Origin of the sequence: Candidatus Nitrospira nitrificans (genome assembly GCF_001458775.1) — a bacterium.
Classification (GTDB): Bacteria; Nitrospirota; Nitrospiria; order Nitrospirales; family Nitrospiraceae; genus Nitrospira_D; species Nitrospira_D nitrificans.
Genome location: NZ_CZPZ01000007.1, coordinates 1 through 56,491, shown reverse-complemented (window position 1 = coordinate 56,491; position 56,491 = coordinate 1). Strand labels below are relative to the sequence as shown.

Here is a 56,491-nt window from a genome sequence, read left to right as displayed (position 1 = left end):
CCGAGCGGCACTATCCCAGCCTTCGCCATGCTGCGCGCCGTGAGATCTTCATAGACGCCACCCGCGCTTCTCATGACCGTCTTCAACCGGGTATCGGAGACGAACAGCTGTGCCGTCGTTTGAAACTCGACCTTCCCACCGTTGGATCGCACGGATATCCCGTTCGGCAGTAATTGCGCCGCGGCGGTCGTGCGAAACACCAGCATGGTCTCTGCTACCTGGGCCGGACGCAACACGACACCGGCCAGCCGCAGAAATGCGCGATAGGATTCATTGGGAATATTGTCGAGGCGATACGACGCGCCTTCAGCCAGCCACGCGAGCAATTCGAGAAGCGTAATGCCGGGATCGTGCGCGTTGTAGTCCGTCCAATCAGGCGCAAGCGCGGGCAGGCTGCCGCGGGCTTCGGCTACCAGTTCATCATAGGTGAGCCGGTCGAGCGTGGGTAACGGCAGCGGCATCAGCGTACCCCCACAGCGAGTTTGATTTCATGCGCCCCGGAGCAGATCAACGTGTCTCGCGGTACCGCCACAGATTGAGCCTGCTCGCCGCCGTCGACGGACCACTGTATATCGCGCGCGTAGTCCACACCCGTTGTAGACTCGATGACGGACGCGATATTGGACAGATGCACGTCTTCGCCGAACCCCCAGCCGTTTCCACATGGCCCCCCGGCCAATGGGTGCAAAAAACGAGTCAGGCTGTCGCGTACCTGCGCTTCCACTAACGCAGCTTCGGTCGGGTCCACGGGAATGATTTCCACCGCGATGTTAAGCGTCATGTACCGGGGTTCGATCACCCGCAAGCGGCGCACGACGCTCACAGGCACCCGCGCGCGCAGGTGCTCCGCGACCAACCGCTGCAATTCCGTCGAAGGCGTCGGCCGATCCTCGCTGCTGCGCGGCACGACAATGACCGTCATCCATCCTCGTTGCGCATGCCCGACCGGGCCGGTGAGAGCCAAACAACAGGCGCGCGCGACTTCCGGTGAAGCGTCACGAGCGACCCATTCAATATCAGAAGCGGTTATCGCGCGGTCACGATGACGCAAACGTTGCGGGCCACGATCGCGTATGGCTTCAAGCGGTTCGCTAGGGGCTCCGCCGGTGGCTGCGACCGGATTCGTCACATTCGCCACAAACGGCACGGCGCTGCGCAATTGCGTAACGGAACCACGCGGCACGTTGCCGATCATCCCGCCGCCGGATCGATAGGTCGTGACGATCCGGCTGCCTGCAGGCGGGATCATGCCCTGCGTCCCGTTGCCGAACCGAATCAATCCGGTGGCTCGTTCCAACACATAGGCACGGTCGCCTTGCTGCGCATCATACAGATGCGGGCGTTCGCGCCACCGCACCCAGGCGGCCGTGATCTTTTGACTCACAGGTTCGCGCTCATACCGTATATCCTCTTCAGGAACCTGGCGGGCAATGAGCTGCCAGCCTTCGCCCCTGCCGGCCCATTCCCTGATTTCGACGATCTCGCCGGCCAATACCGGGCTACGTAAGAAGCGCAAGGCCTGACGCGGCGTGCCGTCCGCCGTGCCGAGCATCTCCTGCTCGACTCGTACTCGGTGACCGGCCCAGACCCCGTTCAACCACACGCCACTGAGGGCCCGTTCCGTAAGTGCTACCCCGTCCTTGAGCCGCGCGCGAATTCGATAGATATGTCCGCCGAGCCCCGGCGCCGCGACCGCATCGGGGGGACCGATGAATTGCACCATCCCACTCTGGCGCAGGCCATGGGTTTCGTCGCGCACGCCAAGCTGCAACCAGCCGCTACGCGAGAGATATTCCCAGGTGAAAGCCGATGCAGTGCCCGGCGCAAACTCCTCCGCGCCCGACACCTGCGCATAGAGACTCACCAACCCGGCGGGCAATCGCTGATCAAAGCCGAAATGTAGCGCCGGACGCTCATCGGGAACCGGCCAGAAGGGATCGAAGCTCCGATCCGGCCATCGGACATCCTCGGTGTGATCTTCGAATTGAAACTCATTGCGGGTCAGACAGTGATCGAGGGGTTCCGGGTCGGTAAGATAGGTATAGGAAAGCGTGAGTTTGGAAACGACCGGAAGACTCGTCGCGTCCTTGAAACCTCCGCTCGTTATCCGTATGCGAAGCCACCGATTCTTCGTGCCGTTGAGTTCGCTCTCCTGCCAATCGGTAGGACAGTTGAAGGAGATGCGCTGGAGCTTTGGCTGGTCGCTATCGAATTTGTAGGCAGCCACCCCATTGACCGACGGTTCAACCCCTAACTTCTGCCATCCTCCATTACCATAGAACTCCCACATCATTGTCGGCTGGATATTTGAATCCAGAGAAACACCCTTCTCCAACAACTCGATGTCGATGTGTACCTTTGCCCCACCGCGCTGAAATACCTCGGCACTGGAGAGATAGAACACATTGAACCTGGCCGGCTGCTGGCCGAAGGGGTAAAACTCCTTGCTGACATCCAGACGCATAGCATCGGCAAATGCGGCATCCGGCAGCACATCTTTCTTCTTGAACTGCACGCGGATGCGCAGGTCGTTGACGGTAAGTGGATTGTGGCGCAGGTTCTCGCCACGGATCACCGGCGTGTTCAACGTGCCCCGTATCCAATAGGTCGCACGGCCATGAAACGTCTCTTTCTTGGCATCCGGCCCGCAGTTGAGTCGCAGCGCGATTTGACCGTCACGCGTGAGGCCACGAGTGGTGTCTTCTTCCTCGGCCAGTTGCAACGTGATCCAACCGACCTCGCTCAAGTACTGCCAACGGACATCCAGCGGCTTCTGCGGCGCGGCGTCCAGCGTGCACTGCAGCAGCAGCGTGATTTCGTGTCCGCCCAATTTGAACAGACGATCATGCCCCAGATAGATCGCATGTTCCGTGCGCGCCATATCGCCGAATACGGTGCATCCATCGGTCAATTTCGCGGAGTGATCGGCATAGGTATCGCGATCGGGATCTATGCTGTACAGTGCGGTGAGTTTGGCCCGCGCGAGGGTGACCGTGTGCTCCGTGAAGAACAGCACCGGTGAGGGATCGTTCTGAGGCGCCTCCGTGAGCAGTGACGGTGACGGCGGATGAGGCTGCGCGGCCAACTGGCTTTCGGCGGCGACCGTAACATCCACAGGACATTCCTGCGTCAACCGGAAGACGACCGGCACGCGGGCGGCTTGAGCCGGCAAGAGGGGTATCGCCAACATGTCGAGCATCGCGAGCAGATTGCGCTTCGGCAGTTCTCGAAACCCGAGGTCCAGCAGCTTTCGGTAGCGAGCCAGCACGTCAAGCAACGTCGCCGCCTTGGTCCCAGGCGTCACAGACCATTCCGGTGCGTATCCCGGCACCCGCCGCAGCAACGATTCCATGATCGTCCGTTGCTCCGACAGGCTCGTAGAAATCTGTCTGTTCACTCGCGGCCTTCCTGTAAATAAAACGGATAGACCAGGTTGTAGAACGTATTGGTCGCGCGCACCTGATACCGGATGTCGATGTCGAGGCGGTTCCGCGGAGGCCGGACGACCGTCACTGTAACTTCGCGTACATCGATACGTGGTTCCCACATCACGAGCGCCTGCTCCACGCGTTGCTTCACTAATGCAAGCGTAGTGTAGTTCGCCGGCTCGAAGACCATGGCCGGCAAACCGGAGCCAAAATCCGGACGCATGACGCGCTCGCCGGGGCTGGTTTCCAGAATGATACGGATCGCCTGACGAATATCGTCTTCATATTCGGCGCGCGCCACATCCTGCCCTGCGGCGTCCACTGCTACCGGAAAGGACCAACCGACACCGAGAAAGGCCTTGGCAGGGTCGAATGATTCAATGTTCATGGTGCATCAGCCTCCGATCTGAACCCTGTCGCATCCTGCCGTGATCGAATTGGATGAGCCGATCTCGACGACGTTGTCGTCTTTTCGCGCGGCAGGGAACCCGTTGATCAATACGGTGCTGCTTCCTTTGACCACCATTCCTCCTATGTGTTTCTTATTGGGACCGTCCGTATCTGAACATGCGTGGAAATCTATTCCTGCCCGCCACGCCGCCTTTCCACCGATCAAGACGTTCCGACTTCCCGGCCCCGGTCCTAACGGCGCCTGCAGATGTCCTGTCGAATCTCCGACTCGCGCCGCAGCCGGCATGGCATGCCTCCCGTGATCTACCCAATGGATATCTGCGATGAGGCGCCGCCCACTTGAATATTCGTGGCGTCCAATTTGATCGTGCGCGCTTCCAGCGTGATCGTCGCCTTCGCGGTGATCTTGAGCGTCCCGTCGCTGTTCAGACTGATCGTCACTGTGCCCTTGTCGTCCATGCCGATCTCGATCCCGTTCGGCTTGAGCGTCACATGCCGGCCCGCTTTCGTCTTGATGACAATGGACTGCTCGGTATCGTCGAAGGCGATCTCGAGCTCTTTGGGCGTCAGGATCACTCTCTTGGTGACAGGATCGCCTTCGCCCTGACGGGGTGGCGACTTGGTATCGTTCCATAGCCCGCCCATGACGAAGGCCTCGCTGCCGTCTCCCTGATGAAAGGCCACCAGCACTTCATCGTTCACTTGCGGCACGAAATACACGCCGGTATCCGGCGCGACGACCCGCGCCCATATTTCCCTTCCGCCGCGCCCAGCCAACCGGACTTTCACGCGGCCCATTTTCGTGTGATCGCAATTACGGATCACCTTGCCGGCCATCAAGCCGGACTTTCCCTCATCCGACTCAGTGTCTTTCAGTCCCGTTTGTGATTTCAGAAATTCGCCGCTCATGCTCAGGCTCCAATGCGTATATGCTGACCGAAAGGCTCAATCGTCACCGCCCCCTGTTCCTGTAGCGGGATCGAACCGAACCAGACCTCCTTGCGTACTTCGAAGCTCGTCTGATATCCCCCGCCGTCGATCGAATGCGTGGCGGACGTGACCCGATACAGACCACCGAATTGTTTGCCGACACCCTCCAGGCGCATCACTGTGCCGGCCTGAATGTTGGGATCTCCCACGCAACGACCGCTGCCCGTAAGACGGTTGTTCAACTTTGCCAAGAGCTTGCTGACCAGGACCCGCGGAGCGGTTTTGCTGCTGAGCGGTTCGTTCAGCACCATGACCGGATTCTTGTTCGCATCTTTCCCCATGGCCAGCTCAGGGGCGCCATAACCGGGAATGATGTCCAATGTGAGCGCGCTGCGATCCCAATCCCAACCGGCCGCCACCGTGAATTCCAAATCCAGCGCCGACACCCAGAAACTGACGGCCACCTTCGCTACTTGACCGACCGTGCTGATGCGCGGCGTAAAATCGATCAACGATCGGCCATACCGGAGCGTGACCGGGGACGCCGGCGACGAATCGATCAACGACAAGAAGTGCAACCGTCGCCCTCCCAACGGACCCTGGTGATCCATCACCATTTCCCATCCGTTTTCCGCGCAGAGGCGCCTGAGAAAATCGTAGTCGCTCTCCCCTCCCTGTCGTCGTATCAGTTTTTGTTGCGCATCCGGACTGCCGAACGCGAACGTGGCGGCCGCCTCAGCTCCTCCGATGATCACAGACAGCGCCGCGCCGATCGGGTCCATGATCGGCTGCAACAGATTTTCAGCCGCCACCATGGCGGCCACGGCCGTATCCGGAATCGGGAAATTCCCCAGGCACTCGGCAGGAATCGCAAACCAGCGCGCCTTGCTGCCTCGCTGCATGCGATGACGCAAATCCTGCGCCGAGACCGTCATCATCGGCGAGCCTCCGGCCGGAAAGGTGGGCGACAGCGCCACGATCTCGCCGACGAATTGTTGCCGCAGCGGATCCGGCGCATAGCCCATCGACAGAGCCAGCGCGTTGTCCAATTTGAGCAAGGGATGATCGAGCCACCGCAGATTTTCATTCGCGACAGCCAACTCCACGCGATCCGCTCCGTCCAATCCTGTCTGATAACTCACACTGGTGATCGAAGCGCGCAATGCGGCCGGCACCGCCTGGTCGTTAAGACGGACCTGAAACTCCGGCGCGTACCGCATGGCGGCGGTCGGCATGCTCATTGATAGACCTCGCCCGTTTCGATGCGCCGGTACGGCAGGCGTGGGATCACCAGCCGAAGGCCGGGCTGGAGCCGATGCGGATCGCTCACGCCGTTCGCCAGCGCGATCGGGCGCCACAGCCTCGGGTTGCCGTACTCCCGCCCGGCGATCGCGCTCAGTGTTTCGCCCGCCAGAACCAGATAGGTCTTGGTGTAGTCCGCAGTCTCGCGCTTGACCTCCTTGGCTTCGAGATCGGCATTGCGAAACTCGTTGAACGTCACGGTCACTCGCGCCCGCACCGGCACCCCGTCCGGCCGGAACATGATGTAGCGTTGGTTGGCGCGCGCCAGCACGCAGGTGAAGGACAGCGTCCCCCATGTGAACAGCAGCACGGGCGGCGCATGAATCGTGGGATCGATACTCATCAGATCGGTCACGCGCCGCGCCTGGATCCGCACATCGTCGCCCGCTTGGTTCACCGTGCGGCTGCCTGCGCGATGTTCCTCATAGGTGTCGAGGAACAATTCCATCTCGAGCGTTTGCATGTTGCCGTGCACGAACTGCAATAAGGGCCCGCTCAACCCCGGCACGGCGATCTGCGCATAATTGACGTCATGATTGAGGCTGTATTCCTCGGGATTGAACAGCACGGTGATGCGTTCATTGCGCGTGAGATTCATGATCGTGGCTTTTTCCAGCGCCATTGTCAGTTCATCCCCATCCGTTCACGCTGCGCCACGATGCGCCGGTCAAGCGCGTGCAGCACCTGATCGGTGATGCGCGCAATATCAATGGGCGAACGGCCGGGCACCGCCGCCTCCATGTCTTGCCTTTCCCTGGCGCTCGACGGTTCTCGTGGAGCGCGCGGAGCCGCGGTGACGACAGCCGCTTCTTCTTGTGAGTGAACAACGCGTCGATAGGTTCGCAGTAACGATGGTGAGCGCCGAGAGATAGCGGGGTCCTGAGATGGCGTGGCCTGCTCCGTTCGGGATGCGGGACGCCTGGCTGGTCTACCATCGCCTTGCGGCGGATACTCCTCCCGCACTTCGCGTCCGACGAGACGCACGATCACATCATCCTGTTCTGAATGACGAGGTTGTCGCCTTGCTGAGGCCGCCACGGCCATGGGGATGGCCGTTATGCCGGCTTGCTGCGCCGGCGTGCGAGCTGCCGCTATGCGCGGATTTGTCGCAGGCTGCGGAAGAAGCAAGCGTAAGAGTATGCGAGGCTGCATGAACAAGGACGAATGCGTCGTGAGGTAGGTATGTGTGATCGACGGGCTGGTTCCGTCGGACTGCTCAAAGAGCAAGGCCATCATGGGCCATCGCCGATCCATCGCCGCATACCGGGCCAGAATGGCCCGCGCCATATTTCCCGCTCGATTCACATGACGCGGCAGACGTCCGGCCCGCGCGAATCGCCCCGCACGCGCCAGATAGCCATGGACCCGTTCCACAACCGCTCTGTGTTGCGTTCTGATTCTCATGTTCCGTTCACTCGTCCGTTGATCGCGCTGATTTCACGCACCCAGCGCCGACGGTCGCCATGCTCCATGCTCATGATCTCGGCCTGGGACCAGTGAAGGTGATACGCAACGAAGGCTACCTCCTCGTACAACTGACCGAGGGGGTAGCCTACGACCCCCCCATGGGAGGCCGCTCCAATTCAAAGGCATGTCGGCACTGCGGGCACGATGCCGCGACACGCCCTTGATCCACCTGGTTCATCTCGTTATAGCGGCTCTGCAGATAGGCCAGATCCGCGGCATACAGGCTTTCAATCGTCTTGGGATTGATATGCGCCACACTGCCCAGCCGTGTGATCACACGCGACAGCAAAATGACGATCAAATACGCCGGATTGGCCTGGACCCGCCCGTCGCGCAACGGCGTAATCTCGTCCGCAGCCGTCGCCAACCGCATGACGCCCTCGCGATGCAGATTGCCGTCCTCATCCTGATAGCCGACCGGCAAGGTGAATGCGTATTCAGTCTGGATCATGGTTATGCCCTCTCGATCCCTTCATGCGCGAGCTCCAGGGTTTCAATGGCCACGTCGGTGCCCTTGGCCGTGAAGTCAGGTCCGTCCCACTTCGTCGGCCAGGCATCGAAGAAATTCCATCGTACTTTCTCCGTGACCCCATCCACGTCATAGACCACGATGCTGCCGTTGGCGCGGCGAACCTTCCCATTGATGACGTCACGGTGCCAGTCATACAGCTCGCGCGAATCGGTGAGACCCCATTTCAAAACGATGTTGTCGTACTTGGTCAGACCCGGCAATTTATGGGTCTTCGTGTTCTTCCCCCCCTCGCGATATTCGATGGGGTCGGTGCTGGCTCCGAACCCGGTGCAGTCGGTGAAACGGGCCTGGGTAACGCCGTCGATCTCCACGACGAAGTTGAAATTGCGATAGGGGTCTTTTCTCTCTGCCATGGCGTGCTCCTTTTATTCGGTGACTTCCGATCCACCTTCCCAAATACCGATGCGGACGATGATGAACTCGGCCGGGTAAGAAGGCTTGACGCCGATCTCGATAGAGAGCCGTCCCAGGGCGCGCTGATCCGGCGGATTGATGGCCTCGTCGATGCGCACGTAGAAGGCGTCTTTCTCCGTCGCGCCGAACAGAGCCCCGTCCCGCCACTGCTGGGCCAGAAACGCGGAGATGGTGCGTTTGAGCTTTTGCCACAGCTCGAGGTTGTTCGGTTCGAAGACGGAACCTCGGATTCCGACCTGGATCGATTCTTCAAGGAACAGAAACAGACGGCGAATGTTCACGTACTGCCAGTTCGTGTTCTTCGTAGTGGTGCGCGCGCCCCAGACGATGGGTGCCCCACCTCGCTGAAACACACGGATCACATTGACACCCTTGAGGTTGATGAAACCCTGATCGGTGTCGCTCAGCATCGTCTCCACGCCGAGCGCCCCGTTCACGACACATTCGTTGCCTGCGGGTGCCTTGAACACGCCGCGATTAAGATCCGTGCGCGCATAGATGCCGGCCACGTAACCGCCAGGGGGCACGAGGGTCCGTCGCCCGGTCTTCGCCGACGTGACTTCGATCCAGGGGTAGTACAGGGCGCCGAAACCTTTGTCGTTCTCAAGTCCTTCGCGCTGGACCTCGATATCCTGAACTGCGGTCGCCTTGCCGGCATCGAAGATTGCGAAGCGGTCGTGTAGCCTTGAGCAGTGATCGAGCACCGCCTTCTGGACGGCGAGATCGGTACGATCGGCCGCCACGACTATATTGATATCGCGGATAGGCTCGAGCAGTGCCAGCGCGCTCTCGTAATCGCTCGAACGACTTTTGATGGCGGTCGCGTCGTGGCTTTGGGCGCCTCCGAGCGTGACGGTTGCCGCGCTCGGTGGGCCAGTCGGTGGATCGAGCGGATGCGCCAGGAGCAGCCCTGCGGCGTCGCTGTTGATCACGTTGGCGTAGTATCGGGGATGCAGCGTCTCCATGGACAAGCCTGGATAGGTCGGCGGCGGCGCCGGCGTCGGAACAGGCTGACCCACCGTGAGGTTGAACTCTTGCGACTGCAGTTGAATCGGTTGGGTCCCGTACAGCGTGAATCCAGTGAGGCCGTCACGCACAGTGACGCGATACGTCGTGAGGCTCGATGAAATGCGCTCGGCTCTGACTGCCGTCACCACTGTTGTTTTCGGGGCCGGCGCGCCGGCGCCGGTTCCCTGAGTCACCGTGATGATACTGCCCACCACCAATTTCGCGGCGCTCGTTTGACTCGGCGGCGTCCTGTCCACGACCCGGAACGTTGCGGCAAATGCCGGGAGCGAAGCGAGTCTGAGTTTGACGTTGGCATAGGTAGCCTGCAACGGATTCTGCAGATAGACGATGGTACCGGAGGTTCTGGCCACCGTCGCCGGCTCGCTGGTTATCGGAGTGCCGGTCGTATTGCCGATGACAACGTCATCGCCGGGCAGAAACTGCGCGGCATTCGCCGCCGTGCCGACATTGACGCTTCGGCTGCCGGCAGTGGCGCTCGCGTCGACCTCGGGTTTGAATAGCATCACGTCATCAACCGAATGCGCTGCCGCCACAACGACACCGATTGCGGGACTCTGTGGCCCGCTTCGACGCGCTGTCAGTCTGATGATCTTCTTCAGGGGATTCGCCTCTTCTACGAGATCGACAAAATCCGGGGTGGCATTGCTGATTGCGGTCACGAAACACGTCTGCCCGCCGTTGGCAAAGAACCCGCGGACCGCATAGTAGAGAAAGTCGTCATCTTCCGGCTCGATCGGCAACGGTGGCGCGAACATTCTCAGATAGGCATCCCAACTCGTGAACAGCGTCGGTTTCATGGGCGGGCCGTACGTGTTCAGGCCCAGGAACGCGGCAACCGCCGTGCCGACCCCCTGAATCGGCGCGCCCGGCGCAAACTCTTCGATGTACACCCCCGGGTAACTGACTTGGACGGCCATGTGCTGCTCCTTTCGGCTGTGTCTTATGCGGTAAGTTGCAGGTCGTACTCACCGGCCATCGTGGACGGCACCTCGACAGACCGTGGCGTCGCTTCGTGGTACCCACTCGCGCGAGCCCGCAATGTGTAGCTCGCTCCTTGCGCGACACGTTCAAACAAAAACCGACCGTTGGCATCGGCGACTTGCGTCTGGGTTTGCGCTGGATTCGGCGACTCGAGCCGCACCCAGGCCTCCCTCACCGGATTGCCGCTGATGTCCCGCACCGTGCCGCCGATCGTAATCAGCTCGTCCGGAGCTGCAACCGTGCCCATCTGGCAGTAGCGGGACGAGACGGTGGTGACGATCGAACCCTCGACCGACTGGTCGAGATCCATGCAGATCGTCACGATGAGATTGAAATACGGACGAGGCGGAATCCCGAGCGCGCTCCAGAATTCGCCGGCGCTCTTGGCCCCATCCATTTGCGCGACCATGGTCGGCGGAGCGTAGAGTTGCCCCGTGAGCCCGCCGGCTTGCACATATGCATCTGGAATGACCGGAAACCGCGACAGCCAGTTGAACGCCTGGCCGAGCAGCTTGTGCGAGGCCGTCACCTTGGCGCCTTCCGTCGCTCCATCGGTCCATGTGGTCACCATGTATGCGCAATCCACCCGTAAGGGTGAGCGTCGCCGAAGGCTCAGGCTGTTTTGCTGCCTCGTGATCGGCATCGGATCGCGAAGATCGCGGTTCTCCTTCGTCTCATAGAGAAACAGATTCACTTCGGCATTGCCCTGCAGGGGATATGGCTGTTTGGGCGTCACGAAGCTGGCCTGAGCATTATGCAGATCATCAAGCGACACACCTGTGGGTGCAGCTTTAATCAGCTCCGTCAGCATATGATCGAGGAGATCAAACACGTCGCAGACTCCAAAGGACGAACAGGGTATTTCTTTTGATCATCTGCCGTCCGAACGTTCTATTGCGAACTCGTTTTTGAGTATGATTTGGTAAATTAGTCATTGACGCCTTGACTTTGAAAAAGCAGCCTGTCCTCATTTTCTCATGCAAACATAGCGGTAATCAGTTATTGGAGTAACTGATGTCTAGGAGAATTTTCCCGTCCGGTGCGATGACCTTACGATGGATCTCCTTCGGGATGGGTGTCCCGTTGGGGAGCCGCGGCGGATTAGCCTCATAGACCGGCGTAACCTCGACCGTGACAGTGCCGTACTTATCGGCAAGCCTGACGGTCTCAGCCTCAGCGGCGCGCCAGGGGGATCCCTCTCCTCGGTTGAGGTTGGGATGCATTGGCACGATGTTTGGCATCTGATCCGCAGCAAGCTCAGCATCTACATTCCCCTTGAACGCTTCGCGCTGAGCAAGATGACCGCGATCCCATCCAGTATTCGTATAATCATCGGTCGTCGCTTGGGCCCCCTCTGTTGCTTCTTGTCGCGTGAACGCACGATCGGTTTGCACAACACGATCCCTCGTTCCTGCAACAACACGGTATGTGACGCGGTTCGGCCGGCCTGCGGTTATGTTGTAGTCGGTCTCGAGGCCGTACATAGTTTCAGCGGCGTTGCGCTCGTTGAACGACATACCAATGCGTCGATTGGTGCCGGACCTGAACTCGCTCGGCTCGCCAAAGATTCGCTTGAACGGTTTTCCAAATTTCGCCAACTCTTTCTTGCTCTTAGGAGGCTTGAGGCGTGGCCCAGCTGGCATCAGGCCGAGATCCACGGGCTGTGCCGGATCAGCCAGCATCGGGCGGCTGGTATCGAACTGAGGTACCTTTCCCTCAGACATTGGGGGAACCTCCAGATACTCTTCGGAAGCACCCAACAGCGGGCCACTGGTGTCAAATTCTGATCGAGCACGGAGGTCAGAAATCTTTTGTGCCGGACCAATCGTCTTCTTGCCGGGGCTCCTAAGGTCTAATCTAGAAAATTCCCCAGGCTCGAGCGGAAGGTCCCTGGGCGTCACTTCAGGGGAGATCTCACTCACCGGTGCTACGCCTTCCGGGCTGAGCGGCTTACCAAGGGCGGATTTTTCTCCAGGCGTCAATCTCCTAGGAGACAAATTGGGACTGGAGCCCTCCTTCGCAGGTAAACCAGGTACAACTTCTCTTGTCGGTGAAGGAATGGATGGGAGGTCCTTTACCCCACCTTTGCCGCCAATACTAGCTACAGCGACATTCTCTTTGGGAAGATTGATGACTTCGGCCACCTCTCGATCGCTAGGTCGAACGGCCGCCGATCGAACATCAGCGGCTGTATCGCCTGTTCCAGTCGCTTTGGCTCGCTGCCCACCAGCCCCCGGCGGCGTTCGTTCGCCCGTATCCCATTTAGGCCCACGACGCTCGCTCCCACCGGTTTCGCGCGTGCGCGCCCTCATGTTTTGTTTTGTTGGCGCTTCAGTGCGAGTCCGTGCGAATTTCGAAGGCTCTACACGTGACTTAAGAGGGCCCTGCTCACCAACTGGCGCACGCTCCTCGAAGAGCCCTCTCGGCTCAGCGAGCTCGTAATCCAGCTCGTGCATCGGACGTGGCGCCGAAGGCCCCTTCGCAATCTTCACCCCGGCCCGAAGATCAGCGATGGTCATTGCAGCGACTGCAATCATCATCGCCCACTCGCCCGAACTCGGTCCTTCGACGCCAAGCATTCCCCTGCCCGGCTGGTTAGACCCGGCAGCCAGAGCACTCTTGTCGAGCATCGACTCCAGATCAGCGCCGAGCTGCGCCGCGCCAATTCCGGCAGCAATGAAGGGACCCACTACGGGAACGAACGCGATTGCGAGCTGCAGGCCTGTCAAGCCCATGGTTTTCCAGAATTGAACCGTCCTGTGATGCGCGATGACACGATGAGCGGCGTTCTGCAACGCCGGTGAAAGATCATGAATGGTCAGCTTAAGAGCCTCGGGCAGATCGAACGCGTCGATGTCTCCTGAACCGATCTCGATCGTTGCAATATCGATTGCCTCCAGCAGCTCGGTGAACCCGGCCCTCGTCCGCGCAACAACCTCTTCCTCCGAAATGCTCTGAAGTATGTCTTCGGTATCGGCCTTGGCAAAGAAAGGAAATGCCTCATGAAGGCTGTAGAGCATGTGGGCAACAATGTTGATCTGGCCTTGCCGCCAGTCGACGAGGTTATCCGCCAGCGTCCGTAAGGCTGCGGGCCATATCCGCTTGTCCGCGTCCGGTTCGGCAAAACGCTGGACACTGTAGTTGAAGCGTCCTCTCGCGTCGTCGTCTTGGAAGGCCGTTATTTGCTCGCTTATCTCCGTCAGATAGGTTTCAGTCTCCTCGACCCCAAGCCGAGACTCCTGAATTGCCCGGCTGGAAATGCGACGGAGACGCGAGCGGGAATCTACGAGGCTCGCCTTGATTTCGTTGAGTTCGCGGATTCGATCAGCCGCTAGGAGGACCATCGCGACCGTCTCCAAGCGTTTGTTGGCACCGCCCTTCCCCGTGCCTTTCAACGACGAGAGAGTCGCGGACTCCCGTCCCTCCATGACAGCGCGATGCGCCGCCATCACGCCCAGCGCTTGGAGCCGGACCAGTATCTTCAGCCGCACAGCAAAACGATCTCTCTCCGCTTCGCTGGTGGGCGGTCCGTCTTCCTCCAGCTTCGCCTGGAGCTTCAGATAGTCGCCGGGTGCCGCTGCGAGCGTTTCTTCGAAATGCTCTTTCCGAACGAACCTGCTCTGATCGAAACGCTGCCACGCATGACGGTTCGACGGATCGAGAGCGTGTTCAGGCAGCGTGATGGCATCGGCCACGTCCTTCAGCCACATCAGCTTCGCCTGATTGTCAGGCGCTGCCTGCTCCACCATTGGCGTGGGACTGCCGGTCGGCCGCTTTGGGCTGACCCGCACTGGAAACTCTTCGAGTTGCCGTCCACCTGCACCCATGGTGTTCTACCGTGCTCCTCTCGTCTGGACCGGTATCACCGGGCCCAAACAGACGCCACCGACACGTGCGCAAGACCGTTTTTCTGCGACTCCCTCCGCACCGACTCGGACATGTGCGCCATATCAACGACGCCGCCATTCCCCGCCGCCTTGAACGCCGCCGTGACTGCGATGTTTTTGATATTTCCCCCAGCCAGCTTCACTTCACGCGCAAGTAGGTTCCTATCTACGGATGTGGCAATCGGTACCGCTTCCGGCCATGCACGCGTCCAAAGCTGCAATCGTGCCGCCTCGTCCGGAAACGGGAAATGGATGCTGAACGCGAGCCGCCGCGTGAATGCCTGGTCGAGATTGTCGCTCAGATTGGTGGCTAGGATCGCGATGCCCTCGTACTGCTCCATTTTCTGCAGCAGATAACTGATTTCGAGGTTGGCATAGCGGTCGTGTGAATCTTTCACTTCCGAGCGCTTGCCGAACAGCGCGTCGGCCTCGTCGAAGAATAGAATGGCGTTGGCATTCGTCGCCGCGGTGAAGACTTTGTCGAGGTTCTTTTCCGTCTCGCCGATGTATTTGCTCACGACCTGGGCAAGGTCGATCCGGTACAGATCCAGCCCCAGCGCGTTGGCCATGACTTCGGCCGCCATGGTCTTGCCGGTGCCCGATCCACCGGAAAACAGCGCGGTGATGCCGAGGCCATAAGAGAGCTTCTTTGCGAAGCCCCATTCATTGAGGACTTTATCGCGGTAGTTGAAGCGGTCGCAGACTTCGCGCAATTGCGCTGTTTCATCGGCGGGTAACACGAGGTCATCCCAGGTGGCATGTGGCTTAATCTTTGTGGCGAGCACAGCCAGATCATGTCCGCATTGGGCGCGCGCGGCGGCGAAGAGGGCTTGCGCCTGGGACTTCCCCGCCGATGAAGCGGCAACCGCCGCGGCATCTTGGATCTGGGCATTCGTCATCCGGTAGCGCTGCGCCAGTCTGATCAGCGATTCCTCTTCCATCTCCAGCTTGTGTTGCCGTAGACACTGCCGCCACCATTGCGTGCGTTGCGCAAGGTCCGGATAGGCGAAGGCGCGCGTCACCACGCCAGGCGGCTTGTCGGCGGAGGGTATCCATGCTTGCTTGCCTTCGAAAACGAAATGGACAGGCAAATCCTTGAGCGCCCGCCACAAAACGTTCCACTGATTGGGGAGCAGGGATTCCGCGGCCTTATCAATGCCTCGCAGATAGAGCAACGCGCCGCGGAACCAGGCTTCGCGCACCAGTACAGTGAATGTGCTGTCTCGTGTTGACGCGGCATCTGCACCGAGCCTGTGGAGATCGGCGTTAAGCACACGGATATCAAGCACCGTTGCCAGCAACCCGACGGCCTCGACTTGCCCGCAGTATGACGGTCCGTGAAAGTAGAGCCGTACCGGCGATTGCGCATGGACGGAGGCTACCGCATGGAGCTCTTGCTCCATCGATTCTGCAAGCGGCGCTCGTTCGTCCGACGGCAGCGGCGCGGCCATCTCGCAAAATGCGGCGAGCCGTGAATCCAGGCTATCCTCGAGCAACAGCAACCGAACGATCTGCTCATCGACGCGATAGTGGCGCGACAACAGCGGCGGATTGACGTGATGCGGATCGGCGAAGATGTCGATCACACGATTGCGCACCAACGGTGCATCGGGCGCGAACCGCTCGCGCTGCTGGAGTTTCTGTCCCGCTGAGACGCACAGTAGATTGAGCGCGAGGTCGATGCTGGGGCGGCGCCGGCTGATATCATCATGCAGGTATGCGTAGATCCGCTCGTAGCGCAAGTCTAGTTCAGGCGCGAGCCCGATCAGGATCACGTCCAGATCAAAGTCCGTCAGCCCGTACACACGCTGGAGCCATAGCAACCGCCGCAGACTGAGCGAGTGAGTGGCTTCTGCGATCTCGTAACCTTGTAAGCTGAGTGGAGGGAACGGTTCTCCTGGCGTACGCCCGAGTGCCGCTGCCACATCGGCCGGAGAGATAGCCAGACCTCGATAGAGATCTCCCCCGGCGCGCGCGGCAAACAGGCGCTCGGCCGCTTCGACGGCCGCCGCCAGACGCCGGTCGAGGCGCGTCAAGAGCGGGAGCAAGCCGGCATAACTCTGCTCATGGGACGTCACCGTATCGGCGGCAGCTGAATTGGATGTTTTGGCTATAGGGTCGTCCACGATGTTCGTCAAACCTTGTGTGACAGCAGGGTCCGGTTTGCTTTCTCTCCGTACCGCTTGTTTCTTCATACCGTCCACTCTGCCATTACGGTTTGAGCCGATACCGTGTATGCGCACCGGTTCCTACTGCTTCGATTCGTCCCCTCTCAAGCAACTGTTTCAGGACCTTCCTTACGGTTTCCGCTGTGACCTTTGCCCGATGTCGCATCAGCCACCACTCCGCAATGCCCTCTTCGGTGTCCATCGCCAGTGGACAATCGGCCAAATAATTGAGAAAGGCCTCGGCCACGACTCCCTCTTCTTCATTCTCTGATGACATGGATGACACCGATTGCGTGCGCCTCTTCTTCTGTTCACGCACCATTGAGCAAGTGAGCAAGAATCGGACTTGGGCATCCGGAGCGGAGACCAATCAGTTTTCAAGGAATTCCGAGCAGATGTCAGGAAGGAGGCATTAAAAGTGGGGCAGGTTCTCCCCACGGAAGATATCCCTCTCAATGCTGTGTTCTGACGATAACCTGCTGAACTTTTGGATAATTACTTGGTGGGTCTGTGATGACCCGGAGAGTGGGAGAATATCCGCCCGGCCATATGCCGGCGCCCAGTCACGAAGCGGGAAATGCGAAACCTTTCGGATCGATTTGATATTTCTGGAGCAATCGGCCGAATGCCCGTCGTTCTTTCCCTGCCTTGCGAGCCGCATGCGTGACATTGCCGCGGCACTCCGTCATCAGACTCATCAGATACTTCCGCTCAAACCATATGATATTTTGCTGCTTCAGGGCTTTGAGGGTCTGTGCGCCGGGCGGCGGCCCGCCCTCAGTTTGCTCATCGTTCGGCAAAGGCAATCCAAGATCCTGCGCATCGATCCATTCATTCCTCTTTGCCCGGTGAATGCCACGAATGACCGCATTTTCAAGTTCTCTGACGTTACCAGGCCAATCGTAGCCGAGCATGGCCGTCGCTGCGGCAGGGGTCAGTCGAACAGGGCCCCGCTCTGTCGGCGCATGCTTCTTAATAAAGTGGGCAGCCAATTCGGCGATATCGTCCTTTCGGTCGCGGAGGGGCGGCAGGCTGAGAGTAAAGACCGACAGCCGATAGTAGAGGTCCGCGCGAAAGGTCTGCCGTTGAACCGACTGATCCAGCCTCGCGTTGGTCGCCGCAAGAATTCTTACATCGGCCTGCCGCTCGCCGCTGGCTCCTACGGCCCGGTACTTTTTATCCTGGAGCACACGGAGTAAAACCACCTGTGCCCGCGCGCTCAGGGAATCCACTTCATCCAGAAAGAGTGTCCCGTTTTCAGCTTGCGCGATCAGGCCGGATCTGCGTAGATGCGCATCCGTGAACGCTCCTCGCTCGTGCCCGAATAACTCATCTTCAAGCAGCGTGTCGGGCAAGGAACCACAATTCAGGGCGACGAACGGGCCGTCGGCCCTGCCGCTCAGATAGTGAATGGCCCGCGCAAACAGTTCTTTCCCGGTCCCCGTCTCACCCATGAGCAAGACAGCGGCATCGCTCTTCTCGATCGTGGACAGGTCCTCGATCACCTGCAAGAAACAGCGGGCCTTCCCCACCAACTTTGCCCGGGCCAATGTTTCTTCGAGATAACGCGCCAGCGTCCTTGTCTTATCGTGCTCGTCCATACGCCGCACTCCACATCATGTCACTTGATGAGAATGGGTCTACGTATCTGTGCCGAGGGTACGCCCATTGATACGATAATGACAAGGCCATGACTGAGCCGTTTGCATCTTTAACTTTGCGCGACCGCGCCGGCGCTCAGGTGCAAAGCAAGCACTATGCCGGTACTGAGCTGAAGTCCCTCACGGTGTAGGCCTCCGTGCAACAGCTCAATTTCTTGTGGATTCGTGACTCCCCCGCGCTTTCATCGCAATACATTCATTGATTGCCAGCCGGTAGACAGGCCGGTCCTCTGTGAATCCTTTCGTCTGCTTTCCTGTAGGGTTTGTGCCGACACTCATCATTTATGTCGATAGCGAGAGCGCCGACGAGGGAACGTCACCGTGACATTGTGCAGTTCTGGCAGGCAGGACACACAAATGAACTCCGTTCACCTTGGAGACGGCGGATAACCTGTCCACAGCGATTGGGGCAGGGCTGTCCCTCTTTTCCATACACCAGATGTCGGCGTTTATATTGCCCCTCTGTTCCGTCGGGAGCAAAAAAATCTCGGACGCTCGATCCTCCGCAGGCAATCGCCTCATGAAAAACCTCACCCATGATCCGGTAAAGCTTTTCAACCCCGGCCACCGACAGTCTGCTGATTTGAGCATGGGGGTGCAGACCGGCTCGAAAGAGAATCTCATTCGCATAGATATTCCCGACTCCGGCGATGACTTGTTGATGCATCAAGAGCGATTTGAGCCGGCCGCGTCGAACTTGCAACAGGCTCACAAAATCCTGCTGCGACGCGGAGAGCGGATCCAGTCCAAATCGGCGGGTGCGATATCGGTCCAATCCTGCTCGATCCAACAACGACAGCCGCCCAAACCGACGGGGGTTCCAATACCGCAATTCCGGCTCATACGTGTCTTCAAACAACATCTTCACATGGACGTGCTGTGGGTGTTTCGTCGGCGTGGACTGGAACAGGAGAAGTCCGGTCATCCCAAGTTCAGCCACGACATAGCGACAGACCTTGTCCTTCATAAATCCAAGGGCCACACTCTTGCCGAATCGCTCGACAGACTGCAGGCTGGCGCCGGGATACCAAGATAAGGTCGAGAATCCCTCTCGCACGATATCCGCCCGCCCGACCCACACATCTCCTAACGGCGCGCCAAGAAGACGAGAACGGATTTGTCGAGCCACGACTTCTGCTTCTGGGAGCTCCGGCATCACACATCCAGATTAAGAGATGGAGAGTAACGCCATTACGCCATGAGGATTGGAGGAAAGGCAAGACGGACTTGAAGGGATTGGGAAGAAGACGGTTTCACAAGAGCCCGCAGGCTGTTCAAAAAGACCGCTGCTCTCACCCGTCCAACCATCGCCTGTATGAACAGGCGTTTGCCCAGGCCGTACATTGAGCTTCTGAAGCCCGCCTCGCCGACTTTGCGAGGTGTGCGACGTGAGAACGAAGCGGAAGGACTGTTCAATAGCCTGCTACGCGGCGCGCCGGAGCTGGCGCACTTGTTCAATGGCGACCTGGAGATTCGGCAGCGGCATGGCTCCAGGCCGCCGGGCCATGACCAACTTCAGAACTTCATCGTAGGTCCGACCCTCCACGCAACACAGATAGGCCATCACCACGGACACTGAGCGGCCCATTCCCGCCCGACAACAGACCAGGGTCCGTCCTTTTCCGGCACGAGACTCAAGCCATTGAACGGCTTCCATCAGTTTGGTGGGATCCGCCTTCGCGAACTCCCGCAAGGGGACTCGATGATAATCGACCCATGCGGCCGGCGTGATTGAAAGCTCCTCTGCCACGAATAGGAGTATGCCGATTGTCTCAGGAGGCTCCTGCGCATCGACGATGCTCCCGACCAGCAGATTGTCCGTAATCGTATGCATCGCGTTGTCAGTATATCTCGACTCTGATAGGCGTCAAGCGTTCTCACGGCTCCGTCATGGCGGTTGCGATTCCATTTATCCGCCCGCTATACTCGCCCTCGTCGGTTGGAGAACGGATTTCGTCATCCTATGGTCACCATCACTCAACAGGAAGTAGAACGGCGCCTCAACACAGTCCAATGCGCCATCTGCAAGCAGTCCAGCTTTGCCATTGACGAACGGTTCATGGGAACCGACGGTGACTGGCGGGGCATCTGCAAGAAATGCTTCTACACCTTCCCGGTCCATACCGATATGGAGTTTTATCTCCGGACACAGCCGGACGTGCCGTTTCGCTTGAAGGAGATTTCCTGCACGGCCTGCAACCATCGCGGAGTCGACCTCGACTTCCGGGCTACGTTATCCGTCCGGGAAGCAATTTACTTCGTAACTTGCAAGGGCTGCAAACGACAGTTCCCGGAGAAATCGTCACTGGAAGCGTTTGAATAAGTCAGCCACCATTCTTCCTCATCATTGGTGTATACTCACCCCATGACCGACAAGCCAAAACAGCCGGAACAATCTTCGCCGGACGAAAAACCCACGATGAGAAAAGAAATCCCCCTCATCGCCATTCAGGATGATGGTGATATGATCGCCGAAGAAATGGCCGAGCTGTTCGAGGAAGACAAGGTTTCCCACCAGCACGGATCGTCGGAGCCTGAAGCGGATTAACGGCTGCCAGTTCTCCTCCGCAAGAGACTCCCCATCCCATCAACACCCTCAAGAAACCTGTTCAACAATCTTCTCCTCTGCTTCATATGAAAGCAAAGATCGGTGCGACATCCACATTCACTCCCGCCCCTCCGTGGCATGCGCTGATTCCAACGAACGGCGCCGTGCTGTTTCATCACTCCTTCGTCACTTGGTGTAGCGTCATAGCGTTGCCTTCGGTGCCAAGCACCGCGGCCATCCGACAGACAGGTGCACACTCCATTTCTCTGACAGGATACACCGTGAAGGCTATGGATTTGATCATAAACCCTTCGTGTCAGACCTCTATCGCGCTCACATATCCGTGCTCATTTTAAAGAGCGCAAGCAGAATGGTCTGCCGTATCAGAAAAAACAGGAACCGTTCATCAGCGTCCACATCCTGGATTCTTCATGTTTTATAGAAAGAAGCGCCGGACGGAGTTCCCACAGAAATCACACTGCATCATTCCTCATCCCGATAGGCGGTGATGATGACCGCCTTCCTCGTTGGCCCTACCTTTAAGACAACGTGTACAGATTCTCCAGAACTTCAAACTGGACGAACGATCTGCACAGCTGCATTGTGTTCGATCCGTCCCAACGTCGACACCTTTCCCCTTCGTTCTTTGTGAACGATCTTTTCGATCTGCACGATCGCGCCGCGATGCCACTCATCAAACGGCGCATTGTGAGGCGAGGCAAGGCGATCCTGTCGACCGATTTCTGGACGTCCTGTCTCGTTGCACAGCCAGGCCCGCTTCTCGCCTTTCAGCTCCCGCAGTTCGCTCACGACTCGATAGACATCCGGACGTCGATCGACGATGGTCTTCCCGTCCTTTCGAAGCAGGAGATACGAAAACTTCAGCGCGTCTTTGATGAACCCAATCTCTTCATCAATTTCTTGAATTGAGCTTGGTGGGTCCCAGGCCCGCTCTTCGTGGCACCAGTCATCGGGCTTTACTAATGCCGGGCAGTTGTTTTCATGGAGACAGGGGCTATAGACGGTGCAGCGCTTCTCTTGGAGTAATCGGTCGCGCACTTGGTGCAGCAGTCGGGAAGTCTCACGCAAGGCCGGCTCCACGATCATCAAGGTGCCCTCGGGTGCGAGAAACGCCAACAGCTCCGTCACGAGACAGCTTCGCATCACGATCGGATCTGTCGCATCTGCATGGATCTCGTTCAAGCAGTTCGCGAGAATGATGAGATCGAATGGAACTCTCGGCTCAACCTTTTTTACCCACCCGGCCTGTTCTACATCTGCCTGGCAAGGTTGAAGATTCGTGCCTGTTAGATCGGCCGTTTGGCAATATTCACTCCAAAGGTGTTCGCCTTGTTGCAACGCCGTAGGAGAGCGGTCCACGGCCACAACCGAGAGCGTGTCATCCTTATATCGCTGATGCCACCAGTCGAGAACAGCCAGTGCCCCTGTCCCGGGCCCAGAGCCTACGTCCAGCACTGAAAATGTTTCGCCGATCCGGCCGACAGGCATCTCATCAAGAAGGACTTGAATCTTTGACAGATTCACCGGCAAAAAATAATTGAGGTATGCGGCGGCAAAAGCTGGAGATTCGAGGTAGGAACCGCTCAGCGCATTTCGCCCTTTCGTAAAGAGCCTAGAGAGTTCAAGAACCGCGGATGAAAGGCGCTTTCGCGAGCCCCCGTCCCTTTTGGCTACATGCTCAATCGCAGTCAGCACCAGGGGCGAGACGGTGACATTGTGGCTGCGCATGACCCTAGTGTATGCTCAGCCTATTACGGAGGACAACTATGACGGATGATATTCTCAAAGCCTATAAAGAGGTTGAATCTGCCGTGGAGCGCTATATTCGACTGCTGCACGACCATGTCACGATGTTACAAAACATTGAGCCACCTGGTTCGGATAAGATTATTCGACTGACCGCCGGCTCGAAAGCCATGACCGATAGCGCGAATATTTATCTGTCCTATGCGAAATACGTAGCCTATGGGATGCCGAACAGCGAAGAGATGATCGAGGACGAGATTCAGGGGTGAAGCCGTTATTCGTTAAACGTTGCTCGTTAAACGCAAGAGGTATCGTCAAACATTGTCGTTTAACGATACACGAGTAATACGGCGCGCCGAAAAGAAAGGGCCCGATCCTTGACGGGATCGGGCCCTTGTTTTTCTATATCGTGCGCCGCTTTAGATGCTGCGCATGAAGTGAGCGACTTCGTCAGGATTGACGCCGCCCATGATCTGCGACATGGCGACGTTCGTGGATTTCTTACCGCTCACGCCGGATTCGACTTCGTCCACGATCAACTCTACCGGCATCGACTGACCACCGTACACGCGCGGACCACCGATGATTTTTGCGTTGGAGAAACCGTAGATGGCAGTCGCCACTTCCTTCGCCAACCAGCCGACGTAGTTGAATTCCGGAACCACGATCAGCTTCGCCTTGCCGCACAACTGACGAAGTTCCTTGGTCGGGAATGGGCGAAGAGAGCGGACCTTGATCAAGCCTACCTTCATGCCCTTCTCTTTGCAGAGACGGACCGCTTCGCGCGACTGCGCGGCAGCGCTGCCGGACGCAATGATGATCACTTCGGCATCATCGACGTTCTCCGCAGTAAGTAATCCGCCCATATATCGATCGATGTATTTGCGCGACCGCTCTACGGCCGCCCACACTTCCTGTTGCCAGACAGCGTGAATATTGTAGGCCATGAAGTTCGACTTTTGGACCGGAGCGTCGCGGGAGAGACGCGCGGGAGGATTTTCTGCGTCGAGCACGGGAACGGCCCCGCGCCACGCCTCACGCGGCGGAAGCTTAATGCCACGATCCTGCATGCGCACATATCCACGGGCATGGGTGACGAAAAAACCGTCGCAGCAGACGCCGACCGGCAATGTCACGTCATTCTTTTCGCTGATCGTGAAACCGGCCATCGTGAAATCGAACATGTCTTGTTGGTTTTCGGCATGGAACACGATCATGCCGCAGTTGAGCAGATAGGACACTTCGATGTTGTCCGGTTGAATGGCCAGCGGGGCATTGACGACACGACAGGTAAACATGGCGACGACCGGAAGACGGTGGCCTGGCCAGGAGGCGATGCCTTCGAGGCCACGCAGCGTACCAGGACCGGCCGTCGCGGTGTAGCAACGGACACCCGCTCGCGACCCACCGGCGATAGCCGCCATCACCCCGACTTCTTCTTCGCCGCGATAATATTCCTTCACATAGCCTTCACCGTAGAGCACACCGACGAGCTGCATGGTTTCGCTCTGCGGCGTGATCGGATACGCGATAGCCAAATCCACATTCGAACGACGGATCGCTTCTTTTGCCGCTTCACTGCCGGTGATGAATTCTTTTGTCCGAGGCGCCTCGTGAAACATATATTCCGGCGTGACGACGCGTTGTCTTTTGGCTTCGCCGTGCGGATCCGTCTTTCTATCTACCTTCGGTACTGCGACGCTGGTAATCGGATCACCCTGTGGATTGGTTTTGACTTCGGTCTCGCTCATAGTTACACCTCTTGGCTAATTCGAGCGTTGCCGCCCGGCCTTATCCTTCCCGCTTCATGTGCTCGGCAGAATGACCGAACATCGCTGCGCTCCCCGTCCCACCAGGGGTTGGAGCAAACGCCATCGGATTAGTGTGGGTCTTACCGCCATGCACCTTTGACTGCGTGCCGGTAAAACGAACATTTTCGCCGTTCTCCGGTAGCTTGATTCCTAGCTCCTCCCGGATACGCTTGAAAATCTGTGCGACGCGCTTGATCTTCAGCGTATCGGAGTCTCGAATCGTCAGCATCGCATCCTCATGACCCTGCTCCGCACAGATCGCCATGGTACAGCAATTTGTTCCCGCTCGAATCATCTTGAGGGTGAGATTCGCATAATGGCAATGCACACCGATGAAGATGCAGGCTTCGATCTTATTGCCCCAGATCGTCAGATTTGGATGGTTCGGGTTGATGACTTCTTCAGGGTCGATCTTCGGATACTTCGGCCGATAATCCGGCATCGGGATGATCATGACTTCCGGAATCTGCGCGGCAATTTCCAACGTCGCCTTCGCTTTTTCCACGGCGTGATCGTTCCAAGCCCAGAGCAGCAGCGGTCCTGGAAAAAGTGTCGCGTTCGGGCTCGTCAGCATCTTACGAGCCATCTCTTCAATAACCACTTCCTCGTTCGGCTCGAGAAGACCGTAGTACAATCCCTGCCCAGGATCCGGCAAGGCTACACCTAACTGGGCCGCAGACGGCGGATGGAACCCCGCCGGACCCGGGACGATGATTCGCTCTCTGGTATCTTGTGTGATTGCCACGCCTGACTCCCCTTCCTTACCCAACCACAGGGCTCGCAAGCACTGCAGTGGTGCTCTTGTCTCCGTACGTAATATTGTCCGTCAACGCTGCCTTCGGCAACTGATCGATCATGATCATCTTAATGGCATTGTTCTTGGCCATGTTGTCACAGACCCACACGCACTGCGCGCATCCTTTACAACGGTCTACCGCGACATAAGCAGACCCATACTTGAATCCCTGATCCTTCCCCATCTCTTCGCTGTAAAGGATGGTGTTGGCTTCCGGACAGTACTGCGTACAGAGCTTACAACTCTTCGCAGCGCAGATTTCAACGCTAATATCGGCTACAAGGTACATGAAGACTCCTTTGTGGCTCGCCTACGCAGTGGCAGTGGCCGTTGCCACTGGTTCCTCCGCGCGTTTGACCTCGGTTGCGGCCCACCCATGGTCGACCGCATAGTTCCATCCCGCTCGCATGACGGCGACGTTCTTCTCGATCAGCTCCTGCTTTTTCTTGAACTTCCGTTCAACGACACTGTCGAGCGCGGCAGTACCACCGGATACCACAAAGCCTTTCCCGAGGAACCGGTCCTTGACGGCCTGATCCAATCCCGCCATGCTCGTCAGGCCTGTAATCGCGCCGATACAGCCCATCAGCGCCATGTTCGTGGCCAGATCCATGCTTGCCACTTCTAATGAGATCTTGGTCGCCGGGAAGTAGTATAGCTTCGCTCGAAGCTTCTGCAGCTCAGCTGCTTGATCCCTGTGAAGATTCATCGGGCCATCATTGTTGATCAAAGCAATTCCATCTTCTTTTAATCCGAAGTAGAACGGCATCGTGTACGATTTGCCGTGCGTGATGACCTGCGGGTGAAAAATGATGATGATGTGCGGAAACGTGATTTCACCGATCTCGTAAATCGGCTCGTCCGACACACGGACATAGCTTTCGACCGGCGCCATCCGTTTTTCAGATCCATAGAACGGTACGATCGTGCTTTCCCCTCCGGCGTTGATGACGGCCGTGCTCAGGATGTGAGAGCCGGTCACGACGCCCTGTCCGCCGACACCTGCCATTCGAATATTGAAGCGTTTCGCCATTATGAAATCTCCTTACAGCCGCTTAGGCCTTGTTAGGAATCGCGGCAGCCGGCTTGGGAAGGAACTCCTTATAGCCATAGCGCTCGGCAAGATACTGCTTGGCCTCTTCGCTGACATACTCCGTGAACTGGTATCGATCGTTCTCGACCGTCTTCGCATCTTCCATGACCTTGTCGGTCGGAATAGCGTACTCAATGTTGCAAGAAGTATATGCCTGAATATATGTCGATCCGACTTCTCGAGCGATCAATACCGCTTTCTTAATGACGCTTTCCACACGGCGCGGATTATTCGGCACGACTGTCGCCACATACGCACAACCCGCGACCTTGGCCATCTGCAGCATATCCATCTTTTCGAACTTCTTGCCGAGAGGAGCCATTTTCAGTACGGCACCTCGGTTGGTCATACCACTTTCCTGCCCACCGGTATTTCCATACACCTCGTTGTCCAACATGATGGTCGTAAACCGCTCCTTGCGGAACCACGAATGGAGCACTTGCTGGAACCCGATGTCCGCTGTGCCGCCGTCTCCGGCCATCACGACCACATCCTTAGGCTTGTCGCCAAAGCGAAGACGAAGGCCGCGAGACAATCCGCTCGCGACTCCATTTTGGTCACCATAATTTCCGTAAACAAAGGGGATCGCAGCCTGAGAGATGGCTAGACGACCGCAACCGGCCGTCCCCACAGTGATGGTATCTTCGGGATTGGGGAACGCAATTATGGCAAGTCTGATGAAGAGCGTCATCGCGCAACCGGCACACATGGGGTGTTCTTCCAACACTTCCTTGAAACTCCCCATTTGTGAAACAGTGACCTTCTTTCCAAAAGGCCCATGTTCCACCATGTCTCGATATTCCTTTGGCATGAACTTCTCAAATCCATTGGAAAATTTGACATAATCAAGACTCATCAGGCACCTCCCTTATATCGTTGGCAACGGCCGACCGCTGCTCATCATTCTTTGACACTGCCGACATGCATCGAAGAAAACTTGAGGACTTGAGGACTTGGACAATCCGATCACTGCGTAATAGTCACCGAGTCCTGAGCATCCTAGCAAAGGCGAAAAAAGACTGTCAATCTTTGATCAGCCTTTTTTGATCTCTGTCGTGACACCCACCTTGTTAAGAATTTCGTGACGAACATACTGTGATAGTATAACGCCATGAAATTCAAAGCAACTCTAAGAGGACCCAAAATGTCCAAATGAAAAGGCCTAGATTCAGCCAGCTAAGGTAGGCCATTCGTCCCAAATAGCTGGAATAAGAAATTCGCGTGGGTGAGCCTTTCCAAGCTTTTCAACCGTTCACGTTTAGACATTGCCGATCTGCCGTATTCCGTTTACACTGCATACCATGCCACTTCGTGTACTCATCCCAGGCGAAGATGATGCCGGTGTCCATGCCGGTGGTGTCCATAAACGCCCACCGATTCCAGACGATTCAGTCAAAGCCGAATGCCCGAAATTCATGGCGCACGGCCCCTGTGGAGGGGTGCGGAAAGGCGGGTTCTGCGAGGTCTATCCCGAGATGAAATGTCCATGGGTCTCGCTTTATATGGAACTGGAAAAAATCGGTCAGACCGAGTGGATGAAGCAAGTGTGATGGGCCAGCGGAGATACCTCCCGTGCTCGCGCACCGCGCACACAAGTTTTGATCAAGACTCTAGATGAAGGTCGGTGCTCGGTGCATGCGCGCAGTTAGGAGGCATCTCCACTGCCCCCGAGCGAAGAGAGGAGAAAATGAGGGACAAGCAAAAGGCCACGAAGCTGGGCTACAACGAGCGGCACGCAAAAAGCGGCATAACCGACCCTTTGCCGAATATTGAAACGTTCCCCAATCAATACAAAGGATATGAAATCACGATTGAGATTCCCGAGTACACGGCGATTTGCCCAAAAACCAATTTGCCGGACTTCGGAACCATCACACTCCACTACATGCCCGACAAAGATTGTCTTGAGCTAAAGGCACTCAAAATGTACATCCATGCCTATCGGAACCTCGGCATCTTCTACGAGAACGCCGTCAACAGGATCCTTCAAGATATTGTCAAAGCCTGCCGGCCTGTTAGGGCAACAGTGACCGGCGCCTTCACCGCGCGCGGCGGGCTCTCAAGTAAGATTGAGGCTCGGTATCCTTAATCTCGTCGTTGGTCACTGGTCATCAGTCATTGCAAAGAACGTTCAGCTTTCTCTTTTTTGAGTGACTAATCACCATTGACTGTTGACAGTTCTTTTCTATGGCGACTTACGCAGTCGGCGATGTGCAAGGATGCTACGAGCCTCTGCAACGCCTCGTTCAGCATATTCGCTTTGATCCCAGGATAGATCGACTGTGGTTCGTCGGCGATCTCGTCAACCGCGGCCCGGACTCGCTGAACGTCATCCGCTACATCAAGAATCTTCGAGATCGGGCCGTGGTCGTACTGGGCAACCATGACCTTTTTCTTCTTGCCGTGGCCGAGGGCATTGTCACGGAACGTCCGGAGGACACGCTCCAGGAGATCCTGACTGCGCCGGATCGTGACGAGCTCCTGACGTGGGTCCGTCAACAACGTCTTGTTTATCGCGAGGATTCTTTCCTTCTTGTTCACGCGGGTTTGCTGCCGCAATGGTCCATTGATGAAGTGGAAAGATTGGCCCGCGAAGTCGAAGCCGGGTTGCAAGGTCCTTCTTATCAAGACATCCTTCGAGCCTTGTATCCCAGCAAATATCTACAGTGGTCCTCCCACTTGACCGGCCCCACTCGACTCGCAACCATCATCAAGGTCCTCACCAGACTCCGAGCCTGTTCTCCCGAGGGTCGGATGGAATCTTCTTTCAACGGTCCGCCCGAACGAATCCCTACCGGCTATCTCCCTTGGTTCAAGGTTGACACTCGAGAGCCTCGCCATGCCACCATCGTGTGCGGCCATTGGGCCGCGCTGGGGCTTCATTGCGAAGATCACCTTTTAGCCATCGACAGCGGCTGTGTGTGGGGACGGCAGCTGACCGCGATCCGGTTGGAAGACCGAGCCGTATTTCAAGTACCATGTACCGCTGTATGAGTGTCGTGACGGCTGAGCCGAGGCCTCTCCGTCCCGACTGGCCCCGTTACTCTCCACGTCCATTCCCTTCCTATCGTTATCTGCCAGGCCAGACACCGCATCCACGACGGAACCCTCGTGGCCACTCGTATGGCCAACCAGAGCCGAAGCCTGGTCTTTTCCCGGCAACCCAATGGAGGCGCTCAGATGACTATCTCTATGGGATCGATCTTTATAATTTCGCCTTTTGGTGGGAATCGCATGAGGTCTTTGAAGGATTGTGGCATGCCTCAGGGCGCAACTCAGTACAAGGCAACTTCTTCCAATCTCTGATTCAACTCGCCGCGGCAAACCTCAAGCGGTTCATGGGAAACGAGGCCGCTGCCCAGAGGCTCGTTCACGCGGGAATCGTTCGACTGCGGAACGTTCCCTCCGCATATATGGGCATCGATGTCACACGCTTATTGAACGCGTTGCAAGCACACTCTGTCGGTCAATATCCGCACATTCCGCTTATCGGATTGGATCAAGGCCCGGGGACCATTGAGGAGGTGACGCACTAAAACCTAGTGGTAGCTTTCGGAGTCGCTCGGAAACTTTCCCTGTTCCACTTCTTCTTTATATCGGCTCAGCGCTTGGAGGGTGTCTGATTTGAGGTGTGCGTATGTCTTCACGAATTTCGGAGTGAACGCATCGAAGAGGCCAAGGAGATCGTAGAGCACAAGCACCTGGCCGTCGCAGTAAGGCCCCGCTCCTATTCCGATGGTCGAGATTGAAAGGGTTTGAGTGATCTTCCTGGCCAAATCAGCCGGTATCGCTTCCAAGACAAGCGCGAAGGCTCCGGCAGCTTCGACGGCCTTTGCATCCTGGAGCAACCTGGACGCTTGATCATCGGCTTTGCCTTGGACCTTGTATCCGCCCAGCGCATAGACTGATTGCGGGGTCATACCCAGGTGGCCCATGACAGGAATCCCAACGCTCGTCATGGCGTTGATTCGATCCGCCATCACGGCGCCCCCCTCCAGCTTTACAGCGGCGGCGCCGGCTTGCATCAATTTACCTGCATTGCGCAGGGCCTCCTCTGTGCTGGCCTGATAGGACATGAACGGCATATCCGCAATCACCAGAGCTCGCTGCACCACCCCGGCGACCAATTTGGTGTGATACAGCATGTCCTCCATCGTCACCGTGAGCGTGTTGGGTTTTCCCTGAACGACCATGCCCAGCGAATCCCCTACCAGCATTACCCGGATTCCCGCTTGCTCGACAATGCGCGCGAACAGCGCATCATAGGCCGTCACAACGGCGAGTTTCTTCCGGTCTCGTTTCAACTGCTGAAAATCGAGAATCGTCATCAGTTCAATTCAGCTTTGGTGATGATCTCAGCCAACCGATGCGTGGCTTTGATCGCCATGATATGCACGCCGTCGCAATGCGGCCGAACCGCCTTGATTGTCCGTACGGCGATATCGACTCCGACGTCTTCAGCCTTCTCCCCAGCAGCTTTGAGCTCGTCGATCATCTCGTTCGGCACCGACATGCCGGGGATGTTGGCGTTCATGAATTCCGCCATCTTCGCGTTGCGCAGCAACAGGATGCCCGCCAAGACCTTCACATTGAACGGCCGCACGTGTTTCATGAAACTGGCGAAGACCGCGGGATGATAGACCGCCTGGGTCTGAAAGAACTGGGCGCCGGCTTTCACTTTCACTTCAAACTTCGCCAGCACCGGCCCGACCAGATCGGCCTCCGGTGTAACGGCCGCGCCGATGGTGAACGCGGTGGAGCCGTCTAGTTTATTGCCGACCATGTCCTTGCCGTTGTTCAACCCCTGGACGAGCTGCATCACCTGAACGGAATCGAGATCGTACACCGGCTTGGCTTCCTTGTGATCACCGACCGTCGGATAATCGCCCGTGAGGCATAGAATATTTCGGATCCCAAGCATGTGCGCGCCCATCAGATCCGACTGCATGGCAATCCGATTGCGATCCCGACAGGTCAATTGCATGACAGGGTCGTGCCCCAATTCATAGAGCAGGCGACAGACCGGGAGAGAGCCCGCGCGCACCACGGCAGCGGTATTATCGGTGACGTTCACTCCATGGACACGTCCCACCAGTTGTTTGGCATTTTCCAACACGGACGAGATGTTCGTCCCTTTAGGGGGATTGTATTCGACCGTGACCGCAAACGTCCCTCGGTTGAGGACATCGATTAGGCGCTGTGGCTCTCGACTCATGGATGGCCCCTCATAGCAATCCCGCTGCTCTCTTGGCGGACTCGACCGTGTTTTCCAGCAGCATCGCGATGGTCATCGGGCCGACTCCACCAGGCACGGGGCTGATCCAGCCGGCCTTCCGGCTGACGGGTTCGAAATCGACATCCCCGCACAACTTACCCTCGGGTGTCTTGTTGGTCCCCACATCAATGACCACTGCACCCGCTCGTACCATGTCCGCCGTCACAAACCTCGCCTTTCCGATTGCCACAAGCAGCAGCTCCGCCTCCCGGCACACCTCAGGAAGGTCACGGGTTTTCGAATGACAGATCGTCACCGTCGCGTTCCGTTGAAGAAGCATGAGCGCCAACGGCTTCCCGACAATATTGCTCCGTCCCAGCACAACCGCCCGTTTCCCTTCGATCGTCAGACCGGTCGATTCAATCATCTTGATGACGCCTTTAGGAGTACAGGCTTCGAAGACGGGATGGCCTTCCACCAGCCGGCCGAAGTTGTAGGGATGAAACCCATCAGCATCCTTGAGCGGCGAGACGGCTTCCAGAATAACCTTGCTGTCGATATGCTTCGGCAGCGGCAGCTGAACAAGAATTCCATGGATTTTGGGGTCGGCATTCTTTTTATCGATCAGCGCCAACAACTCGGCCTGCGTCGTGTTCGCCGGGAGTTTGTAATCGTCAACGTAGATGCCTGCCAATTCGCAGGCCTTTTGTTTGTTTCGTACATACACATGCGAGGCGGGATCATCGCCCACCAAAATGGTCGCAAGACCAGGTTTCATCGATTTTTTGGCGAACAGCTCCGCTGATTCTCTTGCCAGGCGATCACGTACTTGCTGAGCGAGCCCTTTTCCATCAATCAATTGTGCGGCCACGGTCCCCTCCTCTACCCATTCGGCTAGATTAATTCCCGCAACTTAGCAGGGGAATTTTAGGCAAGTCAACGCTTTGCCGGCGCCCTTCCCTGCCTTTATCCTGCAGCGCTCTTTCTTGACACGCTCTTTGCTCCTCCGGTACGATCACCCCTGCTCACAACCTGGACGACCCGCCTTTGCTCGTCATATTCAATCGTCATTTATTACTGGTTACGATCCTCGCGCTGGGCTTGACGGCTCACAGCGAAGCCGCGCAAATCATCGGTTTGGAGTCACCGAATAGCTTTGTCGGCGACCCGTCCGGCAAGGACTATTTCATTTCCAACATCAACGGCGAGCCGGACGCCAGGGACAACAACGGCTTCATCACGAAACTCGACACGGAAGGCAAGATCACCAATCTCAAGTTTATCCAAGGCGGTGTCTCGGATGTGCTTCTACACGCCCCGAAGGGAATGGCCTTGATTGGGTCAATGCTCTACATCGCGGATCTTGATCAGCTGAAAGGCTTCGATAAGACGACCGGAAAACTTTTGACCACCGTCTCGTTTCCGTCGCGGTCCCACGGACAGGTTTCGCTGACCGACGTTGCCGTGTCACCGACCGGCTTCCTCTACGCTTCGGACCAGACGGCCAATTCGATTTACCGTATCACCCCATCAGAGAATCATCGGGTCGACCTGCTGATTCACGATGACCGATTGGCCGGTCCCGCTGGAATCGCGATCCATCCCAAGACGAACCATTTGATCGTCGTGAGTTGGGAGAAGGGGAAAATCCTCGAGATCACGCCTGACGGACAACTGAGCGAACTCGAATCAAACGGATTTTTTACCAGTCGCTTTCAAAATCTGAGCGGAGTGGATTTCGATCAATGGGGCAACATGTACGTGTCTGATTTTACAAAGGGCAAGATTTGGCGCATGACCAGAGACCATCGCTTCCAAGTCATTGCCGAATACCTTCCCGCCCCGGCCGATATCGGCATAGACCGCGCGAATAACTTGATCCTGGTGCCCTACCACTACATGCATGCCGCCGAGATGAATGGGCTCGAGACCCCGTCGGGATCCAAGCCCAAGGACGGAAAGCGTACACTGGCCGACTACGGATTCATTCCTCCTCCGCCCAAGCCCGGCCCGGAAGGAACGAAGAAATGAGCTCCTGTGCGTATTGTCATAGCCGAAAGGGCAAGCGCCCGTGCCCTGCCCTCGGAGGATTGATCTGCAGCCCCTGCTGTGGAGAGCATCGCATGGCACGGATTTCCTGTCCCAGTGATTGTGTCTATCTCGATACGGGAAGCGATTATCAGCAGAAACGGCTCAGTGAGCAATTCTTGCCCGTCCGGCGAGATTTCTATCGAGAGTTAGATGAATCGGGAGGGCAGAAAGCCGTCGCGCTGTTCAACCTGATCGAAGTGATTACGTTCAGCTATTTCGAGGGCCGTCGAGATGGGCAGGACGCCGAGGTCATTGCAGCGCTTCAGGCGCTCCGTCGCACGCTCAGTCCGCTGCATGTTCCCGCAGCTCCCATGCCGGTGTTCGCCGAGCACCTCCGGAAGGAGTACGACACATTCAGCAAGCAGAACCCCGGGCAGATCGCAGATTCATCGGATGCGCCGGCAGTCCTTGACCGGATCGAACGGTTCGCCTCCACGTTTTCAGGAAACGATTTTCAGTCCAGCCGGTTTCTGGGAGGGCTGATCGGTTATGTCAAAACGCACCACCCGGAGATCGCCGCGCATCTCAAGAAGAAACATGAACCGGGACACATTCTCGTTCCAGGGCAACCCCTCATGCCCCCGCCGGCTCCGGAGCAGCATGTCCATGGTCCCGGCTGCGAGCACCATCACTGATCGCTCCGGCATCCTCCAGTACCCCGGATTCCACGGTTGATGGTCGTGGCCACGAGCGCGCGACCGGAATCCCTCGCACGATAGGAAGGTGATATGGTCTCGGAGAAGCGAGTGGAGCATACCGCAGAGGCGCGCATCCGGGCATTCCAAGCTTCCTGGATTCCCGTTGGAGCGCGCGGGAATGACGAGCGGTCGTGGTCAACTGCGGAGTTCAGTACTACTCGATTCAGATCAACTGCGCATCCAGCGTCGTGTGACGTCGAATCTACTCCACGATCGTGACCGTCATTTCCACACGTTCTTTCGGATTGTCCCGCTCATCGCGTGCCGAGTTGACGATCTTGTCGGCTATGCCAATGCCCTTCGTCACTTCGCCGAACACGGAATACTTGCGGTCCAAGAATCGGGAATCCTCGACCACGATGAAAAATTGGGAGCCGGCCGTATCCGGATCGGCTGCCCTGGCCATGGAAACAATGCCACGTTTGTGCGGGATATCACTGAATTCCGCCTTGACTGTGTGACCGGGACCGCCCTGCCCGTAGGTGTCCTTTTTGAGCGAATCTTTCGTATTGGGGTCTCCGCCTTGGATCATGAAACCGGGAATGACGCGGTGAAAAATCGTCCCGTTGTAGAACCCGGACTTCGCCAGCTTGATAAAATTCTCCACATGCCTTGGCGCGACATCCGGATACAATTTAATCTCGATATCGCCGAATTTGGTTTTGATGATCGCCCGTGGCCCTTTCGGGGACTCCATTTTGGGAGTCGGCGTCGTGTCAGCAGCGACACCCGACCCGATTCCTGCGCCCGACAGAACCATCCCTACCAGCACTCCCATCACCATGCGCCATCCAACTTGCTTCAGCATCGCCACCCTCCTATGCCGTCACACAACACATCCTCGTCATTGTAGCACGGACTCGCTCAACGTTCAGCCTGCTCCAGCGCTCGTTGCGCCGCTTCCTGTTCCGCCTCCTTCTTGCTGAGTCCTCGACCGATCCCCAATACGCTGTCATTCACCTGCACTTCCACTTCAAACACCTTTTGGTGATCCGGTCCGGTTTCGCGCACAACCACATACCGAGGCAACGATTCATACCGTTTTTGACACCATTCCTGGAAGCGCGTTTTGTAATCATCTCCTCCGGATTGTCCTTGCAGCACATCGATGTCGCGCAATTCATCGGTCAGCGCCTCCATGGTGAAGGTTCGACTCGCCTCAAATCCTCCGTCAAGATAGACCGCTGCAATCACGGCTTCCAATACATCAGCCAGCAGTGAGGCTTTGTCGCGCCCATTCGAACGTTCTTCGCCCCGGCCAAGTTTCAGTCTGGCGCCGAGATCCAGCTTCCTCGCGACATTCGCTAACGGCGCTTCGCTCACGAGCTTGGCTTTGAGTTTGGAGAGGGTCCCTTCGCTGAATTCAGGATATTGCCTCGTGAGATAGTCGCTCACGATAAGCGACAATACGGCATCCCCCAAGAACTCAAGCCGCTCATTATGTTTGCGACCGGAGTCTCGACGCTCGTTCACGTACGATTTATGGGTCAATGCCTCTATCAAGAAGCTCGGATTCGTGAAGCGATAGTTCGAGACGGCAGGAGAAAAATCGGCAGAAGAAGCCGGCGTCATCGTGACAGGCGCGCTAGGCGTCGAATCTGGTGAAGATCAAACAGGCATTCACTCCGCCGAATCCAAAGGAGTTCGACAGCGCCGTCTTAACGGCGACAGGTCGTGCCTTATTGGGAACATAATCCAAATCACAAGCCGGATCTGGATGGTCAAGATTGATCGTGGGAGGAAGCATACCGTGAAACAGTGCCAGCACGCTGAAGATGGCCTCGATCCCGCCGGCAGCGCCGAGGAGATGGCCTGTCATGGACTTGGTCGAGCTGACCGGAATTCGAAACGCCTGTTCGCCGAATACCTGTTTGATCGCTCGAGTCTCAATGGCATCGGCCATCGTCGACGTCCCGTGCGCGTTGATATACCCGATCTGATCGCGATTGATTCCGGCATCGTGGAGAGCGAGCTCCATGCAACGAACGGCCCCCTCGCCCTCTTCAGGCGGAGCCGTAATGTGGTACGCGTCGCTGTTCATCCCATACCCAATGATCTCGCCGTAAATTCGGACCCCACGCCGAAGGGCATGGTTCAGCTCCTCGATCACCACCACCCCCGCGCCTTCGCCCAGCACAAATCCATCACGATCCTTGTCGAACGGACGGCTCGCCTTCGTCGGCTCGTCATTCCGGAACGACAACGCCTTGGCCGCCGCAAATCCCGCTACTCCGAGCGGAGTAACCGCCGCTTCGGCCCCGCCGGCCACCATGACATCGGCATCACCTCGTTGGATCAGGCGATACGCATCCCCGATGCAATGATTGCCCGTCGCGCAAGCCGTGACCGCGCAAGAGTTGGGCCCCTTGGCTCCGATCCGAATCGCCACCTGCCCGGACGCCAAATTGATGATGGTCATGGGAATGAAAAACGGGGAGACCCGGCCGGGCCCCTTGGCCCTGAGCACCTCGTGGTAGTGCTCGATCGATCCAAGCCCCCCGATGCCGGAACCGATGTACACGCCGACCTTCGTGGCCTCCTCCGGCTTTATTTTTAGCCCGGCATCATCCACCGCCAACTGGGCGGCGCCCACGGCGTAGTGGATGAACGTATCCATTTTTTTGATCTCTTTCTTTTCGATGAACCGAGCCGGATCAAAATCCTTCACTTCACCCGCAATTTGGGCATCATATCCCGTCGGGTCGAATCTGGCGATCCGTCCGATCCCGGACTCCCCGGCGCAGATCGCCTTCCAGGTCTTCTCGACACCCGTGCCCAGCGGCGTCACGAGCCCAAGACCGGTCACCACCACACGCCGTGTTCCCTGATCAGATCTTCCTGCCGACATACTTAGGACTTTTCCTTGATGTAGTCCAGCGCCTTCCCGACGGTCAGAATCTTTTCTGCATCCTCATCGGGAATTTCGATCGAGAACTCTTCCTCCAATGCCATGACCAGCTCGACGGTATCGAGCGAATCAGCGCCAAGATCTTCAACGAAGGAGGCTTCCGGCGTCACCTCATCCTCTTCCACCCCGAGTTGCTCAGCAATAATCTTCTTGACTCGCTCATCAACAGTTGCCATCGCTATGACTACCTCCTTCCCCAGTATGACTCCCGCTGCGCCGCCACATGGGGATCTGTGGCGGCCGTACATTACACACGATTCGACGTGCTCATACCATCAACATCCCACCGTTCACGTGCAAGACATGACCGGTGATGTAGGCCGCATCCTCGGACACCAAAAACCGCACGGCTGCCGCGATATCCGCCGGCGTACCCAATCGCCCCAGCGGGATTTGTTTCAGTAACGTATCCTTCACTTCCACAGGAAGGCCATGGGTCATGGCCGTGTCGATGAAACCAGGCGCCACCGCGTTCACCGTGACGTTTCGGCTGGCATATTCCCGCCCCACGGTTTTCGTGAATCCGATGACCGCCGCCTTCGAAGCCGAGTAATTGGCCTGCCCCGCGTTCCCGATCACCCCGACGATCGAGGCGATGTTGACGATGCGACCATACCGTTGCTTGGTCATCGGCTGCAAGACCGCTTTCGTGCAGTTGAACGTCCCGTTCAGGTTGATCTGAAGCACCAGATTCCAATCTTCTTCCTTCATCCGCAACAACAAGCCATCTCGCGTGATGCCGGCATTGTTGACGAGGATATCCACCTTCCCCCAGGCCTTCATGACCTGCTCGACCATCGCCTTGGTTTCAGTGGCGTCGGCCACGTTGACTTTGATGTTCAGCGCCTTCCGCCCGAGCTTCTCGACGGAGGCGACCGTTTCCACGGAGCGGCCGGGGTCAAGATCGGCCACGGCAATGTCGGCCCCCGCTTGAGCAAGACATTCGGCGATGGCCCTGCCGATACCCTGTGCGGCGCCGGTGACAATAGCTGTTTTCCCTTGTAGTGACATCAATTCCCCCGAAAAACGTGTGAAAGTTGGAAGGGGTGACTGTGTAAAGGTATCATCCTCAGGCCAACTTTCATACTTTCAAACTTTGCAACGTGGTTTCAAGCGACTTCGGATCGTTCACATTCAACAATTTCACTGCAGGTAGAATCCGCCTGATCAATCCGGTCAACACGGTGCCGGGGCCGATTTCGACGAACGTCGTGACGCCCATCCTTCCCATTGTCTGGACGGTATCCTCCCACAGCACGGAAGAGGGCAGCTGACGAACCAACGACGCTTGAATCTCCTGTGCCCGGCTGATCGCTTTCGCTTCTGCATTATTCACAAGCGGGGCGCTGAGATCCGACCACCGAACGGTGGAGAAATCCTTCGCCAATCGATCGGCTGCTTGCTGCATCAACGGGGTATGAACCGGCACGCTGACCGGCAAGGGGATGGCCTTTTTACAGCCCTGCGCTTTGGCCAATTCGATCGCCCGTTCCACCGCTGCCCGTTCACCGGCGATCACGACCTGCCCCGGCGAGTTAAAGTTCGCCGCCGCGACGACCCCGACGGACGACGCCGTGCGGCAGACTTCTTTGACCACCTCGGCGGTCAAGCCCAACAGAGCCGCAACGAGACCGGTTCCTTTAGCCACGGCTTCGGACATATAGCGACCCCGTTTCTGAACCAGACCGACGGCATCACGAAAGGATACGCCGCCTGCCGCGACCAACGCTGAGTATTCACCCAAACTATGACCCGCCACCGCAACCGGCTTGATTTCAACCGGCTCAAACAGTTTTAACGCCGCCACACTGCTCACGAGCAAGGCCGGCTGGGTGAATTCCGTCAGATTAAGTCGCTCAGCCGGTCCCATGAAGCACAACTCGGCGACATCATACCCCAAGACCGTAGAAGCCTCATCATAGACGGCCTTCAACGAGGGATGCGCGTCATAGAGCGCCTTCCCCATCCCGACCGACTGGGAACCCTGTCCAGGGAAAACAAGTCCGATTCCTAGAGCCATGGGGCGTTAGATATCTTCGAAATTCCGTGTAAAGTCAACGAGAAAAGTTGTCATGAGCCGCCGCCTTCCCACAATCACGAGTACGGCCGTATGGGAACAGTCCGGATCATGACCTGGTCGTTCTCTACCATCGAATGATCGCGGAAGCCCATGTCAATCCCGCTCCAAACGCGCCGAGCATCACCAACGAGCCGTCCTTGATACGCCCCTCCCGCACCGCTTCATCAAGGGCGATCGGAATAGAGGCGGCTGAAGTATTCCCATATCGATCCACGTTCAGCATAACCTTTTCGATCGGAAGGCCGAGCCGTTCCATCACCGCCTTGAGAATCCGAATATTGGCCTGATGGGGCACATAGAGATCGATATCTTCCACGCGAAGATGATTCGCTGCCAGCGTCGAGCGAGCGATCTCTTCCAAGCTGCGCACGGCAACTTTGAACGTCTCGTTCCCTTTCATCTTGATGTACTGCAGTCGCTCGGCGATCACTTTTTCGGACGGCGGAGTACGCGACCCTCCTCCCGGCACCATGATCAGCTCGCAGAGCGTCCCGTCGGAGCGAAGGTGCGTGGAGAGAATACCTCGTTCTCCGTCATCACCGGCACTGACCACGACCGCCCCGGCTCCATCCCCAAACAGCACACAGGTGTTCCGGTCGGTCCAATCGGTAACGGCAGACATCACCTCTGATCCGATCACCAAGACATGGCGCATCCCTGTTTTCACGTACGCATCGGCCACCGAGAGCGCGTAGACAAATCCGCAGCAGGCGGCCGAAAGATCGCAGGCCGCGGCTTTGGTCGCTCCCAGTTGATGCTGGACGAGACAGGCCGTGGCAGGGAGCGGATAATCACCCGTACAGGTGGCCACCAAAATCATGTCGAGATCGGTTGCCGCCAGACCCGCCGCAGTCAACGCTCGCTTCCCGGCTTGAACCGCCAAATCCGAACAGGCTTCTCCCGCCGCCGCGATCCGCCGCTCCCGGATTCCGGTTCGTTCCCGAATCCATTCATCGGACGTGGCCACCATGCGCTCAAGATCCGCATTCGTCAGCACCCTGGCGGGCACATAGGAGCCGATTCCCGCAATGCAGGCTTTCATACCTTCTCTTCTACTGGCGGCAGAGATTGACTTTCTTCGATATCCCGTTGAATCAGCTCGTGCACACGGCGTTCCGCCATGCCCTTCGCTCGCCGAATCGCGTTTTTAATGGCCTTTGCCGATGATCGGCCATGGCAAATCATCGTCGTCCCATTGACGCCCAACAAGGGGGCGCCGCCGAACTCCGCGTAGTCCGTTTTCCGCTTCAAATTCATCAACGGCCTGGCCATCAGCGGATACGCGAGGCGGCCGATAAAACTGCCCGCGATCTCCTTGAGCAACAATTTCTTAATCATCTCGGCCACGCCTTCGGAAATCTTCAACGCGACGTTTCCGATGAACCCGTCGCAGACGACGATATCGGCAACGCCGCTGTACACATCACGCCCCTCGACATTTCCCACAAAATTCATCGAACCGGCTTTAAGGAGCTTGAACGCTTCTTTGGTGACTTCGTTGCCTTTGCTGTCTTCCTCGCCGATACTCAGCAGACCGACACGAGGATTCGGCTTTCCGAGCAGATGCTTGCCGTACTCATTGCCCATCAAGGCGAATTGCTCGAGATGCTTGGCGGTGCAGTCGACGTTCGCCCCCACATCGAGCATGATCGCTTCCCCGCTCAGCGTCGGCAGGCTGGTGGCAATCGCGGGCCGCTCCACCCCTTTCGCCAGCCCCAACACGAAGAACGATGCCACCATGCTCGCTCCGGTATTCCCAGGGCTCACGACCGCATCGGCAAGGCCGTTCTTGACCAGCTCTGTCGCCACCCAAATCGACGAGTCTCGCTTCTTCCGCGCGACGGTGGCCGGCGACTCATGCATTTCGACGACCTGGGAGGCGTGCCGGATGGTAAGGCGGGAATCGTGACTGGACTGACGCTCACATTCCTGTTTCAGGATGGTTTCGTCGCCGACGAGAATGACCTCGACGTCAAACTCTTTCACAGCCTGAAACGCGCCCTCGACACAGGGTGCGGGGCCATGATCCCCCCCCACCGCGTCGAGCGCGATCGTCATGCGAGATGAGGTACTCACGGATGGTGCTGAAAAGACTGGCTGAACACGCGTCGCCCCCTGGGCTCACGTCAGACGTGTTGGGAAACTCGCGCCATAGACCGATTTGGGCAACCCGCTCACGCCTCTTCGACCTGAATGACGGCCTTGCCCTTGTAGGTCCCACAGTTCAAACACGTATAATGCGGCAGCTTCAACTCGTGGCACTGCGGACACACGGCCATCCCCGGGGGGGTCATACGCAGTTTTTGGGTACGACGCTTGTCGCGTCTTGCCCGTGAATGTTTATGTTTGGGATTGGGCATGATGACTCCTTCTTCTGTTCGATTCGGACCACCGGTCAGCGATTATCAGACTTTGTGGGGTCCCTCAGCTTTTCCTTCATAGTGCGCAGCACCTGAAACGGGCTTCCCGTCGGCTCTTCGCCACAATGACACGGACCTTCATTCAAATCTTTCCCACAACGGGGACAGAGACCGAGACATGCGTCGGAACACAGCGGGTGCATCGGCGAAGCAAGAATCAATTGTTCCCGCAGCATCGGCGCCAGTTCCAGATGATCGCCCGCATAGTAATACAGATCATCGTTCGGCTCTTCAGGCTCGGCATCAAGAGCCGGCGTCTCTTTCCTCTGCCGGGGATTGGTTCGCTTCGCGGCAGTCGGCGCCGCCTTTGCTTCACGCTCATAGGCCACATGGATGGAAAAGGCCATCGAATCGTCAAAATTCTTGAGGCAGCGCACACATTGACGAACCGCTGTGCCCTCCACGACTCCCGTCACACAGATCGTGCGATCAACCGCGCGAAGATCCAGGCCTATGGCCAAGGCCCCTCGAATAGATACATCCGTATCGGTGAGTCCCAGCTCTTCACCCGTGAGGTCCCCGGACAGTGAAACCCCTTCCGCCGTGATATCCGCAATTTTCGGTGTCAACACATCCATGGCGACCCCTAACAACGTTCCTCCACCCCACGTCGATGCATCGAAATCGCCGCTCACGTTCGTTATCGCTCCTCGGCAAAGCTGATGATGGCGATATGCCGAGCCCGCTTGACGGCCACCGTCAGTTCACGCTGATGGCGCATGCAATTCCCAGAAATGCGGCGCGGAACAATGCGTCCACGCTCCGTCAAAAAATTCCTGAGTAAACCGGCGTCTTTGAAATCAATCGGCGCCTTTTCCAAACAAAATCTGCAGGGACGCCTTCGCTGAAACAATCGCCCCCCGCCACGTTCGTTGTCGCTTCGATCCATGACTGCCTCCTCATGCTCCCGTCATTAACCTTCTTCGCCCATGTCATAGCCAGGTTCGTCGTGCATCGGAGGTTCGGCGGCGGCACCACCGTCTTGGCGCTTGGGCATGAACGTCACCGTCTGCGCGACCACTTCATGCTTACTCCGCTTTTGACCATCTTCCGTCTCCCAACGGCGTTGCTGCAACCGGCCTTCGACGATCGCCCCATTGCCTTTGCTGAGATATTGCCCGCAATGTTCCGCCTGTTTGCCGAATACCACGATATCGACGAAACACACCTCTTCTTTCAGGTCATCACCCTGTTTAAACCGACGGCTCACCGCCAATCCGAAACTCGCTACCGGAGTCCCGCTCGGCGTGTACCGGAGCTCAGGATTCCGGGTGAGGTTCCCCATCAGGATGACTTTGTTAAACCCGGCCACCGTCGGACTCCTGTGTCGACGCGTCAACTGGACGCCGCTCCACCAAGGGTTTCTCGTGATGGACCGTCAGAAACTTGATGATGTTGTCTTCCAATCGATAGGCGCGTTCGAGCTCACCGACCGTGTTGTTCGGGGCCTTAAAGTAGAAATAGGCATAGGTGCCCTTCCGCTCGCGACGCACTTCGTAGGCGAGTTTTTTCTTCCCTAAATTCTCGGCTTTGATGAATTCGGCGCCGGTCTTGTCGGCGACGGTTTTCATTTTGTCGATGAGCGTCTTCGTCTCCTCATCGGAGACGGACGGACGAATGATAAACAGAGACTCGTAGAGCTCCATGCAGCGATCCTCCTGGACAAAGGCCCCCGAACCAGTCGGAAGCGAGGTGTAGGGCGCCTATTTGGCGCAAAGAACGGTGGACCGTAGCACAGGGTTTCTCGTGCTGTCAATGAATCGGAGAGGCCCGCCATGCTCATTACTCAATGCATTAAGAAATTTACCTACGTTGACAGAAGAGCCTTTTGATGTAACCATTGGCTACAATCATTCGCCTATGCCAACACATGGATCGCCACATTGTCTGCCTTCAGATTCCTTCTTTTGAAATCGTGCTGGCTCGCGCCGCCGACAGCACGTTGAGGAACAGACCGGTGGCCGTGGCGCCGACGCATACGCCGCGAGCAGTGATCCGAGAGATTTCTCCGGAAGCGTTTCACGAAGGTCTACAGCCGGGGATGCCGGTGGATCTCGCGCGGCTGATCTGTCCTGGCCTGCGGATGATCCCTCCCGATTCATCACTCACGCAAGCCGCCCATCGCGAGCTGCAACACCGTATCTCGCGCTTTGCCCCGACTTGGGAATCGATCAGACCCGGTTCGCTCTTCTTGGACCTCACCGGCACAACTCAACTCTTCGGCCCTCCCATCGATACCGCAACCCGCATCAGTCGAGAGTTGACCCATCAGCAGGGATGGCACAGCGCGATTGGTCTGGCGGGAAACAAACTGGTCTCGCAACTGGCCGCAACCACGCTCACGAGACCACCGCAACTGTTGTCGATCCACTCCGGATGTGAGCAACCGTTCCTCGCTCCGTTGCCGACCCTGTCGCTTCCCGGCCTTCGCCGCGCCCACACCTCGCGAGTCTTACAGCGGCTGGAGGATTTGAATCTTCTCACGCTCGGCGCGATCGCCTCCGTTTCGTCGGCATACCTGCAAGCCGCCCTCGGTGTTTCCACGGGTCTACTGCTGCGCGATTGGGCACTGGGGATTGATCCCTCGCCGGTCCGGGCACCGATTGCGCAACCAACGATCGAACGCTCCCTTCATCTCGATCCGGATGAAGTGGATGATCAACTCTTGCTGGGTCGGCTCTATCGATTATCGGAACAGATTTGCGCGACGCTTCGACAACGACAACGTATGTGCCGACACATCTCGCTGACTATTCGACACAGCGACCATGTCGAACAGACCGTTCATGAGACGCTGCCACACGGCACCTACTGGGAGATCGATCTCCGGCCTGCGCTGGCAAACCTGTTCTACCGATGTTTCCGCCGGCGGGTGCGTCTCACGCGGCTGACGCTTCAGGTCGGTCGACTGGAACCGCCGGCCCGGCAACTTTCGCTCTATGACGAGTCGGCGTCCGTAGTTTCTTCCCGCTCTCACCGTCTCTCGCTGGCATTGGATCAGATCCGCGCAAAATTCGGCGAACAGGCTCTGTCTTGGGGAAGGACCATTAACGCATAAGATGGCGGCGCCCCCATTCGTCCACCTCCATGTCCATTCCGATTATTCGCCGATGCGCGGCGTGTCGTCGTTGGAAGAACTCTGCCGCTCGGCACGGCGGCAAGGGTCGCCGGCCATAGCCTTGACCGATACGAACGGATTGTACGGAGCGATCCGCTTTATCGAGCAAGCGAAGGGACTGGGTCTCCGACCGATTCTCGGCGCTGAGCTGACGACTGAGGACCATCGCGCAGTCTTGCTGGCCAGAACACCGGACGGCTATGCGAACCTCTGTCGCCTTCTGTCGGAACGCCACTGCAATCCATCGTTCGACTTCCTCGCGTCGGTCTCCCGCTATCGCGACGGGCTGATCGTCTTCACGGACGATGAAGCGGCGCTCGTGGCCTGGGCCAAAGAATCGCGGCAAGACCTCTATGTGGAGCTGACGCCGGGGCCGGCTATGCATGAGGCACTCCTCTTCAGCCGCCGAATCGATCTTCCGCCTGTCGCCACCAATCGCGTGTATTTCTCCGGCGCGGACGGTTTCGCCACGCATCGCCTGTTGCGCGCCATCGCCCTCAACACGACCCTGTCACGGCTGCCGGAAGAAGCCTGTTGCGCACCTCGGCAATGGTTGATGCCGCCCGCGCTCATGTCCTCGCGCTTCCCACATGTTCCTGAAGCGCTGGAGAACACCGTCCACATTGCCGAAGCCTGCCACAGCGACTGGCGTTTCGGTGAAACCATCTTTCCGGCCTTTCGCCGGTTGACCGATGAAGAAGCATTCCTCACGCTCAAAGACAAAACCCATGCCGGCGCACAGGATCGATACGGCACCCCCTCACAAGAGATTCGTGACCGGATTGAAAAAGAGTTGGCGACCATCCGAGAAAAACGCTTCGCCCACTATTTTCTTGTCGTGGAAGAAATCGTCAAGGCCTCAAAGGGGACCACCTGCGGCCGAGGTTCAGTCGCGGCTTCCATCGTTTCGTATTGTCTGAACATCACCCATGTCGATCCGATCAAGCATCACCTCTTCTTCGAGCGATTTCTCAATCCCGGCCGCAAAGATCCGCCGGATATCGACATCGATTTTGCATGGGACGAGCGCGACGACATTTTGAAGTGGGTGTTCGAGCAGTACGGCGAGCGCCAGGCCGCCATGGTGGCGAATCAAAACGGCCTTGGGTTCCGAGCGGCGATTCGCGAAGTCGCCAAGGTCTACGGCATGCCGGCCCAAGAAATCGGCAGGGTGTCTTCGCATGTCGTACGCCAAAAAGATCTTCTCGGTTTCTCCGCTCCACCGACCAACGAGCAATGGCTTTGTCGGCTCTCGCAGGTGCTGAACTTGAAAAGGCCGTGGCCCGAGATTTTGACCCAGGCTCTGAAGGCGCAGAACCACTTCCGCCATCTTTCCCTGCATTGTGGAGGAGTCGTCATCGTACCGGACGAAATCCGGCGCTACGTGCCGGTGGAATACACGGCCAAGGGCTTGCCGGTCATCCAGTGGGAAAAGGACCAGACGGAGGATGCGGGGCTCGTGAAGATCGACATCTTGGGCAACCGGTCGCTCGCCGTGATCCGAGATGCGCTCGCCGCCATCGCCGACCATACGGGCCGCACGATCGACTACGAAACCTGGGACCCCCTCAACGATGCCGCCACGCAAGACGCGATCCGATGCGGTGACACGATCGGCTGCTTCTACATCGAATCGCCCGCCACACGTCTCTTGCTGAGAAAACTGTGGACCGGCATGCCGCCGCACCGCCGCGCGGTCGCCGATGTCTTTGAGTATCTCGTCATGGTCTCGTCCTTGGTCAGGCCCGCCACCAACCCTTTCGTCGAAGAATTTATCCGCCGCGCGCAGGAAGATTCCTGTGCAACCTGGCATGACAAGTTGAGAGGCGTATTGGACGAAACCCACGGCATCATGACGTATCAGGAAGATGTCTCGAAGGTCGCGATGGCGCTGGCGGACTTTTCCGTAGAGGATGCGGATCAGCTTCGTAAGATCATCAGCAAAAAACACAAACAACGACAACTGCGAGACTACTACCGGCAGTTTTGCCGCGGAGCAGCGCAGAACGGCGCCTCACCGGATATTATCGGCAGAATTTGGGAGATGATCATGAGTTTCGCAGGCTATAGTTTTTGCAAGCCCCACTCGGCGAGCTATGCGCAAGTCTCGTTCAAGTCCGCCTATCTCAGAACCCACTACCCGTCGGAATTCATCGCCGCCGTCATCAGTAACCAAGGAGGCTTTTACTCGACCTTTGCGTACATCTCGGAGGCCCGGCGCATGGGATTGGCGATCCTCCTACCGGACATCAACGAAAGCGAGTGGGTTTACCGCGGCGAAGGCGAGCGGCTGCGGATTGGATTCATGCAGGTGAAGACGATTCCGAAAGAGCTCGGCGAGAGGATCGTCGAAGAACGCACACAGAATGGTCCCTATCGATCGTTCCAAGACTTTCTCGGTCGTATGAAGCCGGAGCCGTCCCATGCCAGAGCATTGGTCCGCGCCGGCTGCTGTGATTCCATCGCCGGCGAGCTGACAAGGCCGGCCTTGATGTGGCGGCTGTATGTAGGAAAGAATTTCAATCCAGGTCCTTTACCGATTCCGGACGACTATTCCGCCGCTCAGAAACGGGCCCATGAAATTGAATCGTTCGGCTTTCTGGCCAGTCGCCATCCTTTGACTCTCTATCACAAGCAGATCGAGCGGCGCCGGCCGGTGCCGGCTTCCCACATGCACCGCTACGTCGGTCGGCGTATTACGATGGTCGGCTTGCTGATCACGGAAAAGGCGGCTGAGACCAAGCACGGTCACGCCATGGAATTCATCACCTTGGAAGACACCACGGCCCTCTACGACGCCACGCTGTTCCCCGAGGTCTATCGCCGCTGCTGCCATCTGCTCTCGCCAAACCGGCCGTACGTGGTCCGGGGACTGGTGGAAGAAAGCTTCGGTGTCGTGACACTGACCGTGCACGATCTTCATCTGCTGGAATCAATAACGGATGAGGGAAATCACCCGCTGCCTCCCTTACAAAAATCGCGGTATGGTGAATCATGCGACGCCCTGCTCGATCAGCCGCCCAATTCATTCCTGCCAAATTGACTATCCTTGGTTTGCAACAAGCCGCCTCAGCCTGTACCGGGTGCGATTTGTACCAACGGGCCACGCAAACCGTATTTGGAGAAGGCTCGGCCCATGCGACGATCATGTTTGTCGGTGAGCAGCCTGGCGACCAAGAAGACCAGGCCGGACATCCCTTTGTCGGACCGGCCGGAAAGATCTTGGACAAGGCTTTGGCCGAAGCGGGAATCATGCGGAAGAGCGTGTATGTCACAAATGCCGTGAAGCATTTCAAATGGGAGCCGCAAGGCAAGCGCCGCAAGCACAAAAAGCCCGCCGCCGCTGAGGTCGCCGCCTGTCGCCCCTGGCTGGAAACGGAGATACAAGTGGTGAAACCTCGTGTCATCGTGTGTCTCGGCGTGACGGCCGCCCAATCGGCTTTTAGGAAGGCAGTTCGTTTGAATGAATTGCGAGGACGGCCCTGGAATACGCCTGTCGCGTCGAATGTCTTTGTGACCGTCCACCCATCGGCAATTCTTCGACATCCGGAAGCGGCGCAGCGTGAAGAAGAATATCACCGCTTCGTCGAAGATCTTCGACAGATCAAACAATTCCTGCAAGCGCAAGCTGCGTAACGCTCTACCGCAAACCAAACCGGCTCGCAAATCGGTAATACTCACCACCGTCCAGACACGGCCTTCGCTCCGGCGTGGACATCGACGATTCTGCCGCCCTCCTCGCCTTCATGGAACGGCCCCATGATTCTTCTTGACGTGAATGTGCTGGTCTATGCCCACCGCGAAGATGCGACTCCACCATCGAAAGCACCTGACATGGCTCGAGGCACTGATTCGATCAGAGCAGCCATATGGACTTGTCTGATCTTGTCTTAAGCGGTTTCCTTCGCATCGTGACGCACCCCAGCGTGTTCAATTCCCCAGCAGCATGGAGAAGGCGCCGGCGTTTACCCAGGAACTCCGCGATCAACCGAACTGCACACCCATCAATCCTGGTCCACGCCATTGGGACATCTTCAGCCGCCTCTGCCGAACCGGCGGCATCAAGGGCCAACAGACGGATAAGGACATCACAGCCCGAGATCATCATGCCATGAGTCGCCTATTTGGTGGATCAGTTGCATCGTAATCCAGAGAAATCCAGCGACGCGCGACACAAGAGCCGACTCCATTTTCTGCGCTCCGGCTTACCGGCGTGCATGGCATTGACACTCTTAATCATGCCGCGTAGTCGCCCCGATGATTGATGAAGACTAGATAATAGTATTCTTCACGCGATAGTTGTACGCTCAGGCTCGCAGCGCCTCCACCGCTCACACACTGAGGAATTCGCATGGAAGCGAGCTTTTGGCACAACCGATGGCAGACGAATCAGACGGGATGGCACGAGTGCGTCGTCAACCCGCTGCTGATCACCCACTTCCCTTCGCTGAATGTACCTCAAGGCGCTCGAGTGTTTGTGCCGCTCTGTGGGAAGTCGCTCGATCTCAGCTGGCTCTTGTCTCGCGGCTATACAGTCGCCGGAGCGGAACTCAGCGAACTGGCTGTGACGCAGCTCTTTGCCCAGCTGAGGATGGAACCGACCATATCAGAAGTCCGAACGCACAAACTCTTTAGCGGAGAGAAGATCGACATTTACGTGGGTGATTTCTTCGAGCTGTCTCGCGAGGTCCTCGGCCCCGTTGACGCGGTCTATGACCGAGCCGCGTTGGTCGCGCTGCCGGAAACTATGCGGTTACGGTACACGGCGCATCTCAAATCCCTCACAGCCTTGGCGCCCCAACTCGTCATCGGCTATGAGTACGACCAGACCGTCGTGCCAGGGCCTCCGTTTTCCGTCACTGCCGATGAACTCCATCGCCATTACAACGACAGCTACAACCTCACGCCGCTGGCCCGTATCGAAGTCCCTGGCGGGCTCAAGGGGAAGTGCCCGGCGACGGAACATACCTGGCGGCTGAATAAACGGCCAGGCTCATTCCTAGGAGGTCAGGGATGTTTGTGTTAGCCGAGGAGTGAGATGGCGGCGAGTCGTGGCTGATTATGATCGCTTTCCCTACACCCCGATGGCCATGCGGACTGGATGGACGGTTTCCTGAATCCCGTACGGCCCTGTCGATTCTACCTGTTCAGGATCGACATACGTCCCGAACAGTCGATCCCACACAGTAAACAGCACCCCAAAATTCGCCCCGGCCCTTCCAATCTCTTTCAGGTGATGTACCCGATGATAGCGTGGCGTGACGAAGAACCACTCCAGTTTTCTCGATTGCCAGGTCACGTTCATATGCATCCAGTTATTGGTCAGGAGCAACATATAGGAATAAAGTGGAAAGAAGAGTGCCGGCACTGGTTTGAGGAGCGGAAACGCCAACAGATACGGGACACCGGCCAGGACGATCTGCGGAAAACTCGCCCGGATACCGGCCAGCCAGTACAGCTCCGTTGGCGCATGGTGCCAGCGATGGATCGGCCAGACCCAGGCTGTATGCCAAAGCCGATGCATCCAGTAGGCCAATCCGTCGAGGACAAGCAAGAAAACCACGAGCTTAAAAGCGAACGGCAACGCCCGCCAATACGAGTAAGAGTAATGGGGAAACGGAATTCGATTCGTCACCTGCGCGGCAAAGATAAAAAAGATCTGGTAGGTCGCGAAGGCCGCCACATCCTGCAGGAACACCTGCCGGTAACGGAGTGGGCGCGAAGGCCACCAATACTCCACTGCAAAAAAGAGCAGGCCGATTCCCCAATAAATGGACAACCACTCAAGCGAGATGAAATGTGCCAGCCAGTCGACCATTGTTACAACTTACGAAACAGATCTTAGCGTACCAAGGAGAAGTGTTGCAGGCTGCAAGGATCACCCAGTTGAAGGCGCCGGTCAAGTCGGCAAAGGGCCCCGTTCGCCCTTCCTATGGGGGGGGGTAGGGGTGCGGTGAGATATGGACCCTGGTGACTATCGACAAACGATTGGCGACAAACACGACTTGGTAGAGACCGGAAAGAGACGAACCTTGGGCATTCGGAAATCGAGTCGGCGCGAATCCATCGCAGTCGGCGACAAAGGGCTACACGTTAAATCTGAAGTATACGATATCCGCTTCTTTGATGACGTAGTCCTTGCCTTCCAGGCGGAATAACCCCTTTTCCTTCACCTTCGCCTCCGACCCACAGGCCAGTAGGTCGTCGTAGTGATAGACCTCGGCGCGGATGAAGCCCCGCTCCATGTCGGAGTGAATCTTTCCGGCTGCTTGCGGCGCTTTCATGCCTTTGGGGATGGGCCAGGCGCGAGATTCGATTTCGCCGGCGGTGAAGAAGGTAATCAAGTCCAGCAATGTGTAGGCTTCGCGTGTCAGTCGGACCAATCCTGATTCGCTCAACCCCATTTCCTTTAGGAAATCGGCCCGTTCACTTTCAGGCAGTGACGACAGTTCCGCTTCGAGCTGCCCGCAGATCGTCACAACGCGAGCCCCGCGTTTGGCGGCAAAGTCACGCACAGCCTGAACCATCGCTTCATCCGCGTTCTTCCCTTCGGATACGTTCGCGAGAAAGAGAACCGGCTTGGCTGACAGCAGCTGACATTCGGTGAGAATGATCCGTTCCTCAGCTGTGTACGGCAGGTTGCCCAACCACTCACCCTTGTCAAGCAGTCCAATGAGCCGGGCGAGAAACTCCGCTTCGAATGCAGCTTTTTTGTCTCCAGCCCTCACTTTCTTCTCGGTCTTCTGCTTCCGTCGATCGAGTGTTTCCAGATCGGACAACATCAGTTCGGTTTCGATCACTCCGATATCGCGGAGGGGGTCGACCCCGCCGCTGACATGGACGACATCGGTGCTCTGGAAACAGCGGACCACATGCAGCAACGCCTCGACTTCACGGATATGGCCGAGAAATTGATTGCCCAGCCCTTCGCCTTTGCTGGCCCCTTCCACGAGCCCGGCGATGTCGCGCACCTCCAGGGTGCTGTAGGTGGTTTTCTTCGAAGCGAAAATCTCCGTCAATTTGAGGAGGCGAGGGTCCGGTACCAGCGCAATCCCGGTATTCGGATCGACGGTGGCGAACGGATAATTCGCCGCCAAGGCGCCGCTGCCGGTCAATGCATTGAAAACCGTCGTCTTGCCGACGTTCGGCAAACCGATCATGCCGCAACAAAGACCCATTTATGTCGTCCCCTCCCCTTCGTCCACGACCTTCTCTCTGATATCCCTGATATTGAACTGATTCATCGCCACGTTCGCTCCCCGGTGAATCAAACATTCCAATGCATCGACAGCCCGTTCCAGACAAGGCTCAATGAGAGCCATCTCATCTTGAGTCACCCGCTCCAATACATAATCCGCGGAATTCCGACCAGGCGCGGGCCGACCGATTCCGATTTTCAATCGGATGAATTCCGGAGTCCCGAGTGCCTCTATGACGGATTTGATTCCGTTGTGTCCCCCATGGCCTCCGGATAGCTTGATCCTTAGCCGTCCCGGCTCCAGGTCAAGATCGTCATGCACAACAATGAGCTCGTTGGAGGTAAGTTCAAATTCGCGGAGAAGGCCTTTCAAGGGAGGGCCACTGACATTCATCCAGTCGAGCAGGCCGGCCAGCGCGACCGATTCTCCTTCGAGTCGCCCGGAGCCCCGCTGTGCAAGACCGCGCGGCGAGAGTCGGATCGACCATCGAGCGGCGGCCCGCTCGATGGCCCACATCCCGACATTGTGGCGGGTCTGGGCGTAAGCTTTGCCGGGATTGCCCAGTCCAACGAGCAAATGCAACGTTACTTCTTCTTTTCAGCTTCTTTCTTGTCGGCCTTCGGAGCCGCTGCCGCCTCTTTCTTCTCGCCACCCTTCGCATCACCGGCGCCGGCGGGCGCGGCCGCTCCAGCTTTAGCCGGTTCAGCGCCCCCGGCGCCTTCAGCTCCTGCTTCCTTGCCTTTCGTCAGGACTTCCGGTTCACCCGCCGCTCCTGCGCCGCTGGTGAGCAACGCTTCGAGTTTGGCGTCCGACATCGGCGCCGCGACACTGACGACCATTTGATCGGCATCATCCAGAAAACGGACACCTTCACGCGTCCCAAGTTCCTTCACATGGATGCCGCTGCCGATGGTCAAGGAAGACGCATCGACCTCGATGTAATCAGGCAATGCGGCCGGAAGACATTCGACGTGCACATCGCGCATGTTGTGATGCAGCACGCCGCCTTCCTTCACACCGGCCGGAACACTGCCGATCACCTTGACCGGCACCTTCACTCTGATCGGCTTGCTCATGGAAATCTCAAAGAGGTCCGCGTGGAGGACAGCCCCGGTCACCGGATCCACTTGATAATCACGCAAGAGCGCGGTGCGGTTCGGTTTGGACTTGGCACCATCCACCGTGAGCGAGATCAACGCAGTACTCCCGGCATGAGACTTCAAAATTTTAATCAATCCCTCGGGGCTGACGGTCAACAACAGACATTCCCCTTGTCCGTAGAGCACTGCCGGAATTTTCCCTGCCCGCCGCATCGACCGTGCAGCTCCCTTGCCCGCTTGTTCTCTCACGGCCACTGTTAAATCGAATTTCATGATCTTCCTCCGTCTCCTCGACTGCTCGCGCAAGTCCCGGTCCCGGCCGGGTTACGCAAATAATGAACTCACCGACTCGTCTTCATGGATCCGTCTGATGGCTTCGCCTAAGAGAGGCGCCACCGACAACTGATGCAACTTCGGACAGGCCAACTCTTTCCCTCGCAGCGGAATTGTGTTGGTCACCACCACTTGGGACAGACAGGACGTCTGTAACCGTTCCAGCGCCGGCCCGGACAGCACCGCATGCGTGCAGGCCGTGATCACGTCTCGAGCCCCATGATCGAGACAAGCTTGAGCTCCCTGAACGATGGTGCCCGCCGTGTCGATCATGTCATCGAGGAGCAACACGCTTTTCCCTTGCACATCCCCGATGATGTTCATGATTTGCGCTTGATTCGGGCCTTCACGTCGCTTGTCGATGATCGCCAGGTTCGCCTGAAGGCGCTTGGCAAACGCCCTGGCCCGCTCCACGCCCCCTGCATCGGGCGAGACGACGACCAGATCCGTGATTTTTTTCTTCACAATGTACTCCAGCAACACCGGAAGGGCGTACAAGTGATCGACCGGGACGTTGAAAAATCCTTGAATCTGCCCGGCGTGAAGATCCATTGAGAGCACACGATCCGCTCCGGCAGTCGTAATTAAATCGGCGACGAGTTTCGCCGTGATGGGAACACGCGGCTGATCCTTGCGGTCCTGACGCGCATACCCAAAATAGGGCACGACGGCGGTGATGCGATTGGCCGACGAACGTTTCAACGCGTCGATGATGATCAATAACTCCATCAAAGAATCATTGACCGGTTGGCAACAGGACTGCACAACGAACACATCCGCGCCGCGGACATTTTCGTCAATTTTGACCCGGATTTCTCCATCACTGAACGACGAAACCGTCGCTTCGCCTAATCTCTGTCCCAAGTACACCGCGATCTCTTGGGCAAGCGAAAGATTGGCGTTGCCAGAGAAAATTTTTAGTTCTCTGTTCATTCGAACTTATCCCGCGCCGTCTTCTCGTTTTTCTCTTAAGGTACTGGATTCTCTAGTGGTTCTTGTGCGGTGAGCGATGGTGGCCTTTGTAAGCCACCCCCCATTTACTGCACACACTACCGGGGAAGCCAATCAAAGGGGGAAACTTTATCGGAAATCACGGGCATCTGTCAACAAACGACTGTCGAGTGTGATGTGATCTGCTTCGTGGGCATAACGATGGGCGTCAGCTGGGGCGTTGACGAAGAGAACCCACTCTGGTTAAGAAACAATTCGCATGGTACGCTCTCACATAGCCGTAGTTGGAGGGGGAGCATGAAGCGGAAGACCATCCGAGATCGGTGGTCGCGAGTCTGGCTCTTGGTGGGGACTGTCCCCTGCGTCCTCTTCCCCGTCCCATCCATAGCGGAAATCCTCCAAATACCATGGGAGTGCTCTACCTACACAGGCGACGCGCAGACTCGTTGTGTAAACGCCTATATGGAAGCACAGCAGAAGAAAATCGCTGAGCTTGAAGGGAAACTCCAAGCCCAAGACGGGACAGTCAGTCAACTCAAGAGCCAGCTCGATCGACAGTCAACCGCGACGGCCAATTTGCAACGGCAGCTGGTTGAGCGGCCCGCCACAAGCATTGTCCCACTTCCCTATCCCTATCCATACTCCTATGGCTATCCCCTCGGGCTGGGGCTGGGGTTTGGACTTCATTTCGGAAATTCCGGGATGTATGCGTCACCCCTTTACCGTCCATTTTGGAGTTATATTGAAGTCCGTTGAATTTTGAATGAGGGGCTCCTGCCGTGGAATACTCTACGGGCACACAGGAAAGGAGCCACCGATGAGGCGGGAGACCAGACAACGGAAACAGGTGTTGGCAGGATTGCGAGCGATGACGGGTGAGGACCGAATGCTGGGGACCCTGGTCCGTGTCATTCACTCCGGGAAACAAGCGTTGGATGCGGTGATGCTGGAGATGGGACGGATGGTGGGTGAGAGTATCATGCTGATGGAGCGCGAGGAGATCGCGGGACCGGACTACCATCCGACGGACCCTGCTCTTCAAAAGTGGGCGCATGAGGACGGCTCGATCTTCCTGGGAGACCAGAAGGTCAAGGTGACGCGCCCCCGCTTGCGGCACGTGACGCAGGGAGAGCTGACCCTGCAGTCCTATGCCCGGATGCGTGCGCCGGGGGCATTTTCGGAGGAACTGTTGGCGAAGATTCTCCGAGGCGTGTCGGCGCAGCGCTACGCGGACACCGTGATCGAGGCCGCAGGGGCGTTCGGCGTGTCCGCCTCCTCGGTCTCTCGCAAGCTCGTGGAGCTGACCGCGACGAAACTGAAGGCGTTCCAACAACGATCTCTGGCCGACGTCACGCCATTTGCCCTCTTCCTCGACACCATCCACCGAGGGGGCGAGGCGTTTCTCGTCGCCCTGGGGGTGGACCAGGGTGGGGAGAAGAAGGCCTTGGGGTTCTGGCAGGGCTCTTCAGAAAATCACGAGATCTGTGAGGCGCTGTTTGTGGACCTGGAGCGTCGCGGGCTGGTCCTCTCCCGCCGAATTCTGTTTGTCACCGATGGCGGCAGTGGGCTGATCAAGGCGCTTCGAGCCCGGTTCGGTAAGAAGCTGGTGCATCAACGCTGTGCTATTCACAAGAGCCGGAATCTACAGCGGCACCTGGCAAAGCCGTATCGGGCAGAGGCGCATCGGCGGCTGATGACGGCGTTGGAGCAGACCAGCTATGCCGACGCGAGGCGGATGCTGCAGGAGTTGGAGGCCTGGCTCCGAACCAAAAACGAATCAGCGGCCACATCGCTCCGGGAAGCCTTTGAGGAATTATTGACCCTGCATCGGCTGAAGGTGCCGCCCCTGCTGCGCAAGACGCTCATATCCACCAATCCAATCGAGAGCATGTTCTCGCTGGTCCGGCACAGTGAGCGGAACCTCAAGCGAATCCGCGGGAGTGTGATGCTTCAGCGGTGGCTGGGGACCGTGCTGCTCTGCTGTGAGCAGCGGTTCCGGAAGGTCAAGGGCTATGCCGAGATTACGCAGATCAGGGCCACAATTGAGACCGAGCAGACAGAGGCGGCCTCTGTGCCGAGCAAGAAGGCAGCCTGACAAGAGCCATAACCATGGAGCGACTCAGAACATTTTCAACGGACATCTTGATAATTCC

The 56,491-nt window shown here is 57.5% G+C and carries 61 protein-coding genes (1 of these 61 cut by a window edge); 15 read left to right on the top strand and 46 right to left on the bottom strand.

What is annotated here, in order from left to right:
• From COMA2_RS05830 to COMA2_RS05740, 19 genes are all read right to left on the bottom strand, one after another.
• Nucleotides 1–461: the 5' portion of a putative baseplate assembly protein gene (locus tag COMA2_RS05830; RefSeq protein ID WP_090895505.1), read on the bottom strand. The gene continues 1,522 nt to the left of window position 1, outside the view; only the first 461 of its 1,983 coding nucleotides appear in the window; the start codon lies at nt 459–461; its stop codon lies off the left edge, out of view.
• Nucleotides 461–3,397: a putative baseplate assembly protein gene (locus COMA2_RS05825; protein WP_090895504.1), complete on the bottom strand. Its 2,937-nt coding sequence runs from the start codon at nt 3,395–3,397 to the stop codon at nt 461–463. The genes COMA2_RS05830 and COMA2_RS05825 overlap by 1 nt, the downstream gene beginning before the upstream one ends.
• On the bottom strand, nt 3,394–3,816 hold the full coding sequence (locus tag COMA2_RS05820; RefSeq protein ID WP_090895503.1) for a GPW/gp25 family protein: 423 nt from the start codon (nt 3,814–3,816) through the stop codon (nt 3,394–3,396). The genes COMA2_RS05825 and COMA2_RS05820 overlap by 4 nt, the downstream gene beginning before the upstream one ends.
• Nucleotides 3,817–3,822: 6 nt before the next feature.
• Nucleotides 3,823–4,125, bottom strand: a complete 303-nt coding sequence (locus COMA2_RS05815; RefSeq protein ID WP_090895500.1) for a PAAR domain-containing protein — start codon at nt 4,123–4,125, stop codon at nt 3,823–3,825.
• Between the two features lie 17 nt (nt 4,126–4,142).
• Nucleotides 4,143–4,748, bottom strand: coding sequence for a phage baseplate assembly protein V (locus COMA2_RS05810; RefSeq protein WP_090895496.1), 606 nt, complete (start codon nt 4,746–4,748; stop codon nt 4,143–4,145).
• 2 nt (nt 4,749–4,750) lie between these two features.
• Nucleotides 4,751–6,010: a phage late control D family protein gene (locus COMA2_RS05805; RefSeq protein ID WP_217490640.1), complete on the bottom strand. Its 1,260-nt coding sequence runs from the start codon at nt 6,008–6,010 to the stop codon at nt 4,751–4,753.
• Nucleotides 6,007–6,693, bottom strand: coding sequence for a CIS tube protein (locus tag COMA2_RS05800; protein WP_090895492.1), 687 nt, complete (start codon nt 6,691–6,693; stop codon nt 6,007–6,009). Before COMA2_RS05800 ends, COMA2_RS05805 begins: the two co-directional genes overlap by 4 nt.
• Nucleotides 6,694–6,695: 2 nt before the next feature.
• Nucleotides 6,696–7,475 (bottom strand): hypothetical protein, encoded by a 780-nt coding sequence (locus COMA2_RS05795; RefSeq protein ID WP_090895490.1) that lies wholly within the window; start codon nt 7,473–7,475, stop codon nt 6,696–6,698.
• Nucleotides 7,472–7,606, bottom strand: a complete 135-nt coding sequence (locus tag COMA2_RS21055; protein ID WP_407919007.1) for a DUF6760 family protein — start codon at nt 7,604–7,606, stop codon at nt 7,472–7,474. The genes COMA2_RS05795 and COMA2_RS21055 overlap by 4 nt, the downstream gene beginning before the upstream one ends.
• 17 nt (nt 7,607–7,623) lie before the next feature.
• Nucleotides 7,624–7,989, bottom strand: a complete 366-nt coding sequence (locus tag COMA2_RS05785; protein ID WP_090895487.1) for a hypothetical protein — start codon at nt 7,987–7,989, stop codon at nt 7,624–7,626.
• A gap of 2 nt (nt 7,990–7,991) precedes the next feature.
• Nucleotides 7,992–8,423, bottom strand: a complete 432-nt coding sequence (locus COMA2_RS05780) for a phage tail protein (RefSeq protein ID WP_090895485.1) — start codon at nt 8,421–8,423, stop codon at nt 7,992–7,994.
• Between the two features lie 12 nt (nt 8,424–8,435).
• A complete protein-coding gene (locus tag COMA2_RS05775) occupies nt 8,436–10,430 on the bottom strand; it encodes a phage tail sheath subtilisin-like domain-containing protein (RefSeq protein WP_090895483.1) in 1,995 nt (664 codons plus the stop codon).
• A 23-nt stretch (nt 10,431–10,453) separates the two neighbouring features.
• Entirely contained in the window at nt 10,454–11,326 is an 873-nt protein-coding gene (locus COMA2_RS05770; protein ID WP_090895481.1) for a Pvc16 family protein, read from the bottom strand.
• A gap of 163 nt (nt 11,327–11,489) precedes the next feature.
• On the bottom strand, nt 11,490–14,321 hold the full coding sequence (locus COMA2_RS05765) for a DNA/RNA non-specific endonuclease (RefSeq protein ID WP_090895479.1): 2,832 nt from the start codon (nt 14,319–14,321) through the stop codon (nt 11,490–11,492).
• Nucleotides 14,322–14,356: 35 nt separating this feature from the next.
• The gene (locus COMA2_RS05760; RefSeq protein ID WP_090895477.1) at nt 14,357–16,576 is read right to left on the bottom strand and encodes an ATP-binding protein; all 2,220 of its coding nucleotides are present in this window, start codon (nt 16,574–16,576) and stop codon (nt 14,357–14,359) included.
• 16 nt (nt 16,577–16,592) lie between these two features.
• Nucleotides 16,593–16,826 carry a hypothetical protein gene (locus tag COMA2_RS05755; RefSeq protein ID WP_139077097.1) on the bottom strand — a complete coding sequence of 78 codons (234 nt, stop codon included), beginning with the start codon at nt 16,824–16,826 and terminating at the stop codon, nt 16,593–16,595.
• Between the two features lie 286 nt (nt 16,827–17,112).
• Nucleotides 17,113–18,150 carry a sigma-54 interaction domain-containing protein gene (locus COMA2_RS05750; RefSeq protein WP_090895474.1) on the bottom strand — a complete coding sequence of 346 codons (1,038 nt, stop codon included), beginning with the start codon at nt 18,148–18,150 and terminating at the stop codon, nt 17,113–17,115.
• A gap of 376 nt (nt 18,151–18,526) precedes the next feature.
• Nucleotides 18,527–19,366 carry a bifunctional DNA-formamidopyrimidine glycosylase/DNA-(apurinic or apyrimidinic site) lyase gene (gene mutM, locus COMA2_RS05745; RefSeq protein WP_090895472.1) on the bottom strand — a complete coding sequence of 280 codons (840 nt, stop codon included), beginning with the start codon at nt 19,364–19,366 and terminating at the stop codon, nt 18,527–18,529.
• A 267-nt stretch (nt 19,367–19,633) separates the two neighbouring features.
• Nucleotides 19,634–20,044 (bottom strand): dual specificity protein phosphatase family protein, encoded by a 411-nt coding sequence (locus tag COMA2_RS05740; RefSeq protein ID WP_090895470.1) that lies wholly within the window; start codon nt 20,042–20,044, stop codon nt 19,634–19,636.
• A gap of 129 nt (nt 20,045–20,173) precedes the next feature.
• On the opposite strand from COMA2_RS05740, the gene COMA2_RS05735 reads away from it, so the two are divergent.
• Nucleotides 20,174–20,533, top strand: a complete 360-nt coding sequence (locus COMA2_RS05735) for a hypothetical protein (protein ID WP_090895469.1) — start codon at nt 20,174–20,176, stop codon at nt 20,531–20,533.
• Nucleotides 20,534–20,575: 42 nt separating this feature from the next.
• Nucleotides 20,576–20,758, top strand: a complete 183-nt coding sequence (locus COMA2_RS05730) for a hypothetical protein (protein WP_139077095.1) — start codon at nt 20,576–20,578, stop codon at nt 20,756–20,758.
• Between the two features lie 570 nt (nt 20,759–21,328).
• Here COMA2_RS05730 and COMA2_RS05725 read toward each other — a convergent pair.
• The gene (locus COMA2_RS05725) at nt 21,329–22,507 is read right to left on the bottom strand and encodes a small ribosomal subunit Rsm22 family protein (RefSeq protein ID WP_090895465.1); all 1,179 of its coding nucleotides are present in this window, start codon (nt 22,505–22,507) and stop codon (nt 21,329–21,331) included.
• 38 nt (nt 22,508–22,545) lie between these two features.
• Here COMA2_RS05725 and COMA2_RS05720 point away from each other — a divergent pair, with 38 nt between their 5' ends.
• Nucleotides 22,546–22,794 (top strand): hypothetical protein, encoded by a 249-nt coding sequence (locus COMA2_RS05720; RefSeq protein ID WP_090895463.1) that lies wholly within the window; start codon nt 22,546–22,548, stop codon nt 22,792–22,794.
• A gap of 150 nt (nt 22,795–22,944) precedes the next feature.
• Here the strand turns inward: COMA2_RS05720 and COMA2_RS05715 are convergent, their stop codons facing one another.
• From COMA2_RS05715 to COMA2_RS05695, 5 genes are all read right to left on the bottom strand, one after another.
• Nucleotides 22,945–24,147 carry a transketolase C-terminal domain-containing protein gene (locus COMA2_RS05715; RefSeq protein ID WP_342672599.1) on the bottom strand — a complete coding sequence of 401 codons (1,203 nt, stop codon included), beginning with the start codon at nt 24,145–24,147 and terminating at the stop codon, nt 22,945–22,947.
• Nucleotides 24,148–24,316: 169 nt separating this feature from the next.
• The gene (locus COMA2_RS05710; RefSeq protein WP_090895459.1) at nt 24,317–25,081 is read right to left on the bottom strand and encodes a carbon monoxide dehydrogenase beta subunit family protein; all 765 of its coding nucleotides are present in this window, start codon (nt 25,079–25,081) and stop codon (nt 24,317–24,319) included.
• Nucleotides 25,082–25,097: 16 nt separating this feature from the next.
• Nucleotides 25,098–25,421: a pyruvate ferredoxin oxidoreductase gene (locus COMA2_RS05705; RefSeq protein WP_217490639.1), complete on the bottom strand. Its 324-nt coding sequence runs from the start codon at nt 25,419–25,421 to the stop codon at nt 25,098–25,100.
• 21 nt (nt 25,422–25,442) lie between these two features.
• Nucleotides 25,443–26,165, bottom strand: a complete 723-nt coding sequence (locus tag COMA2_RS05700; protein WP_090895458.1) for a 2-oxoacid:acceptor oxidoreductase family protein — start codon at nt 26,163–26,165, stop codon at nt 25,443–25,445.
• Nucleotides 26,166–26,187: 22 nt separating this feature from the next.
• Nucleotides 26,188–27,081 carry a thiamine pyrophosphate-dependent enzyme gene (locus COMA2_RS05695; protein WP_090895456.1) on the bottom strand — a complete coding sequence of 298 codons (894 nt, stop codon included), beginning with the start codon at nt 27,079–27,081 and terminating at the stop codon, nt 26,188–26,190.
• A gap of 445 nt (nt 27,082–27,526) precedes the next feature.
• On the opposite strand from COMA2_RS05695, the gene COMA2_RS21265 reads away from it, so the two are divergent.
• The 4 genes from COMA2_RS21265 to COMA2_RS21260 all read left to right on the top strand — a co-directional run bounded on the left by COMA2_RS21265 (nt 27,527) and on the right by COMA2_RS21260 (nt 29,761).
• The gene (locus COMA2_RS21265) at nt 27,527–27,775 is read left to right on the top strand and encodes a methylenetetrahydrofolate reductase C-terminal domain-containing protein (RefSeq protein WP_090895453.1); all 249 of its coding nucleotides are present in this window, start codon (nt 27,527–27,529) and stop codon (nt 27,773–27,775) included.
• Between the two features lie 137 nt (nt 27,776–27,912).
• On the top strand, nt 27,913–28,314 hold the full coding sequence (queF, locus tag COMA2_RS05685; RefSeq protein WP_090895568.1) for a preQ(1) synthase: 402 nt from the start codon (nt 27,913–27,915) through the stop codon (nt 28,312–28,314).
• 98 nt (nt 28,315–28,412) lie between these two features.
• Nucleotides 28,413–29,219, top strand: a complete 807-nt coding sequence (locus COMA2_RS05680; protein WP_090895452.1) for a symmetrical bis(5'-nucleosyl)-tetraphosphatase — start codon at nt 28,413–28,415, stop codon at nt 29,217–29,219.
• Complete coding sequence (locus tag COMA2_RS21260) at nt 29,204–29,761, top strand: DUF309 domain-containing protein (RefSeq protein ID WP_090895450.1); 558 nt, start codon at nt 29,204–29,206, stop codon at nt 29,759–29,761. Before COMA2_RS05680 ends, COMA2_RS21260 begins: the two co-directional genes overlap by 16 nt.
• A 3-nt stretch (nt 29,762–29,764) precedes the next feature.
• On the opposite strand, the gene panB is transcribed toward COMA2_RS21260, so the two are convergent.
• Genes panB through folD form a run of 3 tightly spaced genes read right to left on the bottom strand, consistent with a single transcriptional unit; the run spans nt 29,765 to nt 32,311 of the window.
• On the bottom strand, nt 29,765–30,553 hold the full coding sequence (panB, locus tag COMA2_RS05670) for a 3-methyl-2-oxobutanoate hydroxymethyltransferase (protein WP_090895448.1): 789 nt from the start codon (nt 30,551–30,553) through the stop codon (nt 29,765–29,767).
• Nucleotides 30,553–31,440, bottom strand: coding sequence for a methylenetetrahydrofolate reductase (locus tag COMA2_RS05665; protein ID WP_090895447.1), 888 nt, complete (start codon nt 31,438–31,440; stop codon nt 30,553–30,555). Before COMA2_RS05665 ends, panB begins: the two co-directional genes overlap by 1 nt.
• Before the next feature lie 10 nt (nt 31,441–31,450).
• Complete coding sequence (gene folD / locus COMA2_RS05660; RefSeq protein ID WP_090895445.1) at nt 31,451–32,311, bottom strand: bifunctional methylenetetrahydrofolate dehydrogenase/methenyltetrahydrofolate cyclohydrolase FolD; 861 nt, start codon at nt 32,309–32,311, stop codon at nt 31,451–31,453.
• Nucleotides 32,312–32,487: 176 nt separating this feature from the next.
• Between folD and COMA2_RS05655 the strand changes: the two genes are divergently transcribed.
• Nucleotides 32,488–33,471, top strand: coding sequence for an NHL repeat-containing protein (locus COMA2_RS05655; protein WP_090895444.1), 984 nt, complete (start codon nt 32,488–32,490; stop codon nt 33,469–33,471).
• Nucleotides 33,472–33,563: 92 nt separating this feature from the next.
• Nucleotides 33,564–34,166: a hypothetical protein gene (locus tag COMA2_RS05650; protein ID WP_090895442.1), complete on the top strand. Its 603-nt coding sequence runs from the start codon at nt 33,564–33,566 to the stop codon at nt 34,164–34,166.
• Nucleotides 34,167–34,431: 265 nt separating this feature from the next.
• Here COMA2_RS05650 and COMA2_RS05645 read toward each other — a convergent pair whose 3' ends face one another.
• From COMA2_RS05645 to rpsF, 13 genes are all read right to left on the bottom strand, one after another.
• Nucleotides 34,432–34,926 (bottom strand): peptidylprolyl isomerase, encoded by a 495-nt coding sequence (locus COMA2_RS05645; RefSeq protein ID WP_090895566.1) that lies wholly within the window; start codon nt 34,924–34,926, stop codon nt 34,432–34,434.
• Nucleotides 34,927–35,093: 167 nt separating this feature from the next.
• Nucleotides 35,094–35,801 carry a ribonuclease III gene (rnc, locus tag COMA2_RS05640; protein ID WP_090895441.1) on the bottom strand — a complete coding sequence of 236 codons (708 nt, stop codon included), beginning with the start codon at nt 35,799–35,801 and terminating at the stop codon, nt 35,094–35,096.
• Nucleotides 35,802–35,814: 13 nt separating this feature from the next.
• Nucleotides 35,815–37,077 (bottom strand): beta-ketoacyl-ACP synthase II, encoded by a 1,263-nt coding sequence (gene fabF / locus COMA2_RS05635; RefSeq protein WP_090895439.1) that lies wholly within the window; start codon nt 37,075–37,077, stop codon nt 35,815–35,817.
• A 2-nt stretch (nt 37,078–37,079) separates the two neighbouring features.
• On the bottom strand, nt 37,080–37,313 hold the full coding sequence (acpP, locus tag COMA2_RS05630; protein ID WP_090895437.1) for an acyl carrier protein: 234 nt from the start codon (nt 37,311–37,313) through the stop codon (nt 37,080–37,082).
• A 91-nt stretch (nt 37,314–37,404) separates the two neighbouring features.
• Nucleotides 37,405–38,148 carry a 3-oxoacyl-[acyl-carrier-protein] reductase gene (fabG, locus tag COMA2_RS05625; protein ID WP_175304415.1) on the bottom strand — a complete coding sequence of 248 codons (744 nt, stop codon included), beginning with the start codon at nt 38,146–38,148 and terminating at the stop codon, nt 37,405–37,407.
• A 70-nt stretch (nt 38,149–38,218) separates the two neighbouring features.
• Nucleotides 38,219–39,157: an ACP S-malonyltransferase gene (fabD, locus tag COMA2_RS05620; protein ID WP_090895434.1), complete on the bottom strand. Its 939-nt coding sequence runs from the start codon at nt 39,155–39,157 to the stop codon at nt 38,219–38,221.
• Between the two features lie 124 nt (nt 39,158–39,281).
• A complete protein-coding gene (locus tag COMA2_RS05615; RefSeq protein WP_090895432.1) occupies nt 39,282–40,259 on the bottom strand; it encodes a beta-ketoacyl-ACP synthase III in 978 nt (325 codons plus the stop codon).
• Nucleotides 40,256–41,275, bottom strand: coding sequence for a phosphate acyltransferase PlsX (plsX, locus tag COMA2_RS05610; protein ID WP_090895431.1), 1,020 nt, complete (start codon nt 41,273–41,275; stop codon nt 40,256–40,258). The genes COMA2_RS05615 and plsX overlap by 4 nt, the downstream gene beginning before the upstream one ends.
• A 116-nt stretch (nt 41,276–41,391) precedes the next feature.
• Nucleotides 41,392–41,577, bottom strand: coding sequence for a 50S ribosomal protein L32 (gene rpmF / locus COMA2_RS05605; RefSeq protein ID WP_086418096.1), 186 nt, complete (start codon nt 41,575–41,577; stop codon nt 41,392–41,394).
• A gap of 35 nt (nt 41,578–41,612) precedes the next feature.
• Complete coding sequence (locus COMA2_RS05600) at nt 41,613–42,272, bottom strand: YceD family protein (RefSeq protein WP_090895429.1); 660 nt, start codon at nt 42,270–42,272, stop codon at nt 41,613–41,615.
• Between the two features lie 5 nt (nt 42,273–42,277).
• Nucleotides 42,278–42,526, bottom strand: coding sequence for a 30S ribosomal protein S18 (gene rpsR / locus COMA2_RS05595; protein WP_090895426.1), 249 nt, complete (start codon nt 42,524–42,526; stop codon nt 42,278–42,280).
• 24 nt (nt 42,527–42,550) lie between these two features.
• A complete protein-coding gene (locus COMA2_RS05590) occupies nt 42,551–42,949 on the bottom strand; it encodes a single-stranded DNA-binding protein (protein ID WP_090895425.1) in 399 nt (132 codons plus the stop codon).
• Nucleotides 42,936–43,283, bottom strand: a complete 348-nt coding sequence (rpsF, locus tag COMA2_RS05585) for a 30S ribosomal protein S6 (RefSeq protein ID WP_090895423.1) — start codon at nt 43,281–43,283, stop codon at nt 42,936–42,938. The genes COMA2_RS05590 and rpsF overlap by 14 nt, the downstream gene beginning before the upstream one ends.
• Before the next feature lie 224 nt (nt 43,284–43,507).
• On the opposite strand from rpsF, the gene COMA2_RS05580 reads away from it, so the two are divergent.
• The 4 genes from COMA2_RS05580 (at nt 43,508) to tmpT (ending at nt 49,781) form a co-directional block, all read left to right on the top strand.
• The gene (locus COMA2_RS05580; protein WP_090895422.1) at nt 43,508–44,695 is read left to right on the top strand and encodes a DNA polymerase Y family protein; all 1,188 of its coding nucleotides are present in this window, start codon (nt 43,508–43,510) and stop codon (nt 44,693–44,695) included.
• Nucleotide 44,696: 1 nt separating this feature from the next.
• On the top strand, nt 44,697–47,798 hold the full coding sequence (locus tag COMA2_RS05575; RefSeq protein WP_090895421.1) for a DNA polymerase III subunit alpha: 3,102 nt from the start codon (nt 44,697–44,699) through the stop codon (nt 47,796–47,798).
• Nucleotides 47,750–48,391 carry a UdgX family uracil-DNA binding protein gene (locus COMA2_RS05570; protein ID WP_090895419.1) on the top strand — a complete coding sequence of 214 codons (642 nt, stop codon included), beginning with the start codon at nt 47,750–47,752 and terminating at the stop codon, nt 48,389–48,391. The genes COMA2_RS05575 and COMA2_RS05570 overlap by 49 nt, the downstream gene beginning before the upstream one ends.
• 715 nt (nt 48,392–49,106) lie before the next feature.
• Nucleotides 49,107–49,781, top strand: coding sequence for a thiopurine S-methyltransferase (tmpT, locus tag COMA2_RS05560; protein WP_090895414.1), 675 nt, complete (start codon nt 49,107–49,109; stop codon nt 49,779–49,781).
• A 48-nt stretch (nt 49,782–49,829) separates the two neighbouring features.
• Here tmpT and COMA2_RS05555 read toward each other — a convergent pair whose 3' ends face one another.
• The 5 genes from COMA2_RS05555 to COMA2_RS05535 form a co-directional block, all read right to left on the bottom strand.
• Nucleotides 49,830–50,573, bottom strand: a complete 744-nt coding sequence (locus tag COMA2_RS05555; protein ID WP_090895412.1) for a sterol desaturase family protein — start codon at nt 50,571–50,573, stop codon at nt 49,830–49,832.
• 268 nt (nt 50,574–50,841) lie between these two features.
• Nucleotides 50,842–51,933 (bottom strand): redox-regulated ATPase YchF, encoded by a 1,092-nt coding sequence (gene ychF / locus COMA2_RS05550; protein ID WP_090895409.1) that lies wholly within the window; start codon nt 51,931–51,933, stop codon nt 50,842–50,844.
• Nucleotides 51,934–52,536, bottom strand: coding sequence for an aminoacyl-tRNA hydrolase (gene pth, locus COMA2_RS05545; RefSeq protein WP_090895408.1), 603 nt, complete (start codon nt 52,534–52,536; stop codon nt 51,934–51,936).
• Nucleotides 52,537–52,538: 2 nt separating this feature from the next.
• Entirely contained in the window at nt 52,539–53,327 is a 789-nt protein-coding gene (locus tag COMA2_RS05540; protein ID WP_090895406.1) for a 50S ribosomal protein L25, read from the bottom strand.
• 51 nt (nt 53,328–53,378) lie between these two features.
• On the bottom strand, nt 53,379–54,320 hold the full coding sequence (locus COMA2_RS05535; RefSeq protein WP_090895405.1) for a ribose-phosphate diphosphokinase: 942 nt from the start codon (nt 54,318–54,320) through the stop codon (nt 53,379–53,381).
• Between the two features lie 315 nt (nt 54,321–54,635).
• Here COMA2_RS05535 and COMA2_RS05530 point away from each other — a divergent pair, with 315 nt between their 5' ends.
• Nucleotides 54,636–55,094, top strand: coding sequence for a hypothetical protein (locus tag COMA2_RS05530; protein WP_090895403.1), 459 nt, complete (start codon nt 54,636–54,638; stop codon nt 55,092–55,094).
• A 61-nt stretch (nt 55,095–55,155) separates the two neighbouring features.
• On the top strand, nt 55,156–56,433 hold the full coding sequence (locus COMA2_RS05525; RefSeq protein WP_175304358.1) for an IS256 family transposase: 1,278 nt from the start codon (nt 55,156–55,158) through the stop codon (nt 56,431–56,433).
• Nucleotides 56,434–56,491 lie beyond the last annotated feature (58 nt).

Bases quoted from the DNA above. Each gene is read 5' to 3' on its own strand.
- COMA2_RS05820 (WP_090895503.1), bottom strand. From the start codon at position 3,816: ATGAACATTGAATCATTCGACCCTGCCAAGGCCTTTCTCGGTGTCGGT.
- COMA2_RS05815 (WP_090895500.1), bottom strand. From the start codon at position 4,125: ATGCCGGCTGCGGCGCGAGTCGGAGATTCGACAGGACATCTGCAGGCG.
- COMA2_RS05810 (WP_090895496.1), bottom strand. From the start codon at position 4,748: ATGAGCGGCGAATTTCTGAAATCACAAACGGGACTGAAAGACACTGAG.
- COMA2_RS05805 (WP_217490640.1), bottom strand. From the start codon at position 6,010: ATGAGCATGCCGACCGCCGCCATGCGGTACGCGCCGGAGTTTCAGGTC.
- COMA2_RS05800 (WP_090895492.1), bottom strand. From the start codon at position 6,693: ATGGCGCTGGAAAAAGCCACGATCATGAATCTCACGCGCAATGAACGC.
- COMA2_RS05795 (WP_090895490.1), bottom strand. From the start codon at position 7,475: ATGAGAATCAGAACGCAACACAGAGCGGTTGTGGAACGGGTCCATGGC.
- COMA2_RS05785 (WP_090895487.1), bottom strand. From the start codon at position 7,989: ATGATCCAGACTGAATACGCATTCACCTTGCCGGTCGGCTATCAGGAT.
- COMA2_RS05780 (WP_090895485.1), bottom strand. From the start codon at position 8,423: ATGGCAGAGAGAAAAGACCCCTATCGCAATTTCAACTTCGTCGTGGAG.
- COMA2_RS05775 (WP_090895483.1), bottom strand. From the start codon at position 10,430: ATGGCCGTCCAAGTCAGTTACCCGGGGGTGTACATCGAAGAGTTTGCG.
- COMA2_RS05765 (WP_090895479.1), bottom strand. From the start codon at position 14,321: ATGGGTGCAGGTGGACGGCAACTCGAAGAGTTTCCAGTGCGGGTCAGC.
- COMA2_RS05760 (WP_090895477.1), bottom strand. From the start codon at position 16,576: ATGAAGAAACAAGCGGTACGGAGAGAAAGCAAACCGGACCCTGCTGTC.
- COMA2_RS05755 (WP_139077097.1), bottom strand. From the start codon at position 16,826: ATGTCATCAGAGAATGAAGAAGAGGGAGTCGTGGCCGAGGCCTTTCTC.
- COMA2_RS05750 (WP_090895474.1), bottom strand. From the start codon at position 18,150: ATGGACGAGCACGATAAGACAAGGACGCTGGCGCGTTATCTCGAAGAA.
- mutM (WP_090895472.1), bottom strand. From the start codon at position 19,366: ATGCCGGAGCTCCCAGAAGCAGAAGTCGTGGCTCGACAAATCCGTTCT.
- COMA2_RS05740 (WP_090895470.1), bottom strand. From the start codon at position 20,044: ATGCATACGATTACGGACAATCTGCTGGTCGGGAGCATCGTCGATGCG.
- COMA2_RS05735 (WP_090895469.1), top strand. From the start codon at position 20,174: ATGGTCACCATCACTCAACAGGAAGTAGAACGGCGCCTCAACACAGTC.
- COMA2_RS05730 (WP_139077095.1), top strand. From the start codon at position 20,576: ATGACCGACAAGCCAAAACAGCCGGAACAATCTTCGCCGGACGAAAAA.
- COMA2_RS05725 (WP_090895465.1), bottom strand. From the start codon at position 22,507: ATGCGCAGCCACAATGTCACCGTCTCGCCCCTGGTGCTGACTGCGATT.
- COMA2_RS05720 (WP_090895463.1), top strand. From the start codon at position 22,546: ATGACGGATGATATTCTCAAAGCCTATAAAGAGGTTGAATCTGCCGTG.
- COMA2_RS05715 (WP_342672599.1), bottom strand. From the start codon at position 24,147: ATGTTTCACGAGGCGCCTCGGACAAAAGAATTCATCACCGGCAGTGAA.
- COMA2_RS05705 (WP_217490639.1), bottom strand. From the start codon at position 25,421: ATGTACCTTGTAGCCGATATTAGCGTTGAAATCTGCGCTGCGAAGAGT.
- COMA2_RS05700 (WP_090895458.1), bottom strand. From the start codon at position 26,165: ATGGCGAAACGCTTCAATATTCGAATGGCAGGTGTCGGCGGACAGGGC.
- COMA2_RS05695 (WP_090895456.1), bottom strand. From the start codon at position 27,081: ATGAGTCTTGATTATGTCAAATTTTCCAATGGATTTGAGAAGTTCATG.
- COMA2_RS21265 (WP_090895453.1), top strand. From the start codon at position 27,527: ATGCCACTTCGTGTACTCATCCCAGGCGAAGATGATGCCGGTGTCCAT.
- queF (WP_090895568.1), top strand. From the start codon at position 27,913: ATGAGGGACAAGCAAAAGGCCACGAAGCTGGGCTACAACGAGCGGCAC.
- COMA2_RS05680 (WP_090895452.1), top strand. From the start codon at position 28,413: ATGGCGACTTACGCAGTCGGCGATGTGCAAGGATGCTACGAGCCTCTG.
- COMA2_RS21260 (WP_090895450.1), top strand. From the start codon at position 29,204: ATGTACCGCTGTATGAGTGTCGTGACGGCTGAGCCGAGGCCTCTCCGT.
- panB (WP_090895448.1), bottom strand. From the start codon at position 30,553: ATGACGATTCTCGATTTTCAGCAGTTGAAACGAGACCGGAAGAAACTC.
- COMA2_RS05665 (WP_090895447.1), bottom strand. From the start codon at position 31,440: ATGAGTCGAGAGCCACAGCGCCTAATCGATGTCCTCAACCGAGGGACG.
- COMA2_RS05650 (WP_090895442.1), top strand. From the start codon at position 33,564: ATGGCACGGATTTCCTGTCCCAGTGATTGTGTCTATCTCGATACGGGA.
- COMA2_RS05645 (WP_090895566.1), bottom strand. From the start codon at position 34,926: ATGGAGTCCCCGAAAGGGCCACGGGCGATCATCAAAACCAAATTCGGC.
- rnc (WP_090895441.1), bottom strand. From the start codon at position 35,801: ATGACGCCGGCTTCTTCTGCCGATTTTTCTCCTGCCGTCTCGAACTAT.
- fabF (WP_090895439.1), bottom strand. From the start codon at position 37,077: ATGTCGGCAGGAAGATCTGATCAGGGAACACGGCGTGTGGTGGTGACC.
- acpP (WP_090895437.1), bottom strand. From the start codon at position 37,313: ATGGCAACTGTTGATGAGCGAGTCAAGAAGATTATTGCTGAGCAACTC.
- fabG (WP_175304415.1), bottom strand. From the start codon at position 38,148: ATGTCACTACAAGGGAAAACAGCTATTGTCACCGGCGCCGCACAGGGT.
- fabD (WP_090895434.1), bottom strand. From the start codon at position 39,157: ATGGCTCTAGGAATCGGACTTGTTTTCCCTGGACAGGGTTCCCAGTCG.
- COMA2_RS05615 (WP_090895432.1), bottom strand. From the start codon at position 40,259: ATGAAAGCCTGCATTGCGGGAATCGGCTCCTATGTGCCCGCCAGGGTG.
- plsX (WP_090895431.1), bottom strand. From the start codon at position 41,275: ATGACGATCGCGCTCGACGCGGTGGGGGGGGATCATGGCCCCGCACCC.
- rpmF (WP_086418096.1), bottom strand. From the start codon at position 41,577: ATGCCCAATCCCAAACATAAACATTCACGGGCAAGACGCGACAAGCGT.
- rpsR (WP_090895426.1), bottom strand. From the start codon at position 42,526: ATGGATCGAAGCGACAACGAACGTGGCGGGGGGCGATTGTTTCAGCGA.
- rpsF (WP_090895423.1), bottom strand. From the start codon at position 43,283: ATGGAGCTCTACGAGTCTCTGTTTATCATTCGTCCGTCCGTCTCCGAT.
- COMA2_RS05580 (WP_090895422.1), top strand. From the start codon at position 43,508: ATGGATCGCCACATTGTCTGCCTTCAGATTCCTTCTTTTGAAATCGTG.
- COMA2_RS05575 (WP_090895421.1), top strand. From the start codon at position 44,697: ATGGCGGCGCCCCCATTCGTCCACCTCCATGTCCATTCCGATTATTCG.
- COMA2_RS05570 (WP_090895419.1), top strand. From the start codon at position 47,750: ATGCGACGCCCTGCTCGATCAGCCGCCCAATTCATTCCTGCCAAATTG.
- tmpT (WP_090895414.1), top strand. From the start codon at position 49,107: ATGGAAGCGAGCTTTTGGCACAACCGATGGCAGACGAATCAGACGGGA.
- COMA2_RS05555 (WP_090895412.1), bottom strand. From the start codon at position 50,573: ATGGTCGACTGGCTGGCACATTTCATCTCGCTTGAGTGGTTGTCCATT.
- ychF (WP_090895409.1), bottom strand. From the start codon at position 51,933: ATGGGTCTTTGTTGCGGCATGATCGGTTTGCCGAACGTCGGCAAGACG.
- COMA2_RS05540 (WP_090895406.1), bottom strand. From the start codon at position 53,327: ATGAAATTCGATTTAACAGTGGCCGTGAGAGAACAAGCGGGCAAGGGA.
- COMA2_RS05535 (WP_090895405.1), bottom strand. From the start codon at position 54,320: ATGAACAGAGAACTAAAAATTTTCTCTGGCAACGCCAATCTTTCGCTT.
- COMA2_RS05530 (WP_090895403.1), top strand. From the start codon at position 54,636: ATGAAGCGGAAGACCATCCGAGATCGGTGGTCGCGAGTCTGGCTCTTG.
- COMA2_RS05525 (WP_175304358.1), top strand. From the start codon at position 55,156: ATGAGGCGGGAGACCAGACAACGGAAACAGGTGTTGGCAGGATTGCGA.